Genomic DNA, 57,436 nt, shown 5'->3' with positions numbered 1-57,436 from the left:
CGTTCTTCGACATCGGCACCGCGACCGATGCGTGGGGCGAGCGCGTGTTCTACCCGGGCGTGGGCGTCGGTGCACGCTGGCGCAGCCCGGTCGGCCCGATCAACGTTGACGTCGCGTACGGCTTGCGCAACCACAGCGTGCGCCCGTACCTGACGCTCGGCATCGCTTTCTGAACCTGCCGCCCTATCGACGACGACCCGCACGACGAACCGCATGACGAAGGACCCGAACGATACGCCGCCGCCTCACGATCCGGATTCGCCCGACGGCGCGCCCGGCACGCCGCCGCGCGCGCCGCGCCGCGGCCGTGCGTGGCGTGCCGTCGCGTGGACGCTCGCGACGGTCGTGCTGCTCGCCGTGCTGGCGGTGGGGCTCGTGCTGGGCGCGGTGACGACCGAGCGCGGCACGCGGCTCGCGTGGCAGGTGGCCGGCAAGGTGCTCGGCACGCGGCTCGCGGGCACGCTCGAAGGCGGCTCGCTCGCGACCGGCGTGCGCTTGCGCGGGTTCGCGTGGACCAGCCCCGACGGCACCGGCACCGAGGTTCGCATCGACCAGCTCGACGGCCGCTGGGCACTGACGCGTGCGCCGTGGCGGCTGTCCGTCGCCTATCTGCGCGCCGGCACGATCGACGTGCGGATTGCGCCCGTGCCGTCGACGCCGAGTAAGACGCCGCAGGACCTGAGCCTGCCGCTGCAGGTGCGGATCGACGACCTGCGCGTCGATCGCCTCGCCATTCACGAAGGCACGTCGACGACGCAGCTCGACCATCTCGCGCTGAACGGCCGCAGCGACGGCCGCCACCATGAACTCGTGCTCGACGGCGTCGATACGCCGTACGGCGCGCTGACCGCGCGCGCGAAGCTCGACGGCGTGAAGCCGTTCGCGCTGACGGGCAACGCGACCTACGTGGCCAAACTCGCCGATGAACCGGTCAATGCGAGCGCGAACGTGTCGGGGTCGCTCGAAGCGCTCGTCGCCGACGTCTCCGCGAGCGGGATGAAGCTGAACGGGCGCGCGCACGTCGAAGCCGCGCCGTTCGGCGCGGTGCCGCTCACGCGTGCGTCGCTCGCGTTCGACCACGTGAACCCGCAGGCGCTGTCGCCCGGCGCGCCCGTGGCCGACCTCGCGGTGCGCGCGGAACTCGCACCGGTGAGCGCGCCGGCCGGCTCGGCGCCCGCGAAGGGCTTCGCGGTGACGGGGCCGGTGTCGATCGTCAACGCGAAGCCGGGCACGCTCGGCGACCATCTGCTGCCGTTGATCGACGCGCACGCGACCGTGCATCTCGACGCGCACGCGCAGCGCATCGACGGTCTCGCGCTGAAGCTGATCCGCGACGGCAGCGTGACCGGCGGCGGCACGCTCGCGGGCGGCAAGGGCCGTTTCGACCTGAAGGTCGCGAACCTCGACCTGAACGCGTTCGTCGCCGAACTGCGGCCGATGCGCCTCGGCGGCCCGCTCGGCGTGACGCTCGCGGGCGACGTGACGACCGTCGATTTCAACCTGAACGACCCGAAGCTTGCGCTCGGCGCGCGCGCCAAGGTCGCGCTGACGCGGCAGCAGACCGTGCTGACCGATACGCGCGTGACGGCGGCCAAGGGACGCATCGACCTGACGGGCGTGTTCCGCCACGACGCGCATTCGACCTATGACGCGAAGGCGACGCTCACCGCGTTCGATCCGCTGCTGCTCGCCGCGATGAGCGCGCCGAAGGCAGGCGGCGGGAAGGCGCCGGCGAAAGCGGCCAAGGCGCCGGCCAAGCGCGGCGAGACGCGCGTGTCCGGCACGCTGACGGCGTCGGGCGCATTCGCGCCGCAGGTGTCGACGAAGGCGACCTTCAAGCTCGCCGACAGCCTGTACGACGGCGTGCCGCTGACCGGCGCCGGCGTCGTGCAGCTCGCCGGCTCGCGGATTCTGCCGAGCAACGCGAGTCTGTCGATCGCAGGCAATCACGTCGACCTGCGCGGCAGCTTCGGCGCGCCCGGCGACCGGCTGCGCTTCGTCGTCGACGCGCCGCAGCTCGACCGGCTCGGCTTCGGCGTCGAAGGGCTCGTGCAGGCGCAGGGCGACCTGACCGGCAGCTTCGCGCATCCGAACGTGACGGCCACCTACAAGGCCGAGCACGTCGTCGTCGGGTCGAACCGGATCGGCACCGCGCAGGGCCGCGCGGACATCCGCGACGGCGCGCATGGCGCGCTCGTGTTCACGGCCGACGCGGCCGACATCGCGCTCGGCTCGTTCAAGCTCAAGTCGTTGCGCGCGAACCTCGACGGCACGCGCGCGAAGCACACGCTCGACGCGTCGGCGCTCGGGATGGCCGGCGGCCGCGTGATCGACCTGACGCTCGCGGCGAACGGCGGCGTGGTCGAGAACCGCGACGGCATGCGCTGGGACGGCACCGTCACGCGGCTCGCGAATCGCGGCACGCCGACGCTCGCGCTGCAGGCGCCGCTGACGATATCGGCCGGCGCCGGCCGCGTGACGCTCGGCGCGACGCGGCTCACGCTCGAAGGCGCGGCGATCGACCTGAAATCGTTCGTGTTCGATCGCGGCCAGATGCGCTCGGCCGGTTCGGTGACCGGCGCGTCGGTTGCGCGTTTCCTCGAGGTGCGCCAGGAACTGACCGGCCAGCGGCCGCCGGTGCGCACCGACGTCGTGCTCGATGCCGACTGGGATTTCTCGCTTGGTGCGAACGCGACGGGCTACGTGCAGGTGAAGCGCCGCGGCGGCGACGTGACGATCGAGACCGGCCGCGGCATCGCGTCGCTCGGCCTGACCGACCTGTCCGCCCGCGCGAGCTTCGCGCCCGGCAACCGGCTCAACGTGACGGCGCTCGCGAAGGCGAGCCGGATCGGTACGCTCGACGCGAACGTCGCGGTGCCGTTCGCGCTGCGCGACGGCGTGTTCGGCATCGTCGACGACGGCCCGCTGTCGGGCCGGATCGATGCCGACATCCCGGCGCTGAAGACCACCGGCAACCTGTTCGGCCCGAGCTACCTGCTCGGCGGACGCGCGGCGCTGAAGCTGACGGTGTCGGGCACGCCGGCGAAACCGAACCTGTCGGGGACGCTGACGGGCGACGAGTTGTCCGCGACGCTGATCGACCAGGGCGTCCAGTTGAAGGACGGCATCGTGCGCGTGAAGCTGTCGGACAACCTCGTCGAATTCCAGCAGGTCGAGTTTCACGGCGGCGACGGCACGCTGCGCGCGCTCGGCCGCGTGCGCCTCGACGGCGAGGCGCCGGACCTGACCGCCAGCATCGTCGCGGACAAGCTCGAGCTGTTCGCGGCGCCGGACCGCAAGCTGTCGGTGTCGGGCAAGGCCACCGTCGCGAACGACGGGCCGCGCGGCGCGCTGGCGATCGACGGCAAGTTCGTCGTCGATCGCGCGCTGTTCGACCTGCCCGAGCAAGGGGCGCCGCACCTGTCGGATGACGTCGTGATCGTGCAGCCGGACGGCACGGTGCGCGGCGAGACGCCTACCGGTACCGCGGCCGCGAAGCCGAAGCCGGTCGAAAACAAGCCGGCGCCGTCGCTGGCGCCGCGCGCGAACATCGACGTCGGGCTCGGCAACAACTTCCGCTTCAAGGGCCACGGCGCGGATCTCGGGCTGCGCGGCACGATCACCGTGATGAGCGCGCCGGGCGTGCCGCTGCGTGCGATCGGCAACGTGCGCGTGACCGAAGGCTCGACGTACACGGCGTTCGGCCGCAAGCTCGCGGTCGAGAACGGCTTCTTCACGTTCAATGGCCCGGTGTCGAACCCGGGCGTCAACATCCTCGCGATGCGGCGCAATCAGGAGGTCGAGGCCGGCGTGCAGGTGACGGGCACGATCCAGGCGCCGACGGTCAAGCTCGTGTCGGAGCCGAACGTGACGGACAACGAAAAGCTGTCGTGGCTGCTGTTCGGGCACGGCACCGACCAGGGCAACAACGTCGGCCAGCAGGGCGCGATGACGGCGGCGCTCGGGCTGCTCGGCAGCGTGACCGGCAAGCGGGTCGCGCAGACCTTCGGCCTCGACGAGGTGTCGGTCGGCCGCAGCGAAGTCGGCCTGACCGATCCGCAGGTCGTGCTGGTGTCGAAGGCGATCAACGAGCGGTTCGTGCTCGGCTTCGAGCAGGGGCTGCAATCGGCAAGCAACGCGTTCAAGGCGACGATCAACCTGACGCGCTTCTGGTCGGTGTCCGCGTACGGCGGCACGTTCCAGGGTGTCGACCTGAACTACACGCGGCGCTTCGACCGGTGGTTCGGGCAGCGGTGACGGCGGCCGCGGCGTACCGGGCAGCGATAAAAAAGCCCCGCACGATTCAAACCGTGCGGGGCTTTTTTGCGGCAGCGCGCGCCGCTTACTTCACGCGCATGCCCGGCTTCGCGCCGCTGTGCGGTTCGAGGATGTAGAGGCCCGGTTCCGCCTTCTCGTCGGTGGCCGACGCGGCGAGCACCATCCCTTCGGACAGGCCGAACTTCATCTTGCGCGGCGCGAGGTTCGCGACCATCACCGTCAGCTTGCCGACGAGCTGCTCGGGCTGGTACGCGGACTTGATGCCCGAGAACACGTTGCGGGTTTTTTCCTCGCCGACGTCGAGCGTGAGTTGCAGCAGCTTGTCCGAGCCCTCGACGGCCTGGCATGCGACGATCTTCGCGATGCGCAGGTCGATCTTCGCGAAATCGTCGATCGAGATCGGTGCGTCGTCGGCGCCGGTCGCGACGGCCGGCTTCGCGTCCGCCTTCGCGTTGCGCTTCGCATCCTTCGCTGCGTTCGTGCTCGCGGTGGCCGCACCCGTTGCCTCGGCCTGCAGCGAATCGCGGTTCGCGGCGAGCAGCGCTTCGAGCTGCTTCGCGTCGACGCGCGTCATCAAGTGCTGGTACGCCTTGATCGGCTGCGCCGACGACAGCGGCTTCGCGGCATCGGCCCACGCGAGCGGCGCGATCCCGAAGAACGCCTCGACCGCAACGGCGACGCGCGGCAGCACCGGCTTCAGCGCGAGCGACAGCAGGCGGAACGCCTCGAGGCTCACGCTGCAGGTTTCGTGCAGCGCGACCGCGTTGGCCGGATCCTTCGCGAGATCCCACGGCTTCGCGCCATCGACGTATGCGTTCACTTCGTCCGCGAGCTCCATCGTGTGGCGCAGCGCGCGGCCGTATTCGCGTGCTTCGTAGCTTGCGGCGATCTGGGCAATCGCATCGCGCAGCTTCGCGACGAGCGGATGATTCATCGCGCTGTCCTGCACGCGGCCGTCGAAGCGCTTGATCAGGAAGCCGGCCGCGCGGCTCGCGATGTTCACGTACTTGCCGACGAGATCGCTGTTCACGCGCGCCTGGAAGTCGTCGAGGTTCAGGTCGATGTCTTCCATCGTCGCGTTCAGCTTCGCCGCGAAGTAGTAGCGCAGCCACTCGGGGTTCAGGCCCGTGTCGATGTAGCTTTGCGCGGTGATGAACGTACCGCGCGACTTCGACATCTTCGCGCCGTCGACGGTCAGGAAGCCGTGCGCGAACACGTTGGTCGGCGTGCGGTGGCCCGAGAACTCGAGCATCGCGGGCCAGAACAGCGTGTGGAAGTACAGGATGTCCTTGCCGATGAAGTGATACTGCTCGGCCTTCGAGCCCGGGCGGATCCACGCATCGAAATCGATGCCGTTGCGGTCGCACAGGTTCTTGAAGCTCGCGTAGTAGCCGACCGGCGCGTCGAGCCACACGTAGAAATACTTGCCGGGCGCGCCCGGGATCTCGAAGCCGAAGTACGGCGCGTCACGCGAGATGTCCCAGTCGGCGAGCTTGGCTTCGCCGGCGTCGCCGAGCCATTCGCGCATCTTGTTGGTCGCTTCGGGCTGCGCGAGGCCGCTCACCCATTCGCGCAGGAACGATTCGCAACGCGGGTCGGACAGGCGGAAGAAGTAGTGCTTCGAGGTCTTGCGCACCGGCGTCGCGCCCGACACGACCGAATACGGGTTCAGCAGTTCGGTCGGCAGGTACGTCGAGCCGCATACTTCGCAGCTGTCGCCGTACTGGTCCTTCGCGTGGCACTTCGGGCACTCGCCCTTGATGAAGCGGTCCGGCAGGAACATTTCCTTGACCGGATCGTAGGCCTGCTCGATTTCGCGCTCGGCGATCAGGCCGGCTTCCTGCAGCGCCAGATAGATCTTTTCGCTGAGCACGCGGTTCTCGTCCGAATCGGTCGAGTAGAAGTTGTCGAACGACACGCCGAAGCTGTCGAAGTCGCGCTTGTGCTCGGTCCACACGCGGTCGATCAGCTGCTTCGGCGTCAGGCCTTCCTTCTCCGCGCGCAGCATGACCGGCGTGCCGTGCGTATCGTCGGCGCCGATGTAGTAGACCTCATGGCCATGCATTCGCAGCGTCCGCACCCAGATGTCGGTCTGGATGTACTCGACCAGGTGGCCGATGTGGATCTGCCCGTTGGCATAGGGCAGTGCGGACGTAACGAGGATCTGGCGGCTGCCTTGCGGCGCCGCAGCCTGCACGGGAGTGAGGTCGGATGCGGACATAGGGTCTGGAGAAGAACAGCGGGAAAAACGACGGGAAACCGCGATTCTAGCAGGGGCGCGGGCCAGCGCGGCGGGCGGGCGCCGCGGACCGGGCACCGGCACGGGCGGGGCCGCACACGCGGCGTGTCCGGCGGCGTTATGCTGCGACGCAACACGAATTCTGCGGGCAAAAAAAACCGGGGCGGATACGGCCCCGGAGCAACAACGACAAGAGGAGAATGGTGACGCGCCGGCAACACCAGCCGCGTACCGTAAATACTGACCACGGCCTGCGACAGAAGTTCGAAAATTTTTTCGATTTGTTACCGGCCCCGCCAAAAGCCTTGTCCGGCGGGGCCGTGCGGGCGCGGCGCCCGCACGTTTCCTCTTGTGGTCGCGCTTATTGACGTTGTTGCGGCGCGCGCAGATAGATCTCGACGCGGCGGTTCTGGGCGCGGCCGGCTTCGGTCGCGTTGTCCGCGATCGGGTTCGACGGGCCCATGCCTTGCGCCGACAGACGGCCGCCGTTCACGCCGCGCTGCACGAGCGCGTTCACGACGCTTTGCGCGCGGTTCTGCGACAGCGTCTGGTTCAGCTGCGCCGAGCCCGTGCTGTCCGTGTAGCCGACGATCGATGCCGTCAGTTGCGGGTTCTGGTTCAGCGTCGTCGCCAGGTCGTTCAGCAGCGGCGTGAACGCCGGCGTGATCGCGTACTGGTTCGTCGCGAACGTGACCGAGCTCGGCACGTTCAGCTTCAGCGAGCCGTCCGGCTGCTCGGTGACCTGCGTGCCCGTCTGTGCTGCCGACGGCGCGAGCTTGTTCTTGATCGCTTGCCAGTTGTAACCCGTCACGCCGCCGACCAGGGCGCCGACGCCCGCGCCGATCGCCGCGCCCTTGCCGCCACCGGCCAGTGCGCCGATGCCCGCGCCCAGCGCCGCACCCGTGCCGGTGCCGACGGCCGTGTTGTTACCTTGCTGCGTGGCGCAGCCTGCCAGCAGCGCGCCGGCGAGTGCGAAGACGGACAGGCGAGTCGCGATTTTCATGTTCATCTTGGATTCCTCTCTTGGTTGAACGAGTCGACAACGACGACAAACAACAGTTATGGCTCCCTGCGCGGGCCGTCCGAAAAAGGAAGGCCGGCCGGCGCTCGCGGCAGCCGCCGAGGCGGTCGCATGCCCTGTCCGTCAGCGTGGCTGTTCGGGCAGCGCGACGCGTCAGCCTCTACAATATAGGCGGTGAGTGGCCGATTTGGCCCTATAGCATGCCGCACGCGAAGAGTGCGCCGGGTCGCGCGTTCGCGCAATGGCGTGCAACAGATTCTTTCACTTTTCCCGAATTTCGCCGCGAAATTTGATATTTTTTGACGTTTTGCGCGCGAGAAAAACGTTTTCATGGAGTTTCGATGAGCATTGACCGGGCCCAAGTCGACGCCGCGCTGGCGGCAGTCGTCGACCCCAATACCGGCCGCCCGTACGCGGCGAACAAGGGCGTGCGCAACGTCGCGATCGACGGCGATGTCGTGGCGCTCGACGTGGTGCTCGGTTATCCGGCGCGCAGCCAGCACGACGACGTGCGCGCGCGCGTCGCCGCGGCGCTCCGGGCCGTGCCCGGCGTGCGCGATGCGCGCGTCGCCGTGTCGCAGGAGATCGTCGCGCACACGGTGCAGCGCGGCGTGAAGCTGCTGCCGAATGTGAAGAACATCGTCGCGGTCGCGTCGGGCAAGGGCGGGGTCGGCAAGAGCACGACGGCCGTGAACCTTGCGCTCGCGCTCGCCGCGGAAGGCGCGTCGGTCGGCATTCTCGACGCCGACATCTACGGCCCGTCGCTGCCGACGATGCTCGGCATCCACGGCCAGCGCCCCGAGTCGCCGGACAACCAGTCGATGAACCCGCTGGTCGGCCACGGGCTGCAGGCGAACTCGATCGGCTTCCTGATCGAGGAAGACAATCCGATGGTGTGGCGCGGCCCGATGGCGACGTCCGCGCTCGAGCAACTGCTGCGCCAGACCAACTGGCGCGAACTCGACTACCTGATCGTCGACATGCCGCCGGGCACCGGCGACATCCAGCTCACGCTCGCGCAGCGCGTGCCCGTCACCGGTGCGGTGATCGTCACGACGCCGCAGGACATCGCGCTGCTCGACGCGAAGAAGGGGCTGAAGATGTTCGAGAAGGTCGGGATTCCGATCCTCGGCATCGTCGAGAACATGAGCATCCACATCTGCTCGAACTGCGGCCACGAAGAACACATCTTCGGCGCCGGCGGGGCGGAGCGGATGGCGAAGGATTACGACGTGACCGTGCTCGGCAGCCTGCCGCTCGACATCGCGATCCGCGAGCGCGCCGACAGCGGCACGCCGACGGTCGCGGCCGATCCCGAAGGCGCGCTCGCGCGTCGTTACCGCGACATCGCGCGCGGGGTGGCGCTGGCGATTGCCGAGCGATCGCGCGACATGACGTCGAAGTTCCCGTCGATCGTTGTTCAAAATACGTAAAACCCTTGCGGGGCGGGGCCTCACGCTGTTTGCGGCGCCGCGAGGCGCGGTATCATGGCGACTTTTCCCGGGTCCCTTTACCCGCCCGGCGCGGCCGTCGTCTCAAACGGCGGCCAGCCGGCATGAGGATCGAATGAAACAACGACATCACGGCGTGCGCGCCGGCCGCGCGCGGCGCGCGCTGCTGGCCGCCGCCGCGCTGGGCCTGCTGGCCGGCTGTACCTCCTTTTCCACGTCGCACGAAAAGCGGGCCGACGCGCAACTGCAGCCGACGGTCGGCTCGCAGGCGCGCGGCGCGGTGACGTTCGTCGAGCGCCCGGACGGCGTGCAGGTCACCTACAACCTGGTCGGCCTGCCGCCGAACAGCGATCACGCGCTGCAGGTGCACGAGCGCGGCGACTGCAACGCGGGCGACGGCTCGAGCGCCGGCCCGGTGTTCGCGCCGGCCGCCGACCGCTTGCGCGCGGGCGCGCGCGTCGCCGGCGATCTCGGCAACATCCATGCGGATGCGAACGGCGTCGCGGCCGGCTTCATCGTCGCGCCCGATCTGGCCCTCGATGGCGTGCGCTCGGCGATGAACCGCGCGGCGCTGGTGCACCGCGACGCGAGCGACCCGGCGTTTGCGCAGCACGGCGCGGGGCCCGCGCTGGCCTGCGGCGTGATCCGTTGACGGCCGCCGCGTGCGCGGGCCGATGATCGCGTAAAATGTCCGCCTTTCCCGGCCGCCGCCCTGAACCGGCGGCCTTCGTCTTCCGTCACGCAGCGTTTCCTGGCGCCCCAATATGAAACGACCCCAACGCTCACTTTGTTCGCTGTCCCCCGACGGGACGGCCAGCCCCCTTGGGACGGCCCTGCGGAGGCTGGCATGAGCATCAAGTCCGACAAATGGATTCGGCGCATGGCCGAAGAGCACAAGATGATCGAGCCGTTCGTGCCCGATCAGGTCCGTGCGTCCGAGGACGGCCGCCGGATCGTCAGCTACGGCACGTCGAGCTACGGCTACGACATCCGCTGCGCGGACGAATTCAAGATCTTCACGAACATCAACTCGACGATCGTCGATCCGAAGAACTTCGACGAGGGTTCGTTTGTCGATTTCAAGGGCGACGTGTGCATCATCCCGCCGAACTCGTTCGCGCTGGCCCGCACCGTCGAATATTTCCGCATCCCGCGCACCGTGCTGACCGTCTGCCTCGGCAAGTCGACCTACGCGCGCTGCGGGATCATCGTCAACGTGACGCCGTTCGAACCCGAGTGGGAAGGCTACGTCACGCTGGAATTCTCGAACACCACGCCGTTGCCCGCGAAGATCTACGCGAACGAAGGCGTCGCGCAGGTGCTCTTCTTCGAAAGCGACGAAGTGTGCGACGTGTCGTACGCCGATCGCGGCGGCAAGTATCAGGGGCAGCGCGGTGTCACGCTGCCGAAAACCTGATCTGGTTGCATAACGTCTCACCAGTTTCCGGGTGACCGCTGCGCGTGACGCGCCGCGGTCGTTCTTTTTGGAGAATCGCCCATGAAGTTTCGTTTCCCCGTCGTCATCATCGACGAAGATTTCCGCTCCGAGAACATCTCGGGCTCCGGCATCCGGGCGTTGGCCGAAGCGATCGAGAAGGAGGGCGTCGAAGTCCTCGGCCTCACGAGCTACGGCGATCTGACGTCGTTCGCGCAGCAATCGAGCCGCGCGTCGTGCTTCATCCTGTCGATCGACGACGACGAACTCATGCTCGGCGAAACCGGCCCGGACGGCGAGCTGCCGGAGCTCGCGACCGCGATCATCGAGCTGCGCGCGTTCGTCACCGAAGTGCGCCGCCGCAACGCGGACATCCCGATCTTCCTGTACGGCGAGACGCGCACGTCGCGGCATCTGCCGAACGACATCCTGCGCGAGCTGCACGGCTTCATCCACATGTTCGAGGACACGCCGGAGTTCGTCGCGCGCCACATCATCCGCGAGGCGAAGGTCTATCTCGATTCGCTCGCGCCGCCGTTCTTCAAGGAGCTCGTCAAGTACGCGGACGAAGGCTCGTACTCGTGGCACTGCCCGGGTCACTCGGGCGGCGTCGCGTTCCTGAAGAACCCGCTCGGCCAGATGTTCCACCAGTTCTTCGGCGAGAACATGCTGCGCGCGGACGTCTGCAACGCGGTGGACGAACTCGGCCAGCTGCTCGACCACACGGGCCCAGTCGCGGCGTCCGAGCGCAACGCGGCGCGCATCTTCAGCGCGGACCATCTGTTCTTCGTGACCAACGGCACGTCGACGTCGAACAAGATCGTCTGGCACGCGACGGTCGCACCGGGCGACATCGTGCTGGTTGACCGCAACTGCCACAAGTCGATCCTGCACGCGATCACGATGACGGGCGCGATCCCCGTGTTCCTCACGCCGACGCGCAACCATTTCGGCATCATCGGGCCGATCCCGCGCGACGAATTCAAGCCGGAGAACATCCGCAAGAAGATCGAGGCGAACCCGTTCGCGCGCGAGGCGCTGCGCGAAAACCCGGACATGAAGCCGCGGATCCTGACGATCACGCAGAGCACGTACGACGGCGTCGTCTACAACGTCGAGATGATCAAGGATCTGCTCGGCGACCTGCTCGACACGCTGCACTTCGACGAAGCGTGGCTGCCGCACGCGACGTTCCACGATTTCTACCGCGACATGCACGCGATCGGCGACGGCCGTCCGCGCACGGGCGCGCTCGTGTTCGCGACGCACTCGACGCACAAGCTGCTCGCGGGCATCTCGCAGGCCTCGCAGATCGTCGTGCAGGATTCGGAGAACCGCACGTTCGACAAGCACCGCTTCAACGAGGCGTACCTGATGCACACGTCGACGAGCCCGCAGTACGCGATCATCGCGTCGTGCGACGTCGCGGCCGCGATGATGGAGCCGCCGGGCGGCACCGCGCTCGTCGAGGAATCGATCGCCGAGGCGATCGACTTCCGCCGCGCGATGCGCAAGGTCGACGCCGAATACGGCGACGACTGGTTCTTCAGCGTCTGGGGCCCGGACAACCTGTCCGAGGAAGGCATCGGTTCGCGCGAAGACTGGATGCTGAAGCCGAACGACCACTGGCACGGCTTCGGCCCGCTCGCGGAAGGCTTCAACATGCTCGACCCGATCAAGGCGACGATCATCACGCCGGGGCTCGACGTCGACGGCGAGTTCGGCGAGACCGGCATTCCGGCCGCGATCGTGACGAAGTACCTGGCCGAGCACGGGATCATCGTCGAGAAGACCGGCCTGTACTCGTTCTTCATCATGTTCACGATCGGCATCACGAAGGGCCGCTGGAACTCGATGGTGACCGAGCTGCAGCAGTTCAAGGACGACTACGACAACAACCAGCCGCTGTGGCGCGTGCTGCCGGAATTCGTCGCGCAGCATCCGCGCTACGAGCGCGTCGGCCTGCGCGACCTGTGCACGCAGATCCACGACGTGTACCGCGCGAACGACATCGCCCGCCTGACGACCGAGATGTACCTGTCGGACATGGAGCCGGCGATGAAGCCGTCGGACGCGTTCGCGAAGCTCGCGCACCGCAAGATCGACCGCGTGCCGCTCGACGAGCTCGAAGGCCGCGTGACGAGCATCCTGCTGACGCCGTACCCGCCGGGCATTCCGCTGCTGATCCCGGGCGAGCGCTTCAACAAGACGATCGTGAACTACCTGCGGTTCGCGCGCGACTTCAACGAGCGCTTCCCGGGCTTCCACACCGACATCCACGGCCTCGTCGCGGAAGAGGTGAACGGCCGCGTCGAGTACTTCGTCGACTGCGTGCGCGACTGATGGCGGCGCACGGACGATTCCGGACGATGCGCGCGGCGCTGGCCGCGCTCGTCGTCGGGGCGGCAGGATGGGCGGCGCTCGGGGGCGCGAGTGTCGCCCATGCGGAAGTCGCGGCGGCCGACCCGATCGACGTCGCGATGCGGCAATGCCTCGCGCGGCGCGACCGGTCGTCGCCGGCCGGGCAGATCCAGTGCATGGGCGAAGCGCAGCAGCAGTGGCAGGCCGTGATGGACGGCGCGTACCAGCGCCTGTTGAAGGATGCGCCGGCCGACGCGAAGCGCGGCTGGCAGGACAGCCAGCGCCGCTGGCTCACGTGGCGCAAGGACGAAGTGCTGCTGCTGAAGGCCGTGTACGACACGACGCGCGGCACCGCGTATGCGATGTCGAGCGCCGACCTGCAGCTGCAGCCGGTGCGCGACCGCGCGCTGGCGCTGCGTGGGGCGGCCGATCGCTATGCGCCGCCGCCTGCCGCCGTGCCGGTCGCGGCGACGAGCGGTGCGCAGGGCGGTGCCGGCGTGGTCGCGCCGGCCGGCGCCAAGCCGGCGAATGCGCCGCGCGATCCGGCGATCCGTCGCGTGCGGCCGTGCGTGCAGGACGCCGCGTGCGAACACGCATTGTTCGACCTGAACCGCTATTACCAGAAGCTGCACCGCAAGATGCCCGCGCATTCGGCCGCGACGCTCGTGCGCGCGCAGCGCGCCTGGGTGGCGTTCCGCGATGCGACGGCGCCGCTCGTCGGCGAGGACGGACGCGTCGACCTGATCGGCGCGCGCATCGCGACGATGAAGCGGCTGTCGGAGACGGCCGGCAATCGGTAGGCATCGCCGCGATGCCGGTGATCCGGCACGGCAACGCAAAACGGGCACCCTCGGGTGCCCGTTTGCATTGGGGCGGCGCGTGCGCCGCTTACGCGGGCTGCTGCGTGTCGAGACGCCCGAACCACGACGGCACCAGCGCGACCGCGTCGTCGAGCGACGCGAGCACGTGCAGGCTCAGTGCGACGATGTCGGGCGTCGGCGCCTTCAGGTCGGGCACGGTGACGACCGCGGCGCCGGCGCCGGCCGCCGACTGCGCGCCGAAGTCGCTGTCCTCGAACGCGACGCACGCGTGCGCCGGCACGCCGAGACGCTCGGCCGCGAGCCGGTAGACGGCCGGATCGGGCTTGCCGCGCGCGACTTCGTCGCCGCCCGCGATCGCGCGGAAGAACGGGAGCACGCCGACCGCGTCGAGCCGCGCACGGATCACGTCGCGCGCGGACGACGACGCGACCGCGCACGGAATGCCGGCCTGCGCCAGCGTTTCGAGCAGCGCGAGCGCGCCCGACTTCAGCGGAAACTTCGGATGAGGTTCGGGGGCGGCGAGTTGCTCGCGCACGCGGATGCGCACCGCGTCGAACGTATCGGCGTCGCCGATCAGCCGCGCCAGGATCACCTGGCCTTCTGCGAACGAGCGGCCGACGATCTGCAGGTAATCGATCTCGGTCAGCACGACGCCGTGCGCGTTCGACACGTCGATCCACGTGTTCATGATGGTCCGCTCGGAATCGACGAGCAGGCCGTCCATGTCGAAGAGCGCGGCGGAAAAGGTCATCGGGGCATCCGTGAAGCGGGGAAGGCGACGGGCGGCGCGACGGCCGCCCGAATGAAAAACGGACGCCGAAGGCGTCCGTCCGGGACGGCGGGCCGTTACTTGCCGATCGCGGCGCGGGCGGCCTTGACGGCCGCGCGCACCTGGTCGGGCGCGGTGCCGCCCGGATGGTTGCGGCTCGCGACCGACCCTTCGAGCGTCAGGTAGCCGAACACGTCGTCGCCGATCAGGTGCGCGACGTTCGGCAGCTCCTGCTTCATTTCGTCGAGCGTCAGGTCGGCGAGGTCGATCCCGCGGTCGTCGCAGATCTTCACCGCGTGCGCGACGGCTTCGTGCGCGTCGCGGAACGGCAGGCCGCGCTTCACGAGGTAGTCGGCAAGGTCGGTGGCCGTCGAGAAGCCCTGCAGCGCGGCCGCGCGCATCGCGTCCGGCTTCACGGTGATGCCGGCGACCATTTCCGCGAAGATCCGCAGCGTGTCGGCAACGGTGTCGACCGTGTCGAACAGCGGTTCCTTGTCTTCCTGGTTGTCCTTGTTGTACGCGAGCGGCTGGCCCTTCATCAGCGTGAGCAGCGCCATCAGGTGGCCGTTCACGCGGCCGGTCTTGCCGCGCGCGAGCTCGGGCACGTCCGGGTTTTTCTTCTGCGGCATGATCGAGCTGCCGGTGCAGAAGCGGTCGGCGATGTCGATGAAGCCGACGCGCGGGCTCATCCACAGCACGAGTTCTTCGGAGAAGCGCGACACGTGCGTCATCACGAGCGCCGACGCCGCGGTGAATTCGATCGCGAAGTCGCGATCCGACACCGCGTCGAGCGAGTTCGCGCAGATGCCGTCGAAGCCGAGCGTCTTCGCGACCGCGTGACGGTCGATCGGGTAGCTGGTGCCCGCGAGCGCGGCCGCGCCGAGCGGCAGGCGGTTCACGCGGGTGCGGCAGTCGCGCATGCGCTCGGCGTCGCGCGTGAACATCTCGACGTACGCGAGCAGGTGGTGGCCGAACGTGACCGGCTGCGCGACCTGCAGGTGCGTGAAGCCCGGCATGATCGTGTCGGCGTTCTGTTCCGCGAGGTCGATCAGCGCGCCGCGCAGGTCGTTCAGCAGGCCGCCGATGCGGTCGATCTCGCCGCGCAGCCACAGGCGGATGTCGGTCGCGACCTGGTCGTTGCGCGAGCGGCCCGTATGCAGGCGCTTGCCGGCATCGCCGATCAGCGCGGTCAGGCGCGCCTCGATGTTCAGGTGGACGTCTTCCAGGTCGAGCTGCCATTCGAATTCGCCACGCTCGATCTCGCCCTTGATCTGCGCCATCCCGCGTTCGATCGCGGCCAGGTCGTCGGCGCTGATGATCTTCTGCGCGGCGAGCATGTTCGCGTGCGCGAGCGAGCCGGCGATGTCGACGAGCGCGAGGCGCTTGTCGAAAAACACCGACGACGTGTAGCGCTTGACCAGCTCCGACATCGGTTCCGAGAAGCGGGCCGACCAGGCCTCGCCCTTTTTGTGCAGTTGGGACGTCATGGCGATTCTTCGAAGGGGAGTTGGGCGGCCGTGCGCCGCCGAGGGAATCCCGCGATTCTAACATTCGCGCAGCGGACGGCCGGCGCGCGCTACCGCGGGCCGCAGGCCAGCGGGCCGATGCGCGGCAGCGTGCCGTCGTCCGGCCGCCGGTACGCGAATTCGACGGTGCAGTCGCGGCCGCCGCCGGAGATCTCCAGGTGGTTGTTCTCGACGAGGCCGTCGACGAAGGTCAGGCCGTCGTAGCCGACGATCGTGCGCTGACCGCTTTCGACGTGGCGGACCTCGAGCCCCGGCGGAAGCGGCGTGCCGTCGGACGCGTGCAGTGCGATCGACGCGGCGCTGTAGCGCGTGATGGCGAAGTGCGCGAGCACGCCGGAGCGGGCCTGCGGCACGACGTCGAGCGTCGTGTCGGCGATCCGCGCGTCGGCCGGCAGCGCGCTGCCGTCGATCGCGACGCGATTGCTCTGGTACGCATTCAGGTCGGGCACCAGCAGGTAGCCGGCCCGGTCCGTTGCGCCGATCAGCCGGTTCTGGTGCAGCACGGGCACGCGCCCCGTGTCGGTCGAGACGAGCGCGAAGCCGTCGTCGACGCGGCGTGCCGTCATCACGCGGCCGTCCATCAGCACGAACGCGCCCGTGACGTCGACCGCCGCGTTGCCGCGCCCGTCGAACGATTGCGCGAGCAGCGTGAGCTGACCGGCGCGGCCGAGATACTGCAGCTGGCCCTGCCCGTAGCGGGTGCCCGCGTTGGCGCCGGCCTGCACGTTCCAGCCGAAGCCGCCGCCGTAGTCGGGCGGCCGCGATGCATTGAGCGTGTAGGTCGATTCGCCGTTCTGCCGTCCGGCGTTCGCGGAGACGGACGTGTTGCCGCCGAGCCCGATGCTCAGGCTCACGAAGAAGCCGCGCGCATCGCGTTGCCGGAAGTCCTGGAAGCCGCTGAACGTGATCGAGGTCAAGCCGCCGAGATTGACGAGGTAAGCGATCGAGCCGATCCGCGACGCGGCGACGCCCGGATACTTGAGGGCCAGATAGCTGAACGACAGCGTTTGCGCGCGCAGGAACGGGAACGACACCGTCACGCGATCGGTGGCGCGCGAGACCGGCACGCCTTCGCGGCTGCCCAGGTCGACGTAGTCGCCGAATGCGCGCAGCGTCTGTGCGTCGATCGAGAAGCGCGGCGTCACGTACTGGTAGCCGACGCCCGCCTGCACGCCGGTGCTGCCCGGCGCGCTGAGCGCCAGCGACGCGTTCGCCACGCCGCGCTCGCCGAGGCGCGCGAGCACGCCGGCGCCGGCGTTGTAGACGCCGGCCGTCGCTTCCCCGTGCGCTTCGACGGTCAGCCGCTCGCTGATCCCGTAGCGCAGCGAGCCGCTCGCCGCCGGCGTGCGCGCGTAGTCGAACGAATCGGTGCCGTACGCGCGGCGCAGGAAACCGGCTTCGACCGAATAGCTGGCGAGGCCGGGCGCGAGCAGGCGCGTATCGACGTACAGCGGAATCGACGTCGCGATCGAGCGGCCGAGCGCGTCGCGCGTGACGACCGTCGCGTTGCCCGCGCCGGTGATGCCCGGCACGCTGTTGATCACGAACGGCCCGCTCGGCACGTCGCCGCTGAACTGGCGCACGTTGTTCACGTACAGGTCGACCGACGTCGGCACGACCGCGCTGCCGGACAGCGCGGGCACCGGAAACGTGACGAGGTCGGGGCGCAGGCCGAAATTGCTGCGCCACTGCACGCCGCCCAGGCGCAGCGAGCGCGTCCAGGACAGCGACGACGAAATCGTGTCGCCGACCTGGGTCGTCGTGAGCGTGCGGGGATTCGAGCGGGTCCAGGACGTGTCGTAGCGCACGTAGCGCCGGCGGTCGTCGTACAGATACGCGATGCCGGTGCTGCTGAGTACGCCGGCCGGATCGAAATAGCGCGCCTCGCTCCAGACCGCGAGCGGTGCGCGCGCGACGGTTTGCGCGTAGGCGTCGTAGTTCAGCACGAAGCCGCGGCCGGACGTGGCCGGCGGCGCGGCGGCGAGCGCGCGCGTATCGAACGTGTGCGGAATGCGCAGTGCGTCGGGTACGCGCAGGTCGAGCGTCTGCCGGCCGGCGTCGTAATCGTAGTGCAGCCCCGCGAGCGTATCGAGTGCGACGAGCGTGTTCGACGGCGCGTTCGCGGGGCCGCCGGTCGCGATGCCCAGGTCGTTCAGGTCGGCGGACGCCGCGTACAGCCGCCCGTCGATCTGCCGGAACCCGGCGATCCGATGCGTCGGTTCGCCGTTGACCGACACGTCGAGATACAGCCCGTCGGCTTGCGCCGCGGCTTCGGACACGGCGGCGGGTGGCATCGGCGCCGGCGCCGGTTGCGCGCATACGGCGAGCGCGTGCAGCGCCAGTATCAGCGCCAGCGCGAGCGGCGCGGCGGTGGGCCGGCCCGGCCCGGCGTGTCGCATGGGGCGGTCGGCCCGGAGGGTCTTGCTCGGCATCGGCACGGGCAACGTCGTGCGACCCTGCTCGGGTGGCTCAGGGCGCCGTCAGCCGGGCTTCGACCGGCTGCGCGTTGACGGTCGCCCGGATCTTGACGAACGGCGCGCCGGCGTCGAGCTTGAGCGGCCAGCGTCGCGTACTGCCCGCGAGCGCATAGCCGAGCAGCCCGCGCGTGACCTCGTGGACGCCGCCTCGCGCATCGACCAGCCGGACCGCGGAAATCTGCGCCCGCCGTCCGCCGCGATTGTCGACCGCGAGCCGCATGCCGGCCCCGTCGGGTTCGACGCGCCAGTCGAGGCGCGGGGACGCTGGCGCGGCATCGGGCTCGACGAATACGGGCACGGAATAGCGCAGCCGGATCGTCACGCCGTTGTCGACCGGCGTGCCCGGCGCGGGCAGTTCGTCGATCAGCACGCGATAGCTCTCCTCTGCGGCCGGCGTGCCGCGGCTCGTGCGCACGAGCCGGATCAACTGCTCGGCGTTCGCGTCGATCCGCAGCAGCGGCGGCGACGCGGCGAGCGCGTCGGTCGGCGTCATCACGTCGGTGCCGTTTTCCTGCGTCCAGCGATAGGTGCGGACCTGGCCGTAGATCGCCCGCCCGCCCGGGTTGCTGAGCGTCATGCTCGCGGCCGCCGCCGACGGCGGCAGCTCGATCGTCACGGGCGTGATCTGCAGCGTGGCGGCATGCGAAACCGTCGTCGCCCATCCGACGCACAGCGCGGCCAAGGCGCGCGGGAACAATCGCACGGCCCGTCAGAAATAGACGGTGGCGGTGACCGAGGCCTGGTAGGTGTCAGGCTTCGGCGTCGCCTGAGCGGGCACCTGGCCGTACACGTTCAACACCTGCGCGGAACCGGTGCCGGTGCCGCCGACCGTGTCGGTGCCCTGCGTGTTGCCCCAGATCGTCGAGTGGCCCGAGTCCTGGTAGAGCTGGTAGCCGACCGTCGTGCCGGTATTGCCGGTGGTGGTACCGCCCATCAGCCGGCTGGCGACGGTCGAGCCGGTGACCGCGCCGGCGTCGAGCCCGACGTTGTAGGGTGTCGAGTTCGTGCAGGTGACGGAGAGGGTCGTTTGCTGGTTGAGCGTCGACGCGAGCACGCCGGTCGTGCCGAATGCAAGCGGGTTCGCGGCGATCGTACAGTTCGCCTGGATCGTGAGCGTGACGTTGAATTGCGCGGTGGCCGTGCCGTTCGAATAGACTGCGGCAACGGTGACGGGCTGCAGCACCGGCGCGAAGGCGAACGTGGCTGCGAGCATGGCTGAAAAAACACGACGTCGGGAATCTATCATTATGATTGTCTCCTGCCGTTCAAGGGGTCGCCCGGCCGCGGAGTGCCTGCCGCGTGGTCTGTCGCCGGTCGCCGTTACCGCTCTGTCGTTGGTGGAAGACTACTCCACGGGTTCGGTCGCGCGCAATGGAGAAAACGCCGACCCGGCGTGCGTTGTCCGGGAGGGGCGGACGGATTCCATCGGCCTATTTGACATGGATCAAGTAACAGTGCGAACGATCGATGCACGGACCGATACGATGACGGCGCGGCCCGATCCGCGAACCCGGTCGGGCGGACGTTTTTTTGCGGGGGAAACGCATGGCGGATGACGGCTTCGACCTGGCGCGCCGCTGGATGCGCGCGCTATCGTGCCTGCTGCTGGCAGCGGTACTCGGCATGCCGTGGATGCCGGCGCGTGCGGATACGTGCACGGTGACGCCGCCGGTGCCGAGCTTCGGCTCGGTCAGTCCGATCACGCAACAGGCCTACACGACGACCGCCACGATGACCGTGAACTGCACGTGGGACACGCTGAGCCTGAACACCGGCGTGCTCGTGTGCGTGAACCTCGGCGGCACCAGTCCGCGCTACCTGAGCAACGGGACGAACCAGATGCAGTACGACCTGTATCAGGACGCGGGCTATTCGCAGGCCTGGGGCGCCGTGAGCAGCGGCACGACGCCGATATCGCTGACGTTGACGAAACCGGCGCTCGGCACGTCGGCGAGTGCGAACGTGACCATCTATGGCCGCATCGCGCCCAACCAGCCGACCGTGCCGACCGTGAACAACGACAGCACCGTCTATACGCAGAGTTTCAGCGGCAACCAGGCCGCATACAGCTACAGTTTTTCGCTGCTTGGCGTGCTGCCGACACCGTGTGTGTCGCAGTCGACGGCCGGCACGATGACGGTTACCACGACCGCCACCGTCGTCAATAACTGCATCATCAGCGCGACCGGCGTCGCGTTTCCGCCCGCAGGCGTGCTGGCGTCCGCGCTGACCGCGAGCGGCTCGATCAGCGCGCGCTGCACGAACGGCGACGCATTCCGGATCGCGTTGAACGGCGGCGGCAGCGGCAACGTCGCCGCACGTACGATGCAGCGCGCGGGCGGCGGGTCGGTCAGCTACCAGCTCTATCAGGACAGCGGCTTCACGCAGCCATGGGGCGACGGCACCGCCGGCACGTCGATGGCGACCGGCACCGGCAGCGGGTTCGCGCAGGCGATCACCGTGTACGGCCGCGTGCCCGCGCAAGCGACGCCGGCGCCCGGCAACTACAGCGACACGATTACCGCGACGATCAGCTTCTGAGCCGCGCTCAGTCGCGCACCAGTACGACCAGCTTCAAGTCCTCGCGGTGCGCGGGCTTCAGCGTGATCTGCTGGTACACGAGGCGGCCGTCGGCCGGATGGTCGAATTCGCGCCGCCCGCCTTCGCGCTCGAACACGTCCTGCGACGCCCAGTACTGCGCGAACGCGTCGCTGCCGGCCGTCAGCGCGTCGATCAGCGCGCGCGTCGGCGCATCGGTCAGGTGGCGGATCGCATCGGCGCGGAATTCGGCGGCGAGCCGCCGGGCGCGGGTTTCCCAGTCGACGATCAACGTGCGTGCGGCCGGCGACATGAACGTGAAGCGCAGCAGGTTGCGGTCGTGCTCGCCGTCGAGCCAGCCGGAAAAGAGCGCGGCGGCGGGCGCATTCCACGCGAGCGCGTTCCACTGGCGGTCGAGCACGTAGGCGGGCGTCGCGATCGCCGCGACGGTCGCGGCGAGCGTCGGCGGCAGGTCGCCGCCCGCGACGTCGGGCTCGGCCGGGTCGCGCTGCGCGGCCAGCTCGAACAGATATGCGCGCTCGGCCTTCGACAGCTGCAAGGCGACGGCGATCCGGGCGAGCGCGTCGGCCGAGGCCGACACGGGCCGGCCCTGTTCGATCCACGTGTACCAGGTCGGGCTGACGCCGCACAGTTGCGCGACTTCCTCGCGCCGCAGCCCCGGCGTGCGGCGCCGCGGGCCGGGCGGCAGGCCGACGGCCTGCGGCGACAGCCGCTCGCGATGGGCACGGATGAATTCGCCGAGCGCGCGGGCGGGCGTGGCGTCGAGCGGCGGGACGGGGGCGGAGGAGGGTTGGCTCATGCGGAAACGGCGAAGTGGAAGCGAAAACGCGGCAACGATCAAACGATCAGACAGGTGGATCGAATACCAGAATAACTGCTTAACTTGTACTGGTACAAACGCAGGCCTATTGTAGCGGCTCGCGCGCTGGCAGGGCAGCGGGCGTCCCCCACAATACGTTGCACGGGGCCGGATCGCGCGCTGATGCGCCGGGTTCGGCCGACTGCATCCCGGAAAGGAGCGAACGATGAAACACCACGACCAGGTCGCCGACGCATTCGGCACGACGGCCGCCGCCTATCTGACGAGCACGGTTCATGCGACGGGCGCCGACCTGCAGACGCTCGCCGACGCGGTGCGTGCGACGCCCGATGCGGTGGTGCTCGACCTCGGTTGCGGCGCCGGCCACGCGAGCTTCGCGGTCGCGCCGCACGTGCGCGCCGTGGTCGCGTACGATCTCGCCGCGCCGATGCTCGCGACCGTCGACGCGGCCGCGCGCGAACGCGGGCTCGCGAACATCCGCACGCAGCAGGGTCCGGCCGAGCGGCTGCCGTTCGACACCGCGACGTTCGACTGGGTCGTGAGCCGGATGAGCGCGCATCACTGGCACGACATGCGCGCGGCGCTCGCCGAGGTGCGCCGCGTGCTGAAGCCGGGCGGCCGGGTGCTGATGATCGACATCGCCGGCAACGACCATCCGCTGCTCGATACGTACCTGCAGGCCGCGGAAGTGCTGCGCGACGCGTCGCACGTGCGCGACTACCGCGCGGACGAATGGCTCGCGATGTTCCGCGCAGCGGGTTTCGACGCGCAGGTGCACAGCCGCTGGCGGCTGCCGATCGATTTCGACACGTGGGTCGCGCGCATCCGCACGCCGGCCGACAGCGTCGCCGGGATTCGCGCGCTGTGGGCGCATGCGCCGGACGAGGTGCGCGGCTATTACGCGGTGCGGGCCGACGGGTCGTTCGAGCACGATGCGTTGCTGATCGACGCGCACTGAGCATGCGGCGCGCGCTGCAGCGTTGCGCCGGCGCATGAAAAAAGCCGCGATACGCAGGAACGCGTATCGCGGCTTTCGCTATTCCGGCCGGCGCCGAACACGCCCGGCGCCCGCGCGGCCTGCGGATCAGCCGGTGTTGCGCAGGCCGGCCGCGATCCCGTTGATCGTCAGGTGAATCCCGCGGCGCAGCCGCGCGTTGGTGTCACCCGCGCGGTGACGCTTGATCAGCTCGACCTGCAGGTGGTTCAGCGGATCGAGATACGGGAAGCGGTTCTTGATCGAGCGCGCGAGCAGCGGGTTGTTCGCGAGGCGGCCTTCCTGCCCGGTGATTTCCGCGAGCGCCTGCGACGTGCGCTCCCATTCCGCGACGATCCGCCCGAACACGTGCTTGCGCAGCTTGCGGTCGGACACGAGCTGCGCATAGCGCGACGCGACCGCGAGATCGGTCTTCGCGAGCACCATGTCCATGTTCGACAGCAGGTTCGCGAAGAACGGCCAGGTCTTGTTCATCTTCTTCAGCAGCGTCACGCGCTTCGCGCGTTCGGCGTCGTCCTGCGCGCCGTCGAGATAGGCGCTCACCGCGCTGCCGAAGCCGTACCAGCCGGTCAGCAGCAACCGGCACTGGCCCCACGAGAAGCCCCACGGAATCGCGCGCAGATCCTCGATCCTGCGCTGCTTCGGATCCTGCAGCTTGCGCGACGCCGGGCGGCTGCCGATGTTCAGCTCGGCGATCTCGGTGATGGGCGTCGACGAGAAGAAGTAGTCGGTGAAGCCCGGGGTTTCGTAGACGAGCGCGCGGTACGCGGCCATCGCCGAATCGGACAGCGTCTGCATCGCAGCCTCGAACGCGGGCAACTGTGCCGGTGCGTTCGATTGCGGCAGCAGCGACGCCTCGAGCGTCGCGGCGACGACCGTCTCGAGGTTGCGCCGGCCGATCGACGGGTTCGAGAACTTGCTCGCGATCACCTCGCCCTGTTCGGTCAGGCGGATCTGCCCGTTCACGGTGCCCGGCGGCTGCGACAGGATCGCCTGGTAGGTCGGGCCGCCTCCGCGGCCGACCGTGCCGCCTCGCCCATGGAACAGCCGCAGCGTGATCTTGCGCTCGCGGAACAGGTCGACGAGCGCGAGTTCCGCGCGATACAGCTCCCAGTTCGACGTGAGGAAGCCGCCGTCCTTGTTGCTGTCCGAGTAGCCGAGCATCACTTCCTGCTCGGCGCCCTGGTGCGCGATCAGCGCGTCGATGCCCGGCAGCGCGAAGTAGTCGCGCATGATGCGCGACGCGTCGCGCAAGTCGGGAATCGTCTCGAACAGCGGAATCACCATCAGGCTGTTGCGCGCGTCGCTGCCCGGCGCGCCGAGCGTGCCTTCGAGCAGGCCCGTCTCCTTCTGCAGCAGCAGTACCTCGACGAGGTCGCTGACGGTTTCCGTGTGCGAAATGATGTAGTTGCGCACCGCACGCGCACCGAATTGCGCGCGAACCTCGCGTGCCTTCTCGAACACGCCGAGCTCGCTCTGCGCGAGCGCCGAGTATTCGAGGTACGGCGAACGCAGCGGGCGCGGATCGGCGAGCGCGGCGAGCAGCACGCGCAGCTTGTCTTCCTCGGCGAGCGCCGCATAGTCGGCCTCGACGCCCGCGCGCGCGAACAGCTCGGCGACCACCGCCTCGTGGATGTCGGAACTCTGGCGCAGGTCGATGCTCGCGAGATGGAAGCCGAACACTTCGGCCGCGCGCACGAGCGGCGCGAGGCGCGGCGCGGCGAGCGACGCGCCGTGGTGTTCGTCGAGCGACGCGGTCAGCACTTTCAAATCGGCGACGAACGCTTCGGAATCCTCATACGGGATCGCGCGCACCGGCGGCGCGCCGCGGCCCGCGCTGCGCACGGGCACCGTGCCTTCGCCGAGACGCACGCGCGCGCTCGCGGCGAGCCGCGTGTAGATACCGATCAGCGCGCGGCGATACGGTTCGTCGACGCGATGCGGCGACTGGTCGGGCGATGCGGCCGCGAGCGCCTTCACCGCGTCGTTCGCGCCGACCAGCAGGTTCGATACCGACAGCTCGGCGCCGAGCTTGTGCACCTGTTCCAGGTAATGCTCGAGGATCACCGCGGCCTGGCGGTTGATCGCCTCGTCGAGCGTCGCGGCCGTCACGTTCGGGTTGCCGTCGCGATCGCCGCCGATCCAGCTGCCCATCTGGAAGAACGCGGGCACGCGGGCCGACAGGCCGTGCTCGGCGAGCGCGGCCTCGATATCGCCGTACAGCGCGGGCAGCTCGTCGAGGAACGTCGCGCGGTAGTACGACAGCGCGTTCTCGATCTCGTCGCCGACCGTCAGGCGCGAGTCGCGCAGCATGCGCGTCTGCCACAGCGCGGTCACGCGTGCGCGCAGCATCGCTTCGTTGTACTGGCGCTCGCGCGCGGTCAGCTCCTGGTCGCGTTCGGCGAGCAGGCGCGCGATGTCGTGCTGCGCGTCGAGGATGCTCTTGCGCTGCACTTCCGTCGGGTGCGCGGTCAGCACCGGCACGATCAGCGCATCGTCGAAGAAGCGCTGCAGCAGGCGCTTCGACGCGTTGCCGGTGGTTTTCAGCTGGTCGAGCGCATATGCGACCGTGCCGGGTTGCGGCGCGGAGCCGGCCAGCGCGTGGATGCGGCGGCGGCGGTTGTGGTGACGGTCTTCCGCGATGTTCGCCAGGTGCGAGAAATAGCTGAACGCGCGCACGACGCTCACCGTCTGCTCGGGCGTCAGCTTGCGCAGCTTCTTCTCGAGGGTCTGCGCGGCTTCGCTGTCGTCCTCGCGGCGGAACTTGACCGCGGTCTGGCGGATCGTCTCGACGACGTCGAACACCGTATCGCCTTCCTGTTCGCGCACGACGTCGCCGAGCAGGCGGCCGAGGAAGCGGATGTCCTCGAACAGCGGGCGATCCTTGTCGTCGCGCGTGCGGGTGCCGGCCTTCGGCGCGACGGCATTGCGGGCGGCGGGGCCGGGGGCTTTCGTCGCGCGTTTTGTCTGACGTATCGGGTCTTTCGGTTTCGTTGCCGTGGGTTTCGTTGCCGTTTTCGCACGGCCGTTCGCGGCGGTGGCGAGCGTGCCCGTCGAGGCATCGGGGGAGGGCAAGGCAGCATTGCGGCGCGCCGTACGCGCCGATCCGGAAGACTTCACGATGGGTTTCCTTGGGAAAGCTCGAGTCAAAAGGAACTGCGGAAACTGCGGGAACTGCGGTCAAGCAACCAGCTACGTGCGGCACATCCGCACAACGGCGCCGCGACCCGCGCGGAAGCAGGCCGGGCGCAGGCTCCGGGCCCGGGCGGGCCGGGGCGTGCGTGCTACCATTGTTCGATCTTCAATCCCGTCCTTCGATGTTCCAGCAATGAATTCCGAGACCCCCGCGGCCGGGCCGCAGCAGGCACAGCCGCCCGCGACGTTGACGATTGCCTCGCGCGAGAGCCGCCTGGCGATGTGGCAAGCCGAACATGTGCGTGATGCGCTGCGCAAATTATATCCAGCTTGTGACGTGAAAATCCTCGGGATGACGACGCGCGGCGATCAGATTCTCGATCGCACGCTGTCGAAGGTCGGCGGCAAGGGCCTGTTCGTGAAGGAACTGGAGGCCGCGCTGGCCGACGGCCGCGCCGATCTCGCCGTGCATTCGCTGAAGGACGTGCCGATGGCGCTGCCCGACGGCTTCTCGCTTGCCGCGATCATGGAACGCGAAGATCCGCGCGACGCGTTCGTGTCGAACGACTACGCGTCGCTCGACGCGCTGCCGGCCGGCGCGGTCGTCGGCACGTCGAGCCTGCGCCGCGAGGCGATGCTGCGTTCGCGCTACCCGCATCTCGATGTCCTGCCGCTGCGCGGCAACCTCGACACGCGCCTCGCGAAGCTCGACCGCGGCGACTACGCGGCGATCATCCTCGCGGCCGCCGGCCTGAAACGCCTCGGCCTCGAAACGCGGATCCGTGCGCTGCTCGACGTCGAAGCCAGCCCGCCCGCAGCCGGCCAGGGCGCGCTCGGCATCGAGATCGCCGCGCACCGCGGCGACGTCGCCGCGTGGCTCGCGCCGCTGCACGACCCGCGGACCGCGCTTGCGGTCGAGGCCGAGCGGATGGTGTCGCGCGCGCTCGGCGGCAGTTGCGAGGTGCCGCTCGCCGCGCACGCGGTGTGGCGCGCGGGCGAGCTGTACCTGACGGGCCGCGTGTCGACCACCGACGGCAAGCGCGTGCTGACGGCCGACGCGTGCGGCGCGGTCATGACCGTCGCCGATGCGCTCGCGCTCGGCCGCGCGGTGTCCGACGAACTCGAGGCGCAAGGCGCGCTCGACATCGTCCAGGCGCTGCTCGCGAGTTCGCAGGCCGCGGGCAAGGGCGACGCCTGATGGCGGGCGGCGCGCGCGCGTTCACCGCTGTCCTGACGCGTCCGGACGGGCAGTCCGACGCGCTCGCGTCGCAATTGGCCGACGCCGGTTGCGACGTGCTCGAATTCCCGCTGATCGATATCGCGCCGGTCGACGATCCGGCGCCGCTCGACGCCGCGTTCGCGGCGCTGGCCGACTATGCGCTGGTGATTTTCGTGTCGCCGAACGCGATCGACCGCGCGCTCGCACGGTACGACGCGATCTGGCCGAACGCGCTGCCGGTCGGCGTGGTCGGGCCCGGCAGTGTCGCGGCGCTCGAGCGCCGCGGCATCGCGGCGCCCGCGCATCGCGTGATCGCGCCGCAGGCGCCGGCCGACGGCGGCGTGCCCCATTACGATTCGGAAAGCCTGTTCGCGAGCATCGAGGCCGCGTTCGGCGGCGCGCAGGCGCTGGCGGGCAAGCGCGTACTGATCGTGCGCGGCGACGGCGGGCGCGAATGGCTCGCCGAGCGCCTGCGCGAGGCCGGGGCGGACGTCACGCTCGTCGCCGCGTACCGGCGCGTCGTGCCGGAGCCGCGCGTCGGCGCGTGGGAGCGCGTGCACGCGCTGCTCGACGGCCAGCCGCACGCGTGGCTCGTCACGAGCTCGGAAGGCGTGCGCAACCTGCACGAGCTCGCGCGGGCCCACCTGAACGATGCCGAGATCGACGCGCTGAAGCATGCGCCGCTCGTCACGCCGCACCCGCGGATCGAGCAGACCGCGCGTGCATTGGGTTTTGATAGGATTACGCTGACCGGCGCGGGCGATGAGCGCATCGTCCGCGCGTTTCGAACGATGGCCGACGAGGCCGTCCAACCGGCGACAGCCGCACCGGTGACTAAACGCATGACAGATACCAACGATTCCAAAAGCGTCGCTTCCCAGCCGGCCGCTGCATCCGCGCCGCCGTCCAGCCCTCCTTATCTCGCGCCCGAACCGCGTGCGCGCCGCGGCGGCAGCGCGGTGCTGTGGTTCGTCGTCGTCGTGCTCGGCTGCGCGGCGGGTGTCGGCGGCTACGCGCTGAACCGCAAGATCGACCGGCTCGACGGCACGTTCGTCGTGCGCCAGAAGGCGCTCGACGCGCAAGTGGCCGAAACGCGGACGAAGACCGAGCAGGCGCTTGCCAGCACGCACCAGGTCGACACGCAACTCGCGCAACTCGACGGCAAGCTCGCCGATGCGCAGAGCGCGCAGCAGGCGCTGCAGCAGCAATACCAGGACCTGTCGCGCAACCGCGATGCGTGGATGCTCGAGGAAGTCGACCAGATGCTGTCGAGCGCGAGCCAGCAGCTTCAACTGACCGGCAACACGCAGCTCGCGCTGATCGCGCTGCAGAACGCCGACGCGCGTCTCGCGACGTCGCAGAGCGCGCAGGCCGTCACGGTGCGCAAGGCGCTCGCGCAGGACATCGAGAAGCTGAAGGCCGCGCCCGCGGCCGATCTCACCGGCCTCGCGATCAAGCTCGACGACGCGATCGCCAAAATCGACGCGCTGCCGCTGTCCGGCGAGGCGATCGTGCCGCACGCGGCGCCGAAGGCCGCGCCGGACGACACCGCGTCGTCGGTCGCGGCCGGCGAGCCGCGCTGGAAGGTGTGGTGGCACGACTTCTCGGCCGGCCTCGGCCAGCAATTGAAGGGCCTCGTGCAGGTGCGCCGGATCGACAACGCGGACGCGATGCTCGCGTCGCCCGACCAGGGCTACTTCGTGCGCGAGAATGTGAAGCTGCGCCTGCTCACCGCGCGGTTGTCGCTGCTGGCGCGCAACGACAGCGCGATGAAGGCCGACCTGCACGCCGCCCAGGCGTCGCTGGGCAAGTATTTCGATCAGGCGTCGAAGGACACGCAGATCGTCGAGGATCTGCTCAGGCAGGTCGACGGCGCATCGCTGACGGTCGCGGTGCCGAACCTGAACACGAGCCTGAACGCCGTTCAGCAGTTCAAGAGCCGGGGGTAACGATGACGCTTCGAGGAATCGTCTGGCTCGCGGTCCTGTTCGCGATCGCCGCGGCGCTCGCCACCGTCGGCCGTTTCGACGCGGGGCAGGTGCTGCTCGTCTATCCGCCGTACCGGATCGACGTGTCGCTGAACCTGTTCGTGATCGCCATCGTCGTGCTGTTCATCGTCGTGTACGCGCTGCTGCGCATCGTGCGCAACATCTGGCGCATGCCGCAGCGGGTCGCCGCGTATCGGGCGCGTTCGCGCAACGAGAAGGCGCAGGCGTCGCTGCGCGATGCGATCGCGAACCTGTACGCGGGCCGCTTCTCGCGTGCGGAGAAGGCCGCGCGTGAAGCGCTGGCCGTCGATGCGAACCTGGGCGCCGCGAGTCTCGTCGGCGCCACGGCCGCGCACCGGATGCACGAGTACACGCGCCGCGACGACTGGCTGTCGAAGGTCGACGCGCCCGAATGGCAGGATGCGCGGCTGCTTGCCGCGGCCGACATGCGCGCGGATGCGCGCGACGCCGACGGCGCGCTCGCCGCGCTGGCCGACATGCAGGCCGGCGGCAAGCGCATTCATGCGCAGCAGGTCGCGCTGCGGGCGCAGCAGCAACTGAAGAACTGGGCCGAGGTGCTGAAGCTCGCGAAGGCGCTCGAGAAGCGCGAGGCGCTGCATCCGGCCGCGGCCGTGCGGCTGCGCCAGCAGGCGGCGGAAAATCTGCTGCGCGAGCGCCGGCACGACCCGGATGCGCTGCTCGAAGTGTGGCAGTCGCTGTCGCCGGTTGAGCGCCAGTCGCCGCGCTTGGCCGATCTCGCGGCCGAACTGCTCGTGCCGCTCGAGCGCCGCAACGAAGCGCGCCGCATCGTCGAGGACGCGCTCGCGCACAACTGGGATGCGCGCCTGCTGCGCCGTTACCCGGACACGGCCGGCGCCGATGCGCTGCCGCTGATCCAGAGGGCCGAAGGCTGGAAGAAGGATCATCCGGAGGATGCCGACCTGCTGTTCGCGCTCGGCCGTCTCTGCCAGCAGCAGCAGCTGTGGGGCAAGGCGCAGTCGTTCCTCGAGTCGGCGCTGAAGCTGGCCGACAACGAGGCGCTGAAGGTGCGCGCGCATCGCGCGCTCGCCCGCCTGTTCGAGCAGCTCGGCGAAACCGACAAGGCCGCGAAGCACTACCGCGAAAGCGCGCTGGCGATCACCGTGGTGTGACGCTGCGCCGCGCCGCGCCGCGCAAAAAGCCCCGAACGCCGATCGGCCTTCGGGGCTTTTTTTCGTCCGTCGCGAGGCAGCGGGGCGCGCGGCGCGTTACGCGCCGAGCCTGCGCAGCAGGTCGTCCTCGCTTGCGGCGAACCAGACCGATTGCCCGCGATTGCACTCGCGAACGAGCGCGCGCAGCGCTTCGCTGTGTGCGAGCCAACGGTCGATGTCGCCGACGATGCCGAGCCGGACGCCGTAGTTGGCCAGCTTTTGCAGCACGGTGCCGGCCAGCCTGCTGTCGAGCCGGAAGAAGTCGTCGTGCAGCGTGTCGGCGGGAACGGCGATCCAGTCGGCTTCATGCTCGTGTGCGAGCGCGACGAGATCGAGCGCGTCGCTTTCCCGCTGCACGAGGCCGGCGGAAGGATCGCGGACCAGCATACGGCTGCCGGCTACCTGAACGATTCGGTGGGGCATGCGGGTTGACTCCGTCGACATGATCGTTACGCGCCGCGCGTCGTCACTTGTCGACGAGCCGCTTCGGCACCGACAGCGCCAGCAGCCCGCCGAGCACGAGGAAGCCGGCCAGCATGTACATGCCCGCATCGTTGGTGCTCGTCGCCTGCTTGAGCCAGCCCATCAGGTACGGGCTCAGGAAGCCCGCGAGGTTGCCGATCGAGTTGATCATCGCGATGCCGGCCGCGGCGGCCGTGCCGCCGAGGAAGGCGGTCGGCAGGCTCCAGAACAGCGGCAGCGTCGTCAGGATGCCGATCGTCGCGAGCGTGAGACCGAGCATCGCGAGCGCAGTCTGGTGCGCCCAGATCACCGACAGCACGAGGCCGAGCGCGCCGATCGCGGCCGGAATCGCGAGGTGCCAGCGGCGTTCGCGGCGCTTGTCCGCGCTGCGCGCGATCAGGATCATCGCGACCACCGCGGCCGCATAGGGAATCGCCGACAGCAGGCCGATCATGAGCGTGTCGGTCACGCCCGTCGCCTTGATGATCGTCGGCAGCCAGAAGCCGACGCCGTAGAGCCCCATCACGAACGAGAAATAGATCAGCGCCATCAGCCAGACGCGCGGGCTCGACATCACGGCGCCGAGCGGCGGGTCTTCCTTGGCGGCTTCCTCCGCGTCGACGTTGCGGGCGAGCAGCGCCTTTTCTTCGTCGGTCAGCCACGTCGCCTTCACGATCCGCTCGTCGAGCGCGAAGAACACGAGCACGCCGGCGAGCACCGACGGAATGCCTTCGAGCAGGAACAGCCATTGCCAGCCGTGCCAGCCGCTCACGCCGTCGAACGCCTTCAGTATGAAGCCGGAGATCGGTCCGCCGATCACGCCGGACAGCGCGACGGCCGTCATGAAGAATGTCGTCATCCGGCCGCGCCGGTGCGCGGGATACCAGTAGGTGAGGTAGAGGATCACGCCGGGGAAGAAGCCCGCTTCGGCGACGCCGAGCAGGAAGCGCATCACGTAGAACATCGCGGGCGTCGTGACGAACATCGTCAGGATCGAGATCACGCCCCACGTCGCCATGATGCGGGCGATCCACACGCGGGCGCCGACCTTGTGCAGGATGATGTTGCTCGGCACCTCGAACAGGAAATAGCCGAAGAAGAAGATCCCCGCGCCGAGCCCGTACACGGTATCGCTCAGGTTCAGGTCGCTCGCCATCTGCAGCTTCGCGAACCCGACGTTCACGCGGTCGAGATACGCGACCACGTAGCACAGCAGCAGGAGCGGCAGGAGCCGCCACGACACCTTGCGATAGGTTGCTTCTTCGAATGCGCCGGACGAGCCCGGCAGCGATTGCGTCGATGTTGCCATGTTGTCTCCTGTCTAAGTTAGCGCGTAGCGGTTACCTGGATCCCGTGTACCGCTGTCGTTGTAGTTGGCCGGCGCAGACGCAGCGGCGCGTCCGATCCGGTTTCGTGTGAAGCAAGACGGGCAATCGTGCGGCCCGGTACGACTAGATGCAGCGTCCGCCGTCGACGTCGAGGCACACGCCGGTGATGAATTCGGCTTCGTCGGACGCAAGGTACAGCGCGGCGTTCGCGATGTCCTGCGGCGTCGAGAAGCGGCCGAGCGGGATCGTCGCGAGGAAGCGGCGGCGATTTTCCGGCGTATCCTCGCAGCCCATGAACTCGGTCATCAGCGCGGTTTCGCCGAGCACCGGGTTGATGCAGTTCACGCGGATGCGGTCGGCGCCGAGCTCGGCCGCGAGCGACTTGCTCGCGGTGATCATTGCGCCCTTCGTGCTGTTGTACCAGACGAGGCCCGGGCGCGGCCGCACGCCGGCCGTCGACGCGACGTTCACGAACACGCCGCCGCCCTGCGCGCGAAAGTACGGCACGAAGGTCTGCACGCACCAGAACAGGCTTTTCATGTTGACCGCGTACACGCGGTCGAATTCGGCCTCCGTCACGTCGAGCACGGGCTTGTTGCGGTGCGTGGTGCCCGCGTTGTTCACGACGATCCGCACCGAATGGAAATCGTCGAGCGCGGCCTGCAGCAGCGCGCGCCAGTCGTCCTCCTTCGACACGTCGCCGGCCACCGCGATCGCCTTGCCGCCCGCCAGCGCGATCTCGCTCGCGACGCGCTCGGCCGCCGCGCCGTTCAGGTCGTTGACGACGACGTTCGCGCCTTCGCGCGCATACGTCTTCGCGATGCCTTCGCCGAATCCCGAGCCGCCGCCCGTGACGATGGCCGTCTTGCCGCTCAACCGCATGGTGTGTCTCCTGTGCCGGTGACGAGAGTCGTCGTGTGTCGATATGCGGCCGGGCGCGGCCGGCCGCATGTCTCGCGCCGCGCGTTCAGCCGTGCCGGATTGCGATCGTCTTCAGCGCGGTGAAGCCGTACAGCGCCTCGAAACCTTTCTCGCGGCCATGGCCCGAATGGCCGACGCCGCCGAACGGCAGCTCGACGCCGCCGCCCGCGCCATAGTTGTTGATGAACACCTGGCCCGCGCGCAGGCGCCGCGCAAGCCGCATCTGGCGGGCGCCGTCGCGTGTCCAGATGCCTGCGACGAGGCCGTACGGCGTGCCGTTCGCGAGCGCGACGGCTTCGTCCTCGTCGACGAACCGCATCGCCGCGAGCACGGGACCGAACACTTCCTCCTGCGCGAGCCGGTGCGACGGCGGCACGTCGCGCAACAGCGCGGGCGCCTGGTAGAAGCCGCTTTCGGGCGCGTCGGCGACGACCTGCCCGTGCGCGGCCATCGGAATGCCGTCGTGCTGCGCGTCGGACAGGAAATCCCACACGCGCTGCTGCTGCTTCGCGTTGATCAGCGGGCCGCAGTCGAGATCGGCGCGGCTCGGGCCGACGCGCAGCCCGTTGAATGCGGTGGCGAGGCGCTCGACGAGCGGCTCGTACACCGCGCGCTCGATCAGCACGCGGCTGCCGGCCGAGCACGTTTGCCCGCCGTTCTGCACGATCGCGGACACGAGCACGGGCAGCGCCGCGTCGAGATCGGCGTCGGCGAACACGATTTGCGGCGACTTGCCGCCGAGTTCGAGCGTGACCGGCACGTGGTTCTCGGCCGCCATCTGCGTGACCAGCTTGCCGGTGGCTGGCGAACCCGTAAACGAGATGTGATCGATGCCCGGATGGCGGGCGAGCGCGGCGCCCGCTTCATGGCCGTAGCCGGTGACGACGTTGAGCGCGCCGGCCGGCAGCCCGGCCTCGACGGCCAGCTCGGCGACGCGCAGCACGGACAGGCACGCGTCCTCGGCCGGCTTGACCACGCATGCGTTGCCGGCCGCGAGCGCCGCGCCGACGCTGCGCCCGAAGATCTGCATCGGGTAGTTCCACGGCACGATATGGCCCGTGACGCCGTGCGGCTCGCGCACCGTCAGCACCGTGTAGCCGGCCTGATAGGGGAGGGTTTCGCCGTGCAGCTTGTCGGCGGCGCCCGCGTAGAACTCGAAGTAGCGTACGAGCGCGGCTGCATCGGCGCGTGCCTGTTTCAGCGGCTTGCCGGTGTCGCGCGCCTCGATCGCGGCGAGTTCCTCGATCGAATCGGCCACGCGCGCCGACAGCCGCATCAGCACGCGGCCGCGTTCGGCGGCGCTCGCGGCGCCCCACGGGCCCGCGAACGCGTCGCGGGCCGCGGCGACCGCGCGCTCGATGTCGGGCGCGGTGCCGCGTGCGATCGTCGCGAACGGCTGGCCGTCGGACGGATCGACGACCGCGATGGTTTCCAGTTGCACGGGCAACGTCCATTCGCCCGCGATGAAGTGCTTCGCCTCTTCCATGCCTCCTCCTGTCGACCCAAGTTAGCGCTTTAGCGCTTACTTGGGTCCCATGCATAGCGGTCGACCCAAGTTAGCGCTTTAGCGCTTACTTGGGTCCCATGCATAGCGGTCGATCCAAGTTTGCGCTTTAGCGCTTACCCGGGTCCCATGCATAGCGGTCGACTCAAGTTAGCGCTTCAGCGCTTACCCGGGTGCCATGCTTTGTAATCGACGTGCCACGCCGCCGCCCGTTCGACGGCCGGACATCCGGAACGATTATCGCGCCGATCGTCATCCGGACGCCACCGGTCGATTGGCTATAATGGCGCATTCCTTTTTGGGGGACGCCCGCGGCGGTGCATCGGCCGCGGCGCCCTGTCCCGAATTCCCATCGACCTACAGAGAGTGCTCATGAGCTTCAATCATGTTCCGGCCGGCAAGGACCTGCCGCAAGATTTCAACGTGATCATCGAGATTCCCGCGCAAAGCGATCCGGTGAAGTACGAGGCGGACAAGGAACTGGGCCTCCTCGTCGTCGACCGCTTCATCGGCACGGGCATGCGCTACCCGGTGAACTACGGCTACATCCCGCAGACGCTGTCGGGCGACGGCGATCCGGTCGACGTGCTGGTGATCACGCCGTTCCCGCTGCTGGCCGGCTCGATCGTGCGTTCGCGCGTGCTCGGCATGCTGCAGATGACCGACGAGTCGGGCGTCGACGCGAAGCTGGTCGCGGTGCCGCACGACAAGATCTGCCCGATGACGGCGAACCTGAAGACGATCGACGACGTTCCCGAGTACCTGAAGGACCAGATCAAGCACTTCTTCGAGCAATACAAGGCGCTCGAGAAGGGCAAGTGGGTGAAGGTCGAAGGCTGGGCCGGCATCGAAGCCGCGCACAAGGAAATCACCGACGGCGCCGCGAACTACAAGAAGTAAGCGGCGTGCCGGCCGACGGCCGGCTCGTACGGAACGCGAACCGCGCGTGTCTCCTCAGGAGGAGGCCGCGCGGTTTTGTTTTGCGCGCGCGGTTTTCCGGCGGGCGGAAGCGGAGACGGGCGGGAGCGCGGTGGCCGGTGCGTTCTTCGCGCGTCCGGCGCGGGGCGCGGCAACGGACGGAGCGGTCGCTTCGGCGGCTTGCGTGGCCGCAGGACGGCGGCGGACCGGTGCGGAAGCGGCGTCTTCGCGTACGTTCGCGGCGGGTTTGCCGGCGGCGGCCGGCGCCTTCCTTTTTGACGACGCGGATGCGGGCAGATCGGGTTTCCTTACCGGTGTGAGACGCGATGCGGTCGTTTTTGCGGTTGCATCGCCGTCGGCTTTTGCACGTTTCGCGTCCGGCGCGCCTTGATTTGCCTTCGTCGACTTCGACGCTTGTTTGTGCTTCGCGGGCTTCGCCGTTTTCGTCGCTGCTGCAGACCCGACAACTTTCCCCGTCTTCACCTTTTTCCCGGCAACCTGTTCCGTTGCAGCCGTTTCCGCCGCATCGTCGACCTTTTCCGCCTTCCCCTTCTTCCGCCCGCGCACCATCGCCTTCGTCGCGGCCGTGCCGCCGCTCTCGTCGAGCGTGACGACCACGGGCAACACCGATTCCAGCGTCCGCAACCCGGCCGCCAGCTCGCGCTTCTTCGCGGGCGTGAGCCGCTTCACCCAGTATTCGGCGCGCGACGCGCTCGACCGGTCTGGCAACGGAAACGACGCGAGCACCGCGCGCGGCTTGCGCGAGCGCGTGTAGCGCGCGCCCTTGCCGGACGCGTGTTCGTCGAAGCGCGCGGCGACGTCGGTCGTGATGCCCGTGTAGACGCTGTCGTCGGCGCATTCGATCAGATACAGAAACCAGGACATGGCAGGGCGGCGGGATGCGAAGCCGCCAGTGTCTCAGAAAAAACGCGCGTCAACGCCGCCGGTCGCCGTGCCCGTCGCGAAAGCGGCTCGGCGCCGCGCCGAGTTCGCGCGTGAAGAAGCGCGTGAACGCGCTCGTCGAACGAAAGCCGACGCGCGCGCCGATCTCGCCGATCGGCAACTGCGTATTGAGCAGCAGGTCGCGCGCCTCGCCGAGCCGCGCCTGCGCGACGAGCGCATGGAAACCGACGGCTTCGCGATGCAGCCGCCGGCGCAGCGTCCAGCGCGACATCGCGAAGCGCGTGCACACGTGCTGCATCAGCGTATCGGTCGGTACGTCGGCGTCGTCGGACGTGCGCAGCCAGTCGCGCACACATTGCTCGACCGACGAGCCGAACGTCGAACGTGCACGCACGCGCTCGCGCACGGCGTCGGCCGCATGCCGCTGGATGCCGGCGAGCGGTGCGTTGTAGCGCTCGAACGGCGTATCGAAGTGCGCGGAGCGCAGCACGAGGCGGTTGTGCGCGGCGTCGAACGATACCTGTGCGCCGAGCATGTCGCGCAGCGCGGCAACGGGCGCGAACGCGCGACCGGCGAATTCGGCGTCGTCGATGCGCGCGTGCGGGTCGTACAGGCGCGCGAGCGCCGCGAGGATCGCGAGGTTCGTGAACGCGCTGCCCGCGTGCCGGCCGTCGCCTTCGTTCACGTACTCGAGCGCGATCGCGTCGCCGTTTTCGTGGGCGAACACCCAGTCGACGTTGCCGATCAGCTCGCGATAGTGCAGATAGCCGTGCAGCGCGCTCCGCAGCGTCGCCGCGTTGCACGTGACGCCCGCGAGTTCGGGAAACTGCACGAGCCACGGCACGACCTGCGGCGGCGGGCGACGCCACGACAGCGGCCAGGCGCTCGTCAGCCGCATCGCGGCCACGTGCCGGTCGCCCGCGATGCGGCGCATGTCGTCGGCGAGTTCGGCCGGCCCGATGCCGAGCGTCTCGTACAGCGGTGCGGGATCGATGCCGTTCACGCGCGCGTCCTCGCACAGCCAGCGGTAGATCCGGACGGATACCGATTTCTGTTGCAACTCCATGTCTGTCTCCCTGTCGTCATGCCGTTCGGGTTTGTCCCCGCTGCGAGAGGTCAACGCATGCTCCTGCCGGTCAAGCGTGGTGACCGGTCGATTTTTAGAATCGGACGCTGGAGTGAGGCGACAAGTACAACAGAACGATTCTGGAGGATCAATGAAAACTTCGCTGTTCCGGTGTTCGACGATTGCGTCCGCGTGTGCGCTCACGGTGTTGCTCGCATCGTGCGGCGGCGACGACATTCACGCCCCGACCGACCCCGACGCGGCCGCCGACCAGCGCGCGGCCGCGCTCGTCGCGCAGCTGACGACCGACGAAAAGCTGCAGCTCGTGCATGGCACCGGCATGCCGGCGCTCAGCCTGGGCGGCCCGTTTCCGGACGACGCGCTGAACGGCGCGAGCTACATCCCGGGCGTGCCGCGGCTCGGCATTCCGGCGGTCAGCAGCGCCGACTCGGCGGGCGGCGTGAACGTGAAGAATGCGCGCGTGACCGCGCTGCCCGCGCCGGTCGCGCTCGCGGCGACGTGGGACCCGGCGCTCGCGGGTGCCTACGGCACGCGCATCGCGCTCGAACTGCGCGCGCTGGGTTTCGCGGAGGGGCTCGGCGGCGGCGTGAACCTCGCGCGCGAGCCGCGCAACGGCCGCACCTTCGAATACATGGGCGAGGACCCGGTGCTCGCGGGCACGCTGAGCGCCGCGCGCACGCAGGCCACGCAGGCGCAGAAGGTGATCGCGACGATCAAGCATTTCGCGTTCAACGACCAGGAAACCAACCGGATGACGGTCGATTCGGTCGTCGACGAGCGAACCATGCGCGAGGCCGAACTGCTCGCGTTCGAGATCGGCGTGAAGGAGGGCCAGCCGGGCAACGTGATGTGCTCGTACAACAAGCTGAACGGCGTGTATGCGTGCGAGAACCCCTATTTGCTGACGACGGTGCTGAAGAACGAGTGGGGTTTCAAGGGCGTCGTGCAGTCCGACTGGGGCGCGACGCATTCGACGGTCGCGGCCGTGCAGGCCGGGCTCGACGAGGAACAGCCCGGCGCGGCCGACGACGGCAACGCGCCGCTCGGCTCGTACTTCAATTCGAAGCTGCGCGCGGCGCTGCAGGCCGGCAGCGTGTCGGTCGCGCGGCTGAACGACATGGTGCAGCGCAAGCTGCGCACGCTGATTCGCATCGGCGTGATGGACGCGCCGCCGAAGCCGGGCGGCGCGATCGACGAAGCCGCCGGCAACGCCGATGCGCTCGCGATCGCACGGCAAGCGGCGGTGCTGCTGAAGAACGCGGCCGCGCCGGGCGACACGCAGCCGGTGCTGCCGCTCGCCGCCGGCGCGCTCAAGTCGGTCGTCGTGATCGGCGGCCATGCGGACGCGGGCGTGCTGTCGGGCGGCGGCTCGGGCGCGGTGCCGGCGATCGACGGCAACGCGGTGACGTCCTGCCAGCAACCGGCCGGCATGCTGTTCGGCGGGTGCGCGACCTGGTACAAGTCCGCGCCGCTCGCCGCGATTCGCGCGAAGGCGCCGAACGCGTCGGTCAGCTATCTCGACGGGACCGACGCGAATGCCGCGGCGAGCGCGGCCGCACAGGCCGATGTCGCGATCGTGTTCGCCACGCAGTGGCAGACGGAAGGGCTCGACCTCGCGAGCCTGTCGCTGCCCGATGCGAAGGCGGACCCGTACAACCAGCAATACGACCAGAACGCGCTGATCGCCGCGGTCGCCGCGAAGGCCAGGCGCGTGATCGTCGTGCTCGAGAACGGCAGCCCGGTGTTGATGCCGTGGCTCGCGAACGTGCATGGCGTGCTGGACGTGTGGTATCCGGGCGCGCAAGGCGGCCAGGCGATCGCAGACCTGCTGTTCGGCGACGCGAACCCGTCGGGCCGGCTGCCGCTCACGTTCCCGAAGCAGGAGGCCGACCTGCCGCAGCCGACGATCGATCCGTCGAACCTGCAAAACGTTTACGCGGAAGGGCTCGCGTACGGCTATCGCTGGTTCGACGCGAAGGCGATCGAGCCGCTGTTCCCGTTCGGCTACGGGCTGTCGTACACGACGTATGCGTTGTCGGCGATGTCCGCGCAGGCTGACGCCGCGGGCAACGTGACGGTCGGCGTGACGGTGACGAACACCGGTGCGCGCGCCGGTACGCATACGGTGCAGATCTACGCGGCGCTGCCCGCGTCGCTCGGCGAGCCGCCGAAGCGGCTCGTCGGCTGGACCAAGGTCGCGCTGCAGCCGGGCGAGGCGCGCACGGTCAGCGTCGCGGTGCCGGCGCAGCGCTTCGCGGTGTGGGATGCGAGCGCGCACGCATGGCGGATCGGCGCGGGCAGCTACGGGCTGTCGGCGGCTGCGTCGTCGCGCGATCCGCAGGCGCTGTCGCAGACCGTGACGCTCGCCGCGCACTGAACGCGCGGCGGCGGACGACAGGCGGCGGGGCCCTTGCGTGGCTTCGCCGCGTGCGCGGCGCGCCGGACGGCGCTAGCCCGTGTTGCGCCGGAACGGATCGTGTTCGCGCAGTTCGTCGACGTACGCGTGGATATGCTCGGTCTCGCGTTCGAGAAAGCGCGCGACCGCATCGGAAAACGCCGGATGCGCGAGCCAGTGCGCGGAGTGCGTGACGGTCGGCAGGAAACCGCGCGCGAGCTTGTGCTCGCCCTGCGCGCCGCCTTCGAACGTGTCGAGCCCGGCCTCGATGCAGAATTCGAGCAGCTGGTAGTAGGCGGTTTCGAAATGCAGGCAGGGCACGTGCTCGATCGCGCCCCAGTAGCGGCCGTACAGCGTGCCGCCGCCGTGCTCGCCGCGCCGGTACACGGCGAGCGCGCTCGCGATCGGCCGGCCGTCGGCTTCCGCGATCACGAGCAGCAGGTTCTCGGGCATCGTCGCGCCGATCGTGCGGAAGAAGTCGAGGTTCAGGTACGGGCTCGAATAATGCTCGCGGTACGTTTGCCGATAGCAGCGCGAGAAGAAGCGCCAGTCGGCGTCGGTGATTTGATCGCCAGTGAGCCGCCGGAAGGTCACGCCCGCGTCGTGTACCTTGCGCCGCTCCGCGCGGATGTTCTTGCGCTTCTTCTGCTCGAGCGTGCCGAGGAAATCGTCGAAGTGGCGGTAGCCGTCGTTGAGCCAGTGGAACTGCACGCCTTCGCGCAGCATCATCCCCATCGATTCGAGCAGCCGCGCTTCGTCGCCGGTCGGGAACAGCACGTGCAGCGACGACACGTCGCTCTGCTCGGCGAACGCGAGCAGCGTGGCCGCGAGCCGGCGGCGCGCGTCGTCGTCGGCCGCGAGCAGCCGCGTGCCCTGCACCGGCGTGAACGGCACCGCGCACAGCAGCTTCGGGTAGTAGGGCAGGTCGTTGCGTTGATATGCGTCGGCCCACGCCCAGTCGAACACGTATTCGCCGTACGAGTGCTGTTTCGCGTAGACGGGCGCGGCGGCCGCGAGCCGGCCGGTGCGCGCGTCGGTCAGCGTGACGAAGTGCGGCGACCAGCCGGTGTCGTCCACCGCGCAGCGCGCGACGTGCAGCGCGTCGAGGAATTCGTGGCGCAGGAACGGCGTGGGCTGCGCGTCGCCCGCGAGCAGCGCGTTCCATTCGTCGGCCGGCACCTCGGCGGGGGACGACAGGATGCCCGTGCGATAATCGATGCGTTCGTGTTTCAAGCGTGAATCCGTACCGTTGGATGTTGCCGGACGCGGGCCGCCGTGGCCCGCGCCCGAATCGATTTCGTCAGCCGTTCAAGGCGCGCCGCCGGGTTGCGCCGACCCCGCCATGAAGACCCGACTCGCTCTCGCCCAGATCAACGTCACCGTCGGCGATTTCGCCGGCAACGTCGCGCGCATCGTCGCGGCCGCGCGCGCCGCGCACAACGATGGTGCGCAACTGATGGTCGCCCCCGAACTCGCATTGTCCGGCTATCCACCCGAAGACCTGCTGCTGCGACCCGCGTTCTACGCGGCGGCGGCCGCCGCGCTCGATGCGCTCGCCGACGCGCTGAAGGCGTTCGACGGGCTCGCGGTGCTGGTCGGCCATCCGCTGCGCGGTGCGGGCGGCGCGTCAGCCGTCGATGGTAATGCAAACCGCCCGATCGAGCGCGGCGTGCCGCCCACCGATACCTTCAACGCGGTGTCGCTGATCGTCGACGGAGAGATCGTCGGCACCTACCGCAAGCAGGATCTGCCGAACGCCGAGGTATTCGACGAGAAGCGCTATTTCGCGACCGACACCGAGCCGCTCGTGTTCGAGCTGAACGGCGTGAAATACGGCGTGATCATCTGCGAGGATGCGTGGCATGCGTCGGCCGCGCAGATCGCGAAGGCGGCCGGCGCGCAGGTGCTGCTGATCCCGAACGGCTCGCCGTATCACATGAACAAGGAAGCGGTGCGCATCGACATCCTGCGCGCGCGGATTCGCGAGACCGGGCTGCCGATGGTGTACGTGAACCTCGTCGGCGGCCAGGACGAACTCGTGTTCGACGGCGGATCGTTCGTGCTCGACGGCGACGGCGCGCTCGTCGCGAAGATGCCGCAGTTCGACGAAGGGCACGCGATCGTCGAATTCGACGGCGCGCGGCCGCTGCCCGGCGCGGTCGCGCCCGAGCTGTCGACGCACGCGCAGGTGTACCGCGCGCTCGTGACCGGCGTGCGCGACTACATCGGCAAGAACGGCTTTCCCGGCGTGCTGATCGGGCTGTCGGGCGGTGTCGACTCGGCGCTGGTGCTGGCCGTGGCGTGCGATGCGCTCGGGCCCGAGCGCGTGCGTGCGGTGATGATGCCGTCGCGTTTCACGGCCGACATCTCGACCACCGATGCGGCGGAGATGGCGCGGCGCGTCGGCGTGCGCTACGACGAAATCGCGATCGCGCCGATGTTCGATGCATTCCGTACCGCGCTCGCGGGCGAATTCGCGGGTCGCGCGGAAGACGCAACGGAGGAGAACATCCAGGCGCGCATCCGCGGCACGCTGCTGATGGCGCTGTCGAACAAGTTCGGCTCGATCGTGCTGACGACCGGCAACAAGAGCGAGATGGCGGTCGGCTACTGCACGCTGTACGGCGACATGGCCGGCGGTTTTGCGGTGATCAAGGACATCGCGAAGACGCTCGTGTACCAACTGTGCCGCTACCGCAACGAAACGACCGATTACGCGCTGCGCGACGTGATTCCCGAGCGGATTCTGACGCGTGCGCCGTCGGCCGAGCTGCGCGAGAACCAGACCGACCAGGACAGCCTGCCGCCGTACGACGTGCTCGACGCGATCATGCGGATGTACATGGAAGAAGACCGGCCGCTCGCCGAGATCGTCGCGGCCGGCTACGCGCAGGCCGACGTCGAGCGCGTGACGCGGCTCATCAAGATCAACGAGTACAAGCGCCGCCAGGCGCCGATCGGCATCCGCGTCACGCATCGCGCGTTCGGGCGCGACTGGCGCTACCCGATCACGTCGCGCTTCACCGAACGGCTCGATTGACCGGTGCTGGGCCGGAGGCGGCCCGCCGGCTTACAATCGGGAACGCGATTTTTCATCCAAACGAGCATTGAGGGACAACCATCATGAAACGCATCACCGCCATCATCAAGCCGTTCAAGCTGGACGAAGTCCGCGAAGCGCTCGCCGAAGTGGGTCTCACGGGCCTGACCGTGACGGAAGTGAAGGGCTTCGGCCGCCAGAAGGGGCATACCGAGCTGTATCGCGGCGCCGAATACGTGGTCGACTTTCTGCCGAAGATGAAAATCGAGGTGGTCGTCGCGGAAGCGCAGGTCGATCAGGTGATCGACGCGGTGATCGGTGCGGCGCGCACCGGCAAGATCGGCGACGGCAAGATCTTCGTGTCGGACGTCGAGCGCGTGATCCGCATCCGCACCGGCGAAGAGAACGAAGCGGCCGTCTGAGCGCCGCGTTCGCGCCGTTCGATCACTTCCCGGCCGCTTCGGCCGATCGGGCCACGGGCCGCACGAACCCGGCCCCCCAAGAAAAAACGGTGCGGATACCCGGTTGGGTACCGCACCGATACGCGCCTCTCGCAGCAGCGTGGAAAGTGTTGTCGAATCGTTCTTTGACGGCGCCTGATCAGAACAGGTGCTGGATGCCGGCGTAGACGCCGGTCTGGCTGCCGCCCGGATGCGGGTTGCCCGTCGACACGGCGGTGCCTGCACCGTTCGCGTTCAGGCCGAAGTTGGCCGTCGAGCTGTTGCGCACTGTCGCGACCTGCACGTCGAACAGCGTGCGCTTCGAGATGTTGTACGAGCCGCCGACCGTGTAGATGTTCGCGTTGCCGCCGCCGTGGTTCGCGTTCACGTGATACACGGCCGCGATCAGCGCCGCTGCCGGCGTCGCCTGCCACGTCACGCCGCCCCACACCTGTTGCGTACCCGTCACGCCGGCGTTCACTGCCGGGCCGCCGCTGCCGTCGGCGCGCGATGCCTGGTAGGCCGCCTGAACCTTGAACTGGCCGAGGAACACGTTCACGCCCGCGAAGTATTCGCGCGAGTAGTTGAACACGTCCGAGAAGCGGCCGTTGCTGTCGCGCGTTTCGTCGTAGATGCCGCGCAACTGGAACAGCGAGTTCGTATAGGTGACCTGACCGCCCATCGCACGACCCGGTTGGCCGGCCGTCGTGTTGCCGTTGAAGCTGGTCGAATTCGAGAACGAGAACTGGCCGTAGAAGTCGAGGCCGTACAGCGACGGCGACTGGTACGACACGTTGTTGCTGGTCTTGTTCCAGTTGCGGCCGCGCACCAGCGAGGCCGTCGACCAGGCCGACTGGCCGAACGGGTCGAAGTCCCACACGCCGTTGGCGATCGCGAGCTCGCGACCCAGCAGCAGCGTACCGTAGCGGTCGTTCGAGATACCGACGGTCGCGAAACGATCCCAGATCGAGCCGCTGAAGCCGCCCGTCATCGTGTTGAACGCGCCTTCGATGTGGAACAGGACCTTGTTGCCGCCACCGATGTCCTCGCTACCCTTCAAGCCCCACAGGCTCGTGCCCCAGTCGCCGCTTTCCGCGCGCACTTGGTGGCCGTTTTGCAGGCCGTTCATGTACTCGATACCTGCATCCAGGCGGCCATACAGCGTGACGCTGCTCTGCGCGTGCGCCGTCACCACCCCAGCAGCCATCAGCGCGGCCGCGACCAAAGCTTTCTTCATCATCTCCTCCATACCCTGTCAAAAAGTCAACCCAGACTGCACGAGATGCCCGGAGCGCGAGCGCCGGGCAAAAGCGGGATAACCAGGGAGACCTCGTGCAGGGCCGGTAAGCGCGGCACGCGGGCAAGCAGACGGAAAACCGTTGAGCGGTCCCGCGCAGCCGGGTCGGCCTGCGGGGTCTCCTTGTTGTGTCGTGAAGCTAAACTACATTTCACGAACTTCGTTTTGCTACTTTGGTTACTAATTTAGCAAAAATACAAATTTGTGGCGACGGAAATCGTTGTTTGACTAACCGCTGTCGCCAAATTGCCATGCAACACGGTGCGCAACCGGAGCCCCAAGGGTTCTCGATTACCGGAAAACCCTTGTCCCACAAGGGAGACATGGATTCCGCGGGGAGGGGTCAAGGATTGCCACTATTGACGTTGCAAAGGTGCCGGCGTAGGCGCGAAAGTCGCGAAATGGGTAAGTATTTCGTAATGATCCGGGCGATTGCCGCCATCGCCGATCGACGCCTGAAACGCTCGTCCTGCAACGCGCCGCGCTTAGTCCGGGCCCGGTCGTGCGTCGAGCAACTGCGCGCGAATCCAGCGATGCGCATCGGTGCGCGCATGCTTCGCGTGCGAGTAGACCTTCACCGTGTAGCGCGGGATCTCGAACGGCGCCCGGAAGATGCGGATCGGCGCCGCGTGCCGCAGCGCCTGCGCGGCGCGGTTCGGCACGGTCATCAGGAGTGCCGATTCCGCGATCACGAACGGCGCGGCCAGCACGGACGGCAACTGCACGGCGACGTGCCGCGCGAGGCCGAGCCGGTCGAGCACGTAGTCGACGACGCCGCGCGACTCGTTCCACGGCGTGACGACCACGTGGCGGGCCGCCAGGTACTGGTCGAGCGTCAGCCGCCGGCGGATGCCCGGATGCGTGGCGCTCGCGATCACGACGTAGTCGTCGGAGAACCAGTCGAAATCCTCGATGCCCGGCGCGTCGGCCGCCGATTCCTCGTGGTAGCCGAGCGCGAAGTCGATGCGGCCAGCTGCGAGCTCGTCGACGGAAATCTTGCGGTCCGAATGGACGACGCGGATCCGCAGGTGCGGCGCCACGTGCTGGATGCGGGCGAGGAACGGCGGCAGCACCGCGAACGCCGTGTAGTCGGTCGCGGCGAACACGAACGTACGGTCGCTTTGCGCCGGATCGAAGCGGCGCGCGCGGGCGAGCCCCTTCGACATCGTGTCGAGCGCGTCGCCGGCCCACGTGGCGATGTCGTCGGCGCGCACGGTCGGCTGCATCTCGTTGCCGAGCCGCACGAACAGCGCATCGCCGATCGCGTCGCGCAGCCGGGCGAGCGCATGGCTCAACGCCGACGGGCTCAACGCGAGTTCGTGCGCGGCCGCCGCGACCGACCGGTGGCGGTACAGCGCGTCGAACACGAGCAGCAGGTTCAGGTCGAGGCGGCGCAGATCGGGATGCATCATGTTCAGGTCTAGATGAAGAAACTGCACTTCCTGCAGGCATCGGGCGAACGTAGCATGACGGTTTGAACGGCGCCAGCGCGGCTGCGGGCTGCGGGCTGCGCGGCGCCGCTTTCCCGTTTCACATCCGGGGCCGGAGGAGGGCTCAACCCGTGCAAATCGATATCCGTTCCGCCACCGTCGCCGACGTGCCGCTGATCCTGCGCTTCATCACCGAGCTGGCCGTCTACGAGAAGGCGGCGCACGAAGTCGTCGCGACGCCCGAATCGCTCGAACGCAGCCTGTTCGGCGAAGGCTCGCCGGCGCGCGCGCTGATGTGCGAGATCGACGGCGAGCCGGCCGGCTTCGCCGTGTATTTCTTCTCGTATTCGACATGGCTCGCGCGGCAGGGGCTGTATCTGGAGGATCTGTACGTGTCGCCGCGCTTTCGCGGCGCCGGCGCGGGGCTGCGGTTGCTGAAGGCGCTCGCGCGGATCGCGGTCGACTCGGGCTGCGGGCGTTTCGAATGGAGCGTGCTCGACTGGAACGAGCCGGCGATCCGTTTCTACGAGAGCGTCGGCGCGGCGCCGCAGAGCGAATGGGTGCGTTACCGGCTGGCGGGCGACGAATTGCGCGCGTTCGCCGACGGCACGCCGGTGAGCGCCGCGTAAACGCAAAACGGGCGCCGCGCGGCAACCCGCGGGCGCCCGTTCGGGCGTGGCGCGTGACGGGCGTTACTTGAGGCTGCCCGACAGGAAGCCGCGCAGGCGGTCGCTCTTTGGGTTCGCGAACACTTCGGTCGGCACGCCTTGTTCCTCGACGCGGCCCTGGTGCAGGAACATCACATGATTCGACACGTTGCGTGCGAAGCCCATCTCGTGCGTGACGACGATCATCGTGCGGCCTTCCTCGGCCAGCTTCTGCATCACCTTCAGCACTTCGCCCACCAGTTCAGGGTCGAGCGCGGAGGTCGGCTCGTCGAACAGCATCACGTCGGGATGCATCGCGAGTGCCCGCGCGATCGCCACGCGCTGCTGCTGGCCGCCCGACAGATGCGACGGATACTGTTTCTCGACGCGCGGCGCGAGACCGACCTTCTCGAGATACTCGCGCGCACGCTCCTCGGCTTCCTTCTTCGGGATACCGAGCACGTTCACCGGCGCTTCCATCACGTTCTCGATCACGTTCATGTGCGACCAGAGGTTGAAGTGCTGGAACACCATCGACAGCTTGGTGCGCACGCGCTGAAGCTGCTTCGTATCGGCCGCGCGCAGTGCGCCCGTCTTGTCGAGCGCGGTGCGCACTTCCTCGCCGTCGACGAAGATGCGGCCCGCGTTCGGCTGCTCGAGGAAGTTGATACAGCGCAGCATCGTGCTCTTGCCGGAGCCGGACGAGCCGATCACGCTGATCACGTCGCCCGAGTTGGCCTTCAGCGACACGCCTTTGAGCACCTCGTTGTCGCCGTACCGCTTGTGGAGATCGTCGACGAAAAGCTTCTGGGTCTGGGAGTTCATCAATAGTCCTGCGAAAACTTACTTGCCTTGCGGGCGCAGATACGCGAGCCAGCGGCGCTCGGCCTGGCGGAACAGCCACACGAGCGTGAACGAGATCACGAGGTAGAGCAGGGCGGCGATGCCGAACGCGTGGAACGACATGTAGGTCGCCGAGTTCACGTCGCGCGCGATCTTCAGGATGTCCGGCACGGTCGCGGTGAAGGCCACCGTCGTCGCGTGCAGCATCAGGATCACTTCGTTGCTGTACAGCGGCAGCGCGCGTCGCAGTGCCGACGGCAGGATCACGCGGCGATACATCGTGAACGGGGACATCCCGTACGCGCGCGCGGCTTCGATTTCGCCGTACGACGTCGCCTTGATCGCGCCCGCGAAGATTTCGGTGGTGTACGCGCAGGTGTTCAGCGTGAACGCGAGCAGCGTGCAATGCATCCCGTCGCGGAAGAACGCATCGAGCATCGGCGTGCCGCGCACGGCCTGCAGGCTGTACAGGCCCGTATAGCAGAGCAGCAGCTGCACGTAGAGCGGCGTGCCGCGGAACACGTACGTGTACAGCCACACGGCGCCCGACAGCCACTTCTTCTTCGACACGCGCGCGACGGCGAGCGGCACGGACAGGCAGAAACCGAGGCCGATCGACACGACCAGCAGCCACAGCGTGATCGCGACACCGGTGATGCGATAGCCGTCGGTGTAGAGATAGTTGCGCCAGTATTCTTGGATGAGTTCGATCATAGGTCAGCCTTGCGGACACCGGTCGAGTAGCGCTTTTCGAGCCACATCAGCACGAAGTTCGAGATCGTCGTGATGGCGAGGTAGACCGCTCCCGCGATCAGCGTGAAGAAGAAGAACCGCAGCGTGCCCTTGCCGGCGTCCTGCGACGCCTTCACGACGTCGGCCAGGCCGATGATCGACACGAGCGCGGTCGACTTCACGAGCACCTGCCAGTTGTTGCCAATGCCCGGCAGCGCGAAGCGCATCATCTGCGGGAACATGATCCGCGTGAACACCTGCCAGTTCGTCATTCCGTATGCGCTGCCGGCTTCGAGCTGGCCGCGCGGCACCGACAGGAACGCGCCGCGAAACGTCTCGGTGAAGTACGCGCCGTAGATGAAGCCGAGCACGAGCACGCCGGCGAGGAACGGGTCGATGTCGATCTGGTCCCAGCCGAGCGCGTCGGTCGCCATGTTCAGCCAGATCTGCAGGCTGTAGAACAGCAGCAGCATCAGCACGAGATCGGGCACGCCGCGGATCAGCGTCGTGTAGACGGTGCCGACGCCGTTCGTCACGCGGTTGCGCGACAGCTTCGCGCCGGCGCCGAGCAGCCCCAGCAGGAACGACAGCGCAAGCGAAAGCACCGCCAGTTTGACGGTTTGCCAGGTGCCGGCGAGGATCAGCGGGCCGTAGCCTTGTAGAAACATATGGGGTCCCTGGTATGGTCCCTGAGGGCGCACGCGGTGCGCCGCGAAACACGCGTCCGCCAAGCTGCGCGGAACGCCCCGTGCGTATCATGACCGTCCGCCCCGGCAACGGTGCCGGGCCCGCCCGTCGCGTGAGCGGCGGGCAAGGGGGCGGGCGGCGCGTGGTTGACTGCCTGTACTGCCCGGACGCGGGGCCGCCCCCGCATCCGCTGCTTCTGCTTGATCGGCGTTCAGCGGGCCGGCGCCGAATAGACGCTGAACGAGAAGTACTTGTGCGACAGCCGGTCGTACGTGCCGTCCTTGTGCATGTCGGCCAGCGCCCGGTTGATCTTGAGCTTCAGGTCGGTATCTTCCTTGCGCAGGCCGATCGCGGTGCCTTCGCCGATCGTCTTCGGATCCTTCACTTCCGGCCCGGCGAACGCGAAACCCTTGCCGCGCGGCGTGCGCAGGAAGCCGTAGTCGGCCTGCAGCTCGTCCTGCAGCGTCGCGTCGAGGCGGCCCGAGCCGAGATCGGTATAGACCTGGTCCTGGTTCTGGTAAGGAACGATCGTCACGCCCTGCGGTTCCCAGTACGCCTTCGCGTAGGTTTCCTGCGTCGAGCCCTGCTCGACGCCGACGCGCTTGCCTTTCAGCGACGCGACCGTCGGCAGCAGCGGCGAGCCGGTCTTCGCGATCATCCGCGCGGGTGCGTCATACACCTTGTCGGAGAAGTCGATCTGTTCGCGACGCTTGTCCGTGACGGTCAGCGACGACACGATGACGTCGTACTTCTTCGCCTTCAGCGCCGGGATGATCCCGTCGAGGTCCTGCGCCACCCACACGCATTTCACGTTGATCCGCTTGCAGATTTCCTTGGTGAGATCCACGTCGAAACCGACGATCTCGCCGCTCGGCGCGGTCGACTCGAACGGCGGGTAGCTGGCATCGACGCCGATCCGCACGGTCTTCCACTCCTTCGCGAAGGCGCTGCCCGCCACGAGGGCGAGGGCGGCGCACAGGGCGGCCTTCTTCATTTCCATCCTTCTGTTGCTGACTTTCCGGGGGCGCTCGCGGCCGGTCGAACCGGGCGCCGCGGCGTATTCTAGACGGCCAAAAATCGCCGATCGGCGCTCTGGCGTTGGCGGCCGCCGGAACGGCGAACGCCAAAAGGGCGGTATTTTACCCGAACGCGATACCCGGAAAACGGCAATCCGGCACGGTCGACCGATTCCTCGATTCTGCTGTTGCGGTAATCGTGACATTCGCAACGAATATTTCGGCTATTGGTTTCGTGACTGCAACGATGCGGTGCGCGGGCGGCGGATTGTGGCGCTGTCGGCCTCCTCCTACAGTGGAGGTAAACCCGAACAGAACATCTGCGCCCCCGAGCGTCCACCCCAATGTTCCAGATCCTGCGCGCCGAAGACCGCCGGCACACGCGCCACGGCTGGCTCGAATCGAGTCACAGTTTTTCGTCTGCCTGCCCCGCTGCGCATGCGCCGGTGCGTCCACCCGTCGGCGCGCTGTGCGTGCTGAGCGAGGACCGGATCGCGCCGACGCGCGGTTTCGGGATGCAGCCGCGCCGCGACGTGGAGATCGTCACTTACGTGATGGATGGCGTGCTCGCGCACCGCGACAGCCTCGGCTGCGGCGCGATCGTCCGGACCGGCGGCATCCAGCGGATGAGCGCCGGCACGGGGCTCATGCACAGCGAAACCAACGCGTCGCGCGACCGCCCGCTGCATCTGCTGCAGATCTGGCTGCAGCCGGCCGAGCGGGGCGGGCGGCCCGGCTACGAGGAGCGGCGTTTCCCCGACGACGAGAAGCGCGGCCGGCTCAGGCTCGTCGCGGCGCCCGACGGCGGCGACGGCGCGCTGTCGATGCGGGCGGATGCCCGCATCTTCGCGGGGCTGATCGACGGCGACGAGACGACGGCGTTCGACGTGCCGGCCGGGCGCAGCGTCTATGTGCACATGGCGCGCGGCGAGGTCGAGGTCAACGGCCGCGCGTTGGCCGCCGGCGACGGCGCGCGGATCGGCGGCGTCGACGCGGTGGCGTTCGCGCGCGGCCGCACGGCCGAGGTGCTGTTGTTCGACGTCGCCTGAAACGAAAAGAGGGACGCAGGCCGGTGCCTGCGTCCCCCTTCGGCGCCGCTGCGGGAGCGGCCCGCCGGCTTACTGCGCCGGCGCCGACGCGCCCTTGGCGGCCGCGCGATGCTGTTCCCAGCGCGCCTTCATCTTCTCGTGGCGCTGCTCCATCTTCGCGAACTGCTGTTTGAGCGCCGTGCTGACCATCGTCTTCTGCTGGTCGTTCAGCCCGTTGTAGAACGTGAGCCACGCGGCGGACGTCTGCTCGCGCAGCTGGGCGTTCTGCGCCTCCGCCTGCTGGCGTGCCGAATGCATCGCGCTCAGGTCGAGGATCGGCTGGTTCTGCTGCGCCTTGAATTGCTCGCGCATCTGCTCGTGGCTCTTGCGCATCGCGTCACGATTCTGCTTCATCGTGTTGACGGCCGCCTGCCATTGCTGTTCCTGCGACGCGTTGAGCTTCAACTGGTCGTGCAGTTTCATGATCGCGCCGAACGGTCCGCCTTCGTGCCCGTCGTGCATCCGGTGCATGCCGGGGCCGCCCGGAGGCGGCATGTCGTCGGGCTGCGCGGCATGCGCGGCGCCGAATGCGAGAGCGAGTACGGTGGCGGCCGCGATGGCCACGCGGGAAGTCTTCTTATACATTTCAGAAACTCCTGTATCCAGAGGGTCCGGCGATGCGGTGCCGGGAAAAGTCGGGTACCGCATCCGGTAAGACGCAGGTTAGCGATGCAGGCTCCGGCGGGTGTTACGCGGGGCGGCGGCCCGGTTACCGTGCATTACAGTTCCCTTGCGCGGTAACCCGCAGTAACCCTTTCGCTCCTTTGTTTCGTTCTTCGACTCCGCCCTCGCGCGGTAAACTTCGAGCCATGACTACCCAGATCCTCATCGTCGACGACGACCAAGAACTCCGAGACCTGCTGCGCGACTATCTCGTGCGCCAGGGGATGGAAGTGTCCGTGCTGCACGACGCGGCGACGCTCGAGAAGCGCCTCGAGCGCGAGCGGCCCGACCTGATCGTGCTGGACCTGATGATGCCGGGCGTGGACGGCCTGACCGCGCTGCGCCAGCTGCGCGCGGCCGGCGACGACATCCCCGTGATCATGCTGACCGCGCGGGCGGACGACGTCGACCGCATCGTCGGGCTCGAGCTCGGCGCGGACGACTACCTCGGCAAGCCGTTCAACCCGCGCGAGCTGCTCGCGCGCGTGCAGGCCGTGCTGCGCCGCCGCCGCGCGACGCCGTCGGCGGCCGCGCCCGAGCAGCGCGAGCCGTTCGCGTTCGGCCGCTTCCTGCTCGACTTCCAGGCGCGCACGCTGTCGGTCGACGGCAAGCCGGCCACACTGTCGAGCAGCGAATTCGCGCTGCTGAAGATCTTCGTGAACCATGCGCTGCGCACGCTCACGCGCGAGCGGCTGCTCGAGCTGCTGCACGGGCCCGAGTACGACGGCACCGACCGCGGCATCGACGTCCAGGTGTGGCGCCTGCGCCGCATCCTCGAAACGGATCCGTCGACGCCGCGCTTCATCCAGACGGTCCGCGGGCGCGGCTACGTGTTCGTGCCCGACGGCGAGGCCCATGCGCAAACCCATTGATTCGCTGTTCGGGCGGCTGGCGCTGCTCGTCGTCGGCGTCCTGCTCCTGTCGCACTTCGCGTGGTTCTTCGCGATGCGGCTCGAGCGCAACCAGATGCAGACACGCTATGCGGTCGAGGAGGCCGCGTTCCTCGTCGACGCGGTGCGCCAGCACGTCGCGCGCACGCCCGACCAGCCGCTGCCGTCGCGCGTGCGGCTCGTGTCGCCGGACAGCGCCGACGTGCCGAAGGGCGGCGACGCGGGGTTGCCGCCGCCGCTGAAGCGGTTCCGCGACGATGTGAGCGAGCGCATGCCGCCCGGCACGCAGGTCGAGATCGGCACGCCCGGCCATCCGCCCGTGCTGTGGGTGAAGGAGCCGGCCGACCGCAACTGGATCGTGGTGCCCGTGCAGCCGCTGCGGCCGCCGCGCTCGCTCGACCGGATGCTGCTGTGGCTGGGCACGATCTTCTCGGCCGGCGTGATCGCCGCGCTGTTCGCGGCCTGGCAGTTGCAGCAGCCGCTGCGCTCGCTCGCCCGCGCGGTCGCGCGTTTCGGCCGCGGGCAGCCGGTGCCGCCGTTGCGCGAACGCGGGCCGCGCGAGCTGCGCCAGCTCACGCACGGCTTCAACCAGATGGTCGAGCAGGTGTCGCAGGCCGACAGCGATCGCGCGGTGATGCTGGCCGGCGTCGCGCACGACTTGCGCACGCCGCTCGCCCGGATGCGGCTGCGGGCGGAAATGATGGACGACGCGCGGCTGCGCGACGGCGTCGTGCGCGATGTCGACTCGATGTCGCACATCGTCGACCAGTTCCTGGTGTTTGCGCATGGCGGGGTCGACCGCAGCGAGCCGGTGCCGGTCGATCACGCGTGCGAGCGGATCGCGCGCAGCTATCGCGCGGTCGCGCCGAACGCGCCCGCGGTCCAGACGCGGCTAGAGGCCGATCCCGGCTTCCGGCTGCCGACGGCGACGCTCGACCGGATCCTGTCGAACCTGCTGGACAACGCGCATGCGTACGGTGCGCCGCCCGTGCTCGTCGAGACGGCGCGCACGCCGGCCGGCTACGTGCTGTCGGTCAGCGACAGTGGCGGCGGCATCGCGCCGCGCGACCTCGCGGCCGCCACGCGGCCGTTCGTGCGGCTCGATCCCGCGCGCGGCGGGAACGGCCACAGCGGGCTCGGGCTCGCGATCGTCGAGCGGCTCGTGCTCAGGCTGGGCGGCGCGTGCGACATCGGCAATCGCCCCGAAGGCGGCCTGCGCGTGTCGATGACGTTCCCGTTCGACGTCGTGCCGAAGGACGACGAACCCCACGCAAAGGCCGCATGAGCGGTTGCGGCGCCTGCCCGGCCGGGCTGGCGCCGCGCGGTGTCATTCGCCGAATAGCGTGCCGAGCGTCTCGGCCGCGTTGCTGTCGATCGTGTTGTAGGTCACCGTGGTGGCCTCGAAGATATAGACGGTCGTATACCGGCCGAGGCGCTCCAGGATTTCCTCCTGCAGCGATTCCGGCACGACGTTCATGTTCAGGTACCACGCCGTGGACGACAGCCGGGTCTGGAACGACCCGTACTCCTGCATGAGTTCATAGAACGCGTCGGCATCCTGATCGCGACAGACGATCACCAAGTTTCCTGCCATTCCCTTCCTCCCGCTCGTCGGTCGATCCCCGGGGCCGGTTGACACCGCGCGCGTGCGCATTGCGGCGACACGGCCGAAACGGACCCCGGGGGCTAGCCCCGATCATACCTGCTTCGCCGTATCCGGCTGCTGATCCCGGACACGGTTTGTGCCCGCTTGCGGCGGGCGGGTTCACGGCCGGGCCGGATCACGGCATAATTCGGGCCTGCGTGCCGGCCGCAGGACTGCGGCCAGGCTGTCCCGTACCGCGCGCCCGCCATCCGTCCACGCGCCGGGCACGATCCATGCGTTGCCTGCGCCGTCCCCGGACGGTTGTACCTGAAATACAGGTTGGTGTAGTGTCGTGCCGTCGCGGCCCGGCTCGACCGGCCGCGACAGCGCATGCACGCACGGCGCGCCGTGTGCGCGAGATCGCCAGTCAATCGAATTACCGCGCCCGTGCGCTTTGCCATGAATCAACATCGACTGCCGGCTTCGATCGGCCTTACCGGGGAGGGCGCCTGATGAACGTCGGATTCTTCAATCCGAACCGGACCGCCAACGCATCCGCGTGGCGCGTGTTGCCGAACCGGTGGGACTTCATCGCATTTCCGCTGATCATCTGCCTGATCGCGATGGCGGTGGTCGGCTTTCACGAAACGATGGCGCCGATCGGCGTGCTGCAGACGCAGAAGATCTCGCTCGATCCGTCGAACCTGCCCGAATACGCGTTGCGCACCACGCTGCGGATGCTCGCCGCGATGGTCGCGTCGCTCGCGTTCACGCTCGTCTACGGCACGCTCGCCGCGAAAAGCCGCCGCGCGGGCATGGTGCTGATCCCGATCCTCGACATCCTGCAGTCGGTGCCGGTGCTCGGCTTCATCTCGTTTACGGTCACGTTCTTCCTCGCGCTGTTCCCGAGCCGCGTGCTCGGCGCCGAGCTGGCCGCGATCTTCGCGATCTTCACGAGCCAGGCGTGGAACATGACGTTCAGCTTCTACCAGTCGCTGCGCACGGTGCCGCGCGACCTGGACGAAGTGTCGCGCGGCTTCCACCTGACGTCCTGGCAGCGCTTCTGGAAGCTCGAAGTGCCGTTCTCGATGCCGGGCCTGATCTGGAACATGATGATGTCGATGTCGGGCGGCTGGTTCTTCGTCGTCGCGTCGGAGGCGATCACGGTCGGCAACCAGACGATCACGCTGCCGGGCATCGGCGCGTATCTCGCGCAGGCGATCGCGGACAAGAACTTCGGCGCGATCGGCTGGGTGATCCTGACGATGACGGTCGTGATCCTGGCCTACGACCAGTTCCTGTTCCGCCCGCTCATCGCGTGGGCCGACAAGTTCCGGATGGAGAACACCGCGTCGGGCGATGCGCCGCAATCGTGGCTGCTCGACCTCGTGCGCCGCACGCGGCTGATCCATCAGCTGCTTGTGCCGGCCGGCTGGTTCTTCGCGAAGGCCGCGCGGATCCCGCTGCGCCTGCCGCTGTCGGGTGCGATGCGCTTCTCGCTGCCGAAAGTCGAGAAGAAGGCGTCGCGCACGGTCGACATCGCGTGGGCGGGGCTCGTGCTGCTCGGCACGGCCTATATCGTGTGGCGCGTCGTCAGCTTCGTCGCGACCGGCGTGACGATGGCCGAAGTCGGCCACGTGCTCGTGCTCGGGCTCATCACGCTGCTGCGCGTGGTCGTGCTGATCTCGATCGCGTCGGTGATCTGGGTGCCGATCGGCGTGTGGGTCGGGCTGCGTCCGAAGCTGGCCGAGAAGCTGCAGCCGCTCGCGCAGTTCCTCGCCGCGTTCCCCGCGAACCTGCTGTTCCCGGTGTTCGTGATCGTGATCGCGCGCTTCCACCTGAATGCGGACATCTGGCTGTCGCCGCTGATCGTGCTCGGTACGCAGTGGTATATCCTGTTCAACGTGATCGCGGGCGCGACGTCCTACCCGAACGACTATCGCGAAGCGGCGACCAACTTCCGCATCCGCGGCTGGCAGTGGTGGCGTCAGGCGATCCTGCCTGGCATCTTCCCGTACTACGTGACAGGCGCGATCACCGCATCGGGCGGCGCGTGGAACGCGAGCATCGTGTCGGAAGCCGTACAGTGGGGCAGCACCCGGATCGAGGCGCACGGCCTCGGCGCCTACATCGCGCGGACCACCGCCGCCGGCGATTTCCCGAAGATCATCCTGGGCATCGCCGTGATGTCCCTGTTCGTCACCCTGTTCAACCGCCTGCTGTGGCGCCCGCTGTATGCCTTCGCCGAAGCGAAGCTGCGGCTCGACTGAGACCGATTGAGAGCGAAACGCGATGCACAATCCGAATGCTGTAAACGCCCCCGTCCAGACGTCCCAGCCGCCGCGCCTCGGCGAAGAAATCCTGCGCGTCGATCACGTCTGCCGCGGCTTCAACAAGACGCAGGGCGAACTGCTCGTGCTCGACGACGCGAACCTGTCGCTGCGCGAAGGCGAGATCGTCGGCCTGCTCGGCCGCTCGGGCTCGGGCAAGTCGACGCTGCTGCGGATCATCGCCGGGCTGATCGAGCCGACCGGCGGCGAGGTGACCTATCTCGGCAAGCCGCTGCGCGGCCCGGCCGAAGGCGTCGCGATGGTGTTCCAGACCTTCGCGCTGTTCCCGTGGCTCACCGTGCTGCAGAACGTGGAAGCCGGGCTCGAAGCACTCGGTGTCGGCGCGCGCGAGCGGCGCGAGCGTGCGCTCGCCGCGATCGACCTGATCGGTCTCGACGGCTTCGAGAACGCGTACCCGCGGGAGTTGTCGGGCGGGATGCGCCAGCGCGTCGGGTTTGCGCGCGCGCTCGTCGTCGATCCGACCATTCTGCTGATGGACGAGCCGTTCTCCGCGCTCGACGTGCTGACGGCCGAGACGCTGCGCACCGACCTGCTCGATCTGTGGACGCAGGGCCGCATGCCGATCAAGTCGGTGCTGATCGTCACGCACAACATCGAGGAAGCGGTGTTCATGTGCGACCGGATCCTCGTGCTGTCGTCGAACCCGGGCCGCGTGATCGCCGAGATCAAGGTGCCGTTCAAGCACCCGCGCAATCGTCTGGACCCGGCGTTCCGCAAGCTCGTCGACGACATCTACGCGAAGATGACCGCACGCCAGACCGGCGAAGCGACGAAGAAGGGGCTGGAGCTCGGCAGCTGGCTTCCGCAGGTGTCGACCAACCTGATGGCCGGCCTGATCGAGACGCTCGCGATGGCGCCGTACCACGGTCGCGCCGACATGCCGGAAATCGCGCGCACGCTGCATCTGGAAGTCGACGACCTGTTCC

General features: G+C 68.5%; 46 protein-coding genes (2 of these 46 cut by a window edge). 22 read left to right on the top strand and 24 right to left on the bottom strand.

Features of this window, described 5'->3' with window-relative positions:
* Together CFB49_RS13320 and CFB49_RS13315 are read left to right on the top strand one after the other, a co-directional pair.
* Positions 1–173 carry the 3' end of an autotransporter assembly complex protein TamA gene (locus tag CFB49_RS13320; RefSeq protein ID WP_089435470.1) on the top strand. It extends 1,642 nt beyond the left edge of the window, so the window shows 173 of its 1,815 coding nt (coding positions 1,643–1,815); the start codon falls outside the window, past its left edge; the stop codon is at positions 171–173.
* A 40-nt stretch (positions 174–213) separates the two neighbouring features.
* Positions 214–4,257 (top strand): translocation/assembly module TamB domain-containing protein, encoded by a 4,044-nt coding sequence (locus CFB49_RS13315; protein WP_089491546.1) that lies wholly within the window; start codon positions 214–216, stop codon positions 4,255–4,257.
* A gap of 85 nt (positions 4,258–4,342) precedes the next feature.
* Here CFB49_RS13315 and metG read toward each other — a convergent pair whose 3' ends face one another.
* On the bottom strand, positions 4,343–6,499 hold the full coding sequence (gene metG / locus CFB49_RS13310; RefSeq protein WP_089491545.1) for a methionine--tRNA ligase: 2,157 nt from the start codon (positions 6,497–6,499) through the stop codon (positions 4,343–4,345).
* Between the two features lie 379 nt (positions 6,500–6,878).
* Positions 6,879–7,526: an OmpA family protein gene (locus CFB49_RS13295; RefSeq protein WP_069620367.1), complete on the bottom strand. Its 648-nt coding sequence runs from the start codon at positions 7,524–7,526 to the stop codon at positions 6,879–6,881.
* Positions 7,527–7,879: 353 nt separating this feature from the next.
* Between CFB49_RS13295 and apbC the strand changes: the two genes are divergently transcribed.
* The 5 genes from apbC (at position 7,880) to CFB49_RS13270 (ending at position 13,585) form a co-directional block, all read left to right on the top strand.
* Positions 7,880–8,971 carry an iron-sulfur cluster carrier protein ApbC gene (gene apbC, locus CFB49_RS13290; protein WP_069620366.1) on the top strand — a complete coding sequence of 364 codons (1,092 nt, stop codon included), beginning with the start codon at positions 7,880–7,882 and terminating at the stop codon, positions 8,969–8,971.
* A gap of 133 nt (positions 8,972–9,104) precedes the next feature.
* A complete protein-coding gene (gene sodC / locus CFB49_RS13285; protein ID WP_089491544.1) occupies positions 9,105–9,641 on the top strand; it encodes a superoxide dismutase [Cu-Zn] in 537 nt (178 codons plus the stop codon).
* 195 nt (positions 9,642–9,836) lie between these two features.
* Positions 9,837–10,406 carry a dCTP deaminase gene (gene dcd / locus CFB49_RS13280; protein WP_006398615.1) on the top strand — a complete coding sequence of 190 codons (570 nt, stop codon included), beginning with the start codon at positions 9,837–9,839 and terminating at the stop codon, positions 10,404–10,406.
* 81 nt (positions 10,407–10,487) lie between these two features.
* The gene (locus CFB49_RS13275; protein ID WP_006497175.1) at positions 10,488–12,767 is read left to right on the top strand and encodes an arginine/lysine/ornithine decarboxylase; all 2,280 of its coding nucleotides are present in this window, start codon (positions 10,488–10,490) and stop codon (positions 12,765–12,767) included.
* Positions 12,767–13,585 (top strand): lysozyme inhibitor LprI family protein, encoded by an 819-nt coding sequence (locus CFB49_RS13270; RefSeq protein WP_089435464.1) that lies wholly within the window; start codon positions 12,767–12,769, stop codon positions 13,583–13,585. Before CFB49_RS13275 ends, CFB49_RS13270 begins: the two co-directional genes overlap by 1 nt.
* 88 nt (positions 13,586–13,673) lie before the next feature.
* Here CFB49_RS13270 and CFB49_RS13265 read toward each other — a convergent pair whose 3' ends face one another.
* The 5 genes from CFB49_RS13265 to CFB49_RS13245 form a co-directional block, all read right to left on the bottom strand.
* Complete coding sequence (locus tag CFB49_RS13265) at positions 13,674–14,357, bottom strand: HAD family hydrolase (RefSeq protein WP_069620363.1); 684 nt, start codon at positions 14,355–14,357, stop codon at positions 13,674–13,676.
* A 95-nt stretch (positions 14,358–14,452) separates the two neighbouring features.
* Positions 14,453–15,862: an argininosuccinate lyase gene (gene argH, locus CFB49_RS13260; protein WP_069620362.1), complete on the bottom strand. Its 1,410-nt coding sequence runs from the start codon at positions 15,860–15,862 to the stop codon at positions 14,453–14,455.
* 89 nt (positions 15,863–15,951) lie between these two features.
* Positions 15,952–18,300 (bottom strand): fimbria/pilus outer membrane usher protein, encoded by a 2,349-nt coding sequence (locus CFB49_RS13255; protein ID WP_089491543.1) that lies wholly within the window; start codon positions 18,298–18,300, stop codon positions 15,952–15,954.
* Positions 18,301–18,370: 70 nt separating this feature from the next.
* A complete protein-coding gene (locus CFB49_RS13250; protein WP_089491542.1) occupies positions 18,371–19,081 on the bottom strand; it encodes a fimbrial biogenesis chaperone in 711 nt (236 codons plus the stop codon).
* A gap of 6 nt (positions 19,082–19,087) precedes the next feature.
* Positions 19,088–19,624, bottom strand: a complete 537-nt coding sequence (locus tag CFB49_RS13245) for a Csu type fimbrial protein (RefSeq protein ID WP_069620359.1) — start codon at positions 19,622–19,624, stop codon at positions 19,088–19,090.
* Positions 19,625–19,923: 299 nt separating this feature from the next.
* On the opposite strand from CFB49_RS13245, the gene CFB49_RS13240 reads away from it, so the two are divergent.
* A complete protein-coding gene (locus CFB49_RS13240) occupies positions 19,924–20,919 on the top strand; it encodes a Csu type fimbrial protein (RefSeq protein ID WP_089491541.1) in 996 nt (331 codons plus the stop codon).
* A 7-nt stretch (positions 20,920–20,926) separates the two neighbouring features.
* Here CFB49_RS13240 and CFB49_RS13235 read toward each other — a convergent pair whose 3' ends face one another.
* Positions 20,927–21,736: a helix-turn-helix transcriptional regulator gene (locus CFB49_RS13235; RefSeq protein WP_069620444.1), complete on the bottom strand. Its 810-nt coding sequence runs from the start codon at positions 21,734–21,736 to the stop codon at positions 20,927–20,929.
* 226 nt (positions 21,737–21,962) lie between these two features.
* Here CFB49_RS13235 and CFB49_RS13230 point away from each other — a divergent pair, with 226 nt between their 5' ends.
* On the top strand, positions 21,963–22,715 hold the full coding sequence (locus CFB49_RS13230) for a class I SAM-dependent methyltransferase (RefSeq protein ID WP_089435459.1): 753 nt from the start codon (positions 21,963–21,965) through the stop codon (positions 22,713–22,715).
* Positions 22,716–22,841: 126 nt separating this feature from the next.
* On the opposite strand, the gene ppc is transcribed toward CFB49_RS13230, so the two are convergent.
* Positions 22,842–25,871 carry a phosphoenolpyruvate carboxylase gene (gene ppc / locus CFB49_RS13225; RefSeq protein WP_069619273.1) on the bottom strand — a complete coding sequence of 1,010 codons (3,030 nt, stop codon included), beginning with the start codon at positions 25,869–25,871 and terminating at the stop codon, positions 22,842–22,844.
* Between the two features lie 208 nt (positions 25,872–26,079).
* Between ppc and hemC the strand changes: the two genes are divergently transcribed.
* The 3 genes from hemC to CFB49_RS13210 are packed head-to-tail and all read left to right on the top strand — an operon-like array spanning position 26,080 to position 30,244.
* Complete coding sequence (hemC, locus tag CFB49_RS13220) at positions 26,080–27,084, top strand: hydroxymethylbilane synthase (protein ID WP_089491540.1); 1,005 nt, start codon at positions 26,080–26,082, stop codon at positions 27,082–27,084.
* A complete protein-coding gene (gene hemDX / locus CFB49_RS13215; RefSeq protein ID WP_089435457.1) occupies positions 27,084–29,054 on the top strand; it encodes a fused uroporphyrinogen-III synthase HemD/membrane protein HemX in 1,971 nt (656 codons plus the stop codon). The genes hemC and hemDX overlap by 1 nt, the downstream gene beginning before the upstream one ends.
* A gap of 2 nt (positions 29,055–29,056) precedes the next feature.
* Positions 29,057–30,244, top strand: a complete 1,188-nt coding sequence (locus CFB49_RS13210) for a heme biosynthesis protein HemY (protein ID WP_069619270.1) — start codon at positions 29,057–29,059, stop codon at positions 30,242–30,244.
* A gap of 96 nt (positions 30,245–30,340) precedes the next feature.
* Here the strand turns inward: CFB49_RS13210 and CFB49_RS13205 are convergent, their stop codons facing one another.
* The 4 genes from CFB49_RS13205 to CFB49_RS13190 form a co-directional block, all read right to left on the bottom strand.
* Positions 30,341–30,706, bottom strand: a complete 366-nt coding sequence (locus tag CFB49_RS13205) for a DUF4180 domain-containing protein (RefSeq protein WP_089491539.1) — start codon at positions 30,704–30,706, stop codon at positions 30,341–30,343.
* Positions 30,707–30,749: 43 nt separating this feature from the next.
* Positions 30,750–32,054 carry an MFS transporter gene (locus CFB49_RS13200; protein ID WP_069619268.1) on the bottom strand — a complete coding sequence of 435 codons (1,305 nt, stop codon included), beginning with the start codon at positions 32,052–32,054 and terminating at the stop codon, positions 30,750–30,752.
* Between the two features lie 142 nt (positions 32,055–32,196).
* Positions 32,197–32,955: an SDR family oxidoreductase gene (locus CFB49_RS13195; RefSeq protein ID WP_069619267.1), complete on the bottom strand. Its 759-nt coding sequence runs from the start codon at positions 32,953–32,955 to the stop codon at positions 32,197–32,199.
* Positions 32,956–33,040: 85 nt separating this feature from the next.
* Positions 33,041–34,480, bottom strand: a complete 1,440-nt coding sequence (locus tag CFB49_RS13190) for an aldehyde dehydrogenase family protein (protein WP_089491538.1) — start codon at positions 34,478–34,480, stop codon at positions 33,041–33,043.
* Between the two features lie 390 nt (positions 34,481–34,870).
* On the opposite strand from CFB49_RS13190, the gene ppa reads away from it, so the two are divergent.
* Positions 34,871–35,398, top strand: coding sequence for an inorganic diphosphatase (gene ppa, locus CFB49_RS13185; protein ID WP_006489643.1), 528 nt, complete (start codon positions 34,871–34,873; stop codon positions 35,396–35,398).
* Between the two features lie 54 nt (positions 35,399–35,452).
* On the opposite strand, the gene CFB49_RS13180 is transcribed toward ppa, so the two are convergent.
* The gene (locus tag CFB49_RS13180; RefSeq protein ID WP_089491537.1) at positions 35,453–36,301 is read right to left on the bottom strand and encodes a GIY-YIG nuclease family protein; all 849 of its coding nucleotides are present in this window, start codon (positions 36,299–36,301) and stop codon (positions 35,453–35,455) included.
* Positions 36,302–36,350: 49 nt separating this feature from the next.
* Positions 36,351–37,385, bottom strand: a complete 1,035-nt coding sequence (locus CFB49_RS13175) for a helix-turn-helix transcriptional regulator (RefSeq protein ID WP_069619264.1) — start codon at positions 37,383–37,385, stop codon at positions 36,351–36,353.
* Positions 37,386–37,536: 151 nt separating this feature from the next.
* On the opposite strand from CFB49_RS13175, the gene CFB49_RS13170 reads away from it, so the two are divergent.
* Positions 37,537–39,783 (top strand): glycoside hydrolase family 3 C-terminal domain-containing protein, encoded by a 2,247-nt coding sequence (locus tag CFB49_RS13170; protein ID WP_089491536.1) that lies wholly within the window; start codon positions 37,537–37,539, stop codon positions 39,781–39,783.
* A 72-nt stretch (positions 39,784–39,855) separates the two neighbouring features.
* Here CFB49_RS13170 and CFB49_RS13165 read toward each other — a convergent pair whose 3' ends face one another.
* Positions 39,856–41,034, bottom strand: coding sequence for a GNAT family N-acetyltransferase (locus CFB49_RS13165; RefSeq protein WP_069619262.1), 1,179 nt, complete (start codon positions 41,032–41,034; stop codon positions 39,856–39,858).
* A gap of 109 nt (positions 41,035–41,143) precedes the next feature.
* On the opposite strand from CFB49_RS13165, the gene CFB49_RS13160 reads away from it, so the two are divergent.
* Together CFB49_RS13160 and CFB49_RS13155 are read left to right on the top strand one after the other, a co-directional pair.
* Complete coding sequence (locus CFB49_RS13160; RefSeq protein WP_069619261.1) at positions 41,144–42,841, top strand: NAD+ synthase; 1,698 nt, start codon at positions 41,144–41,146, stop codon at positions 42,839–42,841.
* An 83-nt stretch (positions 42,842–42,924) separates the two neighbouring features.
* Positions 42,925–43,263, top strand: coding sequence for a P-II family nitrogen regulator (locus tag CFB49_RS13155; protein WP_006398637.1), 339 nt, complete (start codon positions 42,925–42,927; stop codon positions 43,261–43,263).
* Between the two features lie 178 nt (positions 43,264–43,441).
* On the opposite strand, the gene CFB49_RS13150 is transcribed toward CFB49_RS13155, so the two are convergent.
* Positions 43,442–44,521 (bottom strand): porin, encoded by a 1,080-nt coding sequence (locus CFB49_RS13150; protein WP_089435831.1) that lies wholly within the window; start codon positions 44,519–44,521, stop codon positions 43,442–43,444.
* Positions 44,522–45,063: 542 nt separating this feature from the next.
* Positions 45,064–45,990: a LysR family transcriptional regulator gene (locus CFB49_RS13145; protein ID WP_089491535.1), complete on the bottom strand. Its 927-nt coding sequence runs from the start codon at positions 45,988–45,990 to the stop codon at positions 45,064–45,066.
* 149 nt (positions 45,991–46,139) lie between these two features.
* Here CFB49_RS13145 and CFB49_RS13140 point away from each other — a divergent pair, with 149 nt between their 5' ends.
* On the top strand, positions 46,140–46,637 hold the full coding sequence (locus CFB49_RS13140) for a GNAT family N-acetyltransferase (RefSeq protein WP_069619258.1): 498 nt from the start codon (positions 46,140–46,142) through the stop codon (positions 46,635–46,637).
* 63 nt (positions 46,638–46,700) lie between these two features.
* Here the strand turns inward: CFB49_RS13140 and CFB49_RS13135 are convergent, their stop codons facing one another.
* The 4 genes from CFB49_RS13135 to CFB49_RS13120 form a co-directional block, all read right to left on the bottom strand.
* The gene (locus CFB49_RS13135) at positions 46,701–47,480 is read right to left on the bottom strand and encodes an ABC transporter ATP-binding protein (RefSeq protein ID WP_089491534.1); all 780 of its coding nucleotides are present in this window, start codon (positions 47,478–47,480) and stop codon (positions 46,701–46,703) included.
* An 18-nt stretch (positions 47,481–47,498) separates the two neighbouring features.
* Positions 47,499–48,212: an ABC transporter permease gene (locus tag CFB49_RS13130; protein ID WP_059576621.1), complete on the bottom strand. Its 714-nt coding sequence runs from the start codon at positions 48,210–48,212 to the stop codon at positions 47,499–47,501.
* On the bottom strand, positions 48,209–48,898 hold the full coding sequence (locus CFB49_RS13125; RefSeq protein ID WP_006489645.1) for an ABC transporter permease: 690 nt from the start codon (positions 48,896–48,898) through the stop codon (positions 48,209–48,211). The genes CFB49_RS13130 and CFB49_RS13125 overlap by 4 nt, the downstream gene beginning before the upstream one ends.
* A gap of 230 nt (positions 48,899–49,128) precedes the next feature.
* Positions 49,129–49,911 (bottom strand): ABC transporter substrate-binding protein, encoded by a 783-nt coding sequence (locus CFB49_RS13120; protein WP_143329284.1) that lies wholly within the window; start codon positions 49,909–49,911, stop codon positions 49,129–49,131.
* Between the two features lie 366 nt (positions 49,912–50,277).
* Between CFB49_RS13120 and CFB49_RS13115 the strand changes: the two genes are divergently transcribed.
* Positions 50,278–50,982 carry a pirin family protein gene (locus CFB49_RS13115; RefSeq protein WP_089491532.1) on the top strand — a complete coding sequence of 235 codons (705 nt, stop codon included), beginning with the start codon at positions 50,278–50,280 and terminating at the stop codon, positions 50,980–50,982.
* Positions 50,983–51,051: 69 nt separating this feature from the next.
* On the opposite strand, the gene CFB49_RS13110 is transcribed toward CFB49_RS13115, so the two are convergent.
* On the bottom strand, positions 51,052–51,606 hold the full coding sequence (locus tag CFB49_RS13110; protein WP_069619255.1) for a periplasmic heavy metal sensor: 555 nt from the start codon (positions 51,604–51,606) through the stop codon (positions 51,052–51,054).
* 224 nt (positions 51,607–51,830) lie between these two features.
* Between CFB49_RS13110 and CFB49_RS13105 the strand changes: the two genes are divergently transcribed.
* Positions 51,831–52,556, top strand: a complete 726-nt coding sequence (locus CFB49_RS13105; RefSeq protein WP_006493394.1) for a response regulator — start codon at positions 51,831–51,833, stop codon at positions 52,554–52,556.
* The gene (locus tag CFB49_RS13100; protein ID WP_089435449.1) at positions 52,540–53,859 is read left to right on the top strand and encodes an ATP-binding protein; all 1,320 of its coding nucleotides are present in this window, start codon (positions 52,540–52,542) and stop codon (positions 53,857–53,859) included. Before CFB49_RS13105 ends, CFB49_RS13100 begins: the two co-directional genes overlap by 17 nt.
* Positions 53,860–53,901: 42 nt before the next feature.
* Here CFB49_RS13100 and CFB49_RS13095 read toward each other — a convergent pair whose 3' ends face one another.
* Positions 53,902–54,168 (bottom strand): double-stranded DNA-specific endonuclease, encoded by a 267-nt coding sequence (locus tag CFB49_RS13095; RefSeq protein WP_011545926.1) that lies wholly within the window; start codon positions 54,166–54,168, stop codon positions 53,902–53,904.
* A gap of 503 nt (positions 54,169–54,671) precedes the next feature.
* Between CFB49_RS13095 and CFB49_RS13090 the strand changes: the two genes are divergently transcribed.
* Both CFB49_RS13090 and CFB49_RS13085 read left to right on the top strand, forming a co-directional pair.
* Positions 54,672–56,429, top strand: a complete 1,758-nt coding sequence (locus CFB49_RS13090; RefSeq protein ID WP_069619253.1) for an ABC transporter permease — start codon at positions 54,672–54,674, stop codon at positions 56,427–56,429.
* Between the two features lie 22 nt (positions 56,430–56,451).
* Positions 56,452–57,436: the 5' portion of an ABC transporter ATP-binding protein gene (locus CFB49_RS13085; protein WP_006755837.1), read on the top strand. 353 nt of this gene lie beyond the right edge of the window; the window shows 985 of its 1,338 coding nt (coding positions 1–985); the start codon lies at positions 56,452–56,454; the stop codon falls past the right edge of the window.

Origin of the sequence: Burkholderia sp. AU17457, assembly GCF_002223255.1 — a bacterium.
In the GTDB taxonomy this organism is placed as follows: Bacteria; Pseudomonadota; Gammaproteobacteria; order Burkholderiales; family Burkholderiaceae; genus Burkholderia; species Burkholderia sola.
The sequence above is the reverse complement of the archived record's forward strand: the minus strand, read 5'-3'. Positions and strand labels throughout refer to the sequence as shown.

What these genes read in the sequence shown, in the direction of transcription:
- CFB49_RS13315 (WP_089491546.1), top strand. Translation starts at nt 214, where the DNA reads ATGACGAAGGACCCGAACGATACGCCGCCGCCTCACGATCCGGATTCG.
- metG (WP_089491545.1), bottom strand. Translation starts at nt 6,499, where the DNA reads ATGTCCGCATCCGACCTCACTCCCGTGCAGGCTGCGGCGCCGCAAGGC.
- CFB49_RS13295 (WP_069620367.1), bottom strand. Translation starts at nt 7,526, where the DNA reads ATGAACATGAAAATCGCGACTCGCCTGTCCGTCTTCGCACTCGCCGGC.
- apbC (WP_069620366.1), top strand. Translation starts at nt 7,880, where the DNA reads ATGAGCATTGACCGGGCCCAAGTCGACGCCGCGCTGGCGGCAGTCGTC.
- sodC (WP_089491544.1), top strand. Translation starts at nt 9,105, where the DNA reads ATGAAACAACGACATCACGGCGTGCGCGCCGGCCGCGCGCGGCGCGCG.
- dcd (WP_006398615.1), top strand. Translation starts at nt 9,837, where the DNA reads ATGAGCATCAAGTCCGACAAATGGATTCGGCGCATGGCCGAAGAGCAC.
- CFB49_RS13275 (WP_006497175.1), top strand. Translation starts at nt 10,488, where the DNA reads ATGAAGTTTCGTTTCCCCGTCGTCATCATCGACGAAGATTTCCGCTCC.
- CFB49_RS13270 (WP_089435464.1), top strand. Translation starts at nt 12,767, where the DNA reads ATGGCGGCGCACGGACGATTCCGGACGATGCGCGCGGCGCTGGCCGCG.
- CFB49_RS13265 (WP_069620363.1), bottom strand. Translation starts at nt 14,357, where the DNA reads ATGACCTTTTCCGCCGCGCTCTTCGACATGGACGGCCTGCTCGTCGAT.
- argH (WP_069620362.1), bottom strand. Translation starts at nt 15,862, where the DNA reads ATGACGTCCCAACTGCACAAAAAGGGCGAGGCCTGGTCGGCCCGCTTC.
- CFB49_RS13255 (WP_089491543.1), bottom strand. Translation starts at nt 18,300, where the DNA reads ATGCGACACGCCGGGCCGGGCCGGCCCACCGCCGCGCCGCTCGCGCTG.
- CFB49_RS13245 (WP_069620359.1), bottom strand. Translation starts at nt 19,624, where the DNA reads ATGATAGATTCCCGACGTCGTGTTTTTTCAGCCATGCTCGCAGCCACG.
- CFB49_RS13240 (WP_089491541.1), top strand. Translation starts at nt 19,924, where the DNA reads ATGGCGGATGACGGCTTCGACCTGGCGCGCCGCTGGATGCGCGCGCTA.
- CFB49_RS13235 (WP_069620444.1), bottom strand. Translation starts at nt 21,736, where the DNA reads ATGAGCCAACCCTCCTCCGCCCCCGTCCCGCCGCTCGACGCCACGCCC.
- CFB49_RS13230 (WP_089435459.1), top strand. Translation starts at nt 21,963, where the DNA reads ATGAAACACCACGACCAGGTCGCCGACGCATTCGGCACGACGGCCGCC.
- hemC (WP_089491540.1), top strand. Translation starts at nt 26,080, where the DNA reads ATGAATTCCGAGACCCCCGCGGCCGGGCCGCAGCAGGCACAGCCGCCC.
- hemDX (WP_089435457.1), top strand. Translation starts at nt 27,084, where the DNA reads ATGGCGGGCGGCGCGCGCGCGTTCACCGCTGTCCTGACGCGTCCGGAC.
- CFB49_RS13210 (WP_069619270.1), top strand. Translation starts at nt 29,057, where the DNA reads ATGACGCTTCGAGGAATCGTCTGGCTCGCGGTCCTGTTCGCGATCGCC.
- CFB49_RS13205 (WP_089491539.1), bottom strand. Translation starts at nt 30,706, where the DNA reads ATGCCCCACCGAATCGTTCAGGTAGCCGGCAGCCGTATGCTGGTCCGC.
- CFB49_RS13200 (WP_069619268.1), bottom strand. Translation starts at nt 32,054, where the DNA reads ATGGCAACATCGACGCAATCGCTGCCGGGCTCGTCCGGCGCATTCGAA.
- CFB49_RS13195 (WP_069619267.1), bottom strand. Translation starts at nt 32,955, where the DNA reads ATGCGGTTGAGCGGCAAGACGGCCATCGTCACGGGCGGCGGCTCGGGA.
- CFB49_RS13190 (WP_089491538.1), bottom strand. Translation starts at nt 34,480, where the DNA reads ATGGAAGAGGCGAAGCACTTCATCGCGGGCGAATGGACGTTGCCCGTG.
- ppa (WP_006489643.1), top strand. Translation starts at nt 34,871, where the DNA reads ATGAGCTTCAATCATGTTCCGGCCGGCAAGGACCTGCCGCAAGATTTC.
- CFB49_RS13180 (WP_089491537.1), bottom strand. Translation starts at nt 36,301, where the DNA reads ATGTCCTGGTTTCTGTATCTGATCGAATGCGCCGACGACAGCGTCTAC.
- CFB49_RS13175 (WP_069619264.1), bottom strand. Translation starts at nt 37,385, where the DNA reads ATGGAGTTGCAACAGAAATCGGTATCCGTCCGGATCTACCGCTGGCTG.
- CFB49_RS13170 (WP_089491536.1), top strand. Translation starts at nt 37,537, where the DNA reads ATGAAAACTTCGCTGTTCCGGTGTTCGACGATTGCGTCCGCGTGTGCG.
- CFB49_RS13160 (WP_069619261.1), top strand. Translation starts at nt 41,144, where the DNA reads ATGAAGACCCGACTCGCTCTCGCCCAGATCAACGTCACCGTCGGCGAT.
- CFB49_RS13155 (WP_006398637.1), top strand. Translation starts at nt 42,925, where the DNA reads ATGAAACGCATCACCGCCATCATCAAGCCGTTCAAGCTGGACGAAGTC.
- CFB49_RS13150 (WP_089435831.1), bottom strand. Translation starts at nt 44,521, where the DNA reads ATGATGAAGAAAGCTTTGGTCGCGGCCGCGCTGATGGCTGCTGGGGTG.
- CFB49_RS13145 (WP_089491535.1), bottom strand. Translation starts at nt 45,990, where the DNA reads ATGATGCATCCCGATCTGCGCCGCCTCGACCTGAACCTGCTGCTCGTG.
- CFB49_RS13135 (WP_089491534.1), bottom strand. Translation starts at nt 47,480, where the DNA reads ATGAACTCCCAGACCCAGAAGCTTTTCGTCGACGATCTCCACAAGCGG.
- CFB49_RS13130 (WP_059576621.1), bottom strand. Translation starts at nt 48,212, where the DNA reads ATGATCGAACTCATCCAAGAATACTGGCGCAACTATCTCTACACCGAC.
- CFB49_RS13125 (WP_006489645.1), bottom strand. Translation starts at nt 48,898, where the DNA reads ATGTTTCTACAAGGCTACGGCCCGCTGATCCTCGCCGGCACCTGGCAA.
- CFB49_RS13120 (WP_143329284.1), bottom strand. Translation starts at nt 49,911, where the DNA reads ATGAAGAAGGCCGCCCTGTGCGCCGCCCTCGCCCTCGTGGCGGGCAGC.
- CFB49_RS13115 (WP_089491532.1), top strand. Translation starts at nt 50,278, where the DNA reads ATGTTCCAGATCCTGCGCGCCGAAGACCGCCGGCACACGCGCCACGGC.
- CFB49_RS13110 (WP_069619255.1), bottom strand. Translation starts at nt 51,606, where the DNA reads ATGTATAAGAAGACTTCCCGCGTGGCCATCGCGGCCGCCACCGTACTC.
- CFB49_RS13105 (WP_006493394.1), top strand. Translation starts at nt 51,831, where the DNA reads ATGACTACCCAGATCCTCATCGTCGACGACGACCAAGAACTCCGAGAC.
- CFB49_RS13100 (WP_089435449.1), top strand. Translation starts at nt 52,540, where the DNA reads ATGCGCAAACCCATTGATTCGCTGTTCGGGCGGCTGGCGCTGCTCGTC.
- CFB49_RS13095 (WP_011545926.1), bottom strand. Translation starts at nt 54,168, where the DNA reads ATGGCAGGAAACTTGGTGATCGTCTGTCGCGATCAGGATGCCGACGCG.
- CFB49_RS13090 (WP_069619253.1), top strand. Translation starts at nt 54,672, where the DNA reads ATGAACGTCGGATTCTTCAATCCGAACCGGACCGCCAACGCATCCGCG.